The organism is Psychrobacter sp. Ps1 (genome assembly GCF_022129425.1).
Taxonomy (GTDB): domain Bacteria; phylum Pseudomonadota; class Gammaproteobacteria; order Pseudomonadales; family Moraxellaceae; genus Psychrobacter.
The window spans coordinates 1-57,671 of sequence record NZ_JADQAN010000016.1 but is presented as its reverse complement, the minus strand read 5'-3'; the positions used below and the strand labels follow the sequence as shown (position 1 = coordinate 57,671).

Sequence of the window (57,671 nt, the reverse complement as noted above, 5' to 3'; positions counted from 1 at the left end):
TGGCGGAAAAGAGCCGATGGCGGTGGCGATTTCTATCGTGGCACAGCTCCTACAGAAGTATCATCAGGCTACTCTTTGAATGGCTCACTCCATATAACTTTTATACTGTTTATCAAATCATTAAAATGCTCAGTACTATTTATCAAACTGCTCAGGACTACCAAGCCATTGTGAGATCTACGAATGACCCTACATATTTATCAAGCTCATTTATTACATTATATTAGCGAAGATGACCTTGCTAAGCGTACGGCTTCTGAATCATCCGATACTAGAATCCCTGATTTTCTAGTAAACTTGACCGTTGATAAAGATACAACGTTGCTACCAGTGATTGAAGGTGTACAGGTTTATCCTGAATATATCGCCGATGGTGCGCTTGTCGTAGATGATATGATAGGGTGCATTGTAGAGTATGGTCGTAGTGAAACTATACTGTCAAAGTATGCAAATGAAGAGGGTAGGCTAGCAGTCAAGGTGCATGACTATCGCGATAAATTGATCATGCCAGGTTTTATCGATACTCATGTACATTATCCGCAAATAGATATGATTGCTGCTTATGGTGAGCAATTACTTGACTGGCTTAACAATTATACTTTCGTCACTGAGGCCAATTTTGGCGATCCAAAAGTAGCGCATGATACGGCGCAGTTCTTTTTAAATCAGTTGCTAGCCAATGGCACAACGAGCGCCATGGTATTTTCTACCAGTCACCCTGAATCAGTGAACGCATTTTTTACGGAAAGTCACAAGCTCAACACCCGCATGATCACGGGTAATGTCTTGATGGATCAAAATGCGCCTGATAATTTGTGTGTACCTGCTGAGCAGGGCATTCGAGATACCCAAAACATCATTGATAATTGGCATGAGCGCGGCCGCCAACATGTGGCGATTACCCCGCGCTTTGCTATTACTTCGACACCCAAGCAACTACAAATGGCAGGTGAGCTGTATTCCAGTTATGAGAGTGTTTATCTGCAGACGCATCTAGCAGAAAATCATGATGAGATAGCCTTTGTGAAACAACTGTATCCCACTCATAAAGGCTATCTCGATGTCTATGATGATATGGGATTACTGGGTCGACGCACTACCTTGGCACATGGTATTCACCTTGAAATATCTGAGTATGAGCGTCTGCGTGCGACTGGTACGCAGATATCACACTGTCCGACGTCCAATCTGTTTTTGGGTAGTGGATTGTTCGATTTACCCAAGACATTACGCTATACCGGTGTGAGTATCGCAACTGATGTTGGGGCAGGGACAAGTCTGTCGATGCTGACAACTTTGTCAGAAGCGTATAAGATCCAACAACTACAAAGCAATCAGCTATCCGCTCATCAAGGGCTATATCAAATTACGTTGGGTAATGCCCAGTCGCTATTATTGGACAATAAAATCGGTAACTTTATGCCAAATAAAGAAGCGGATTTTGTGGTCATCGATATGGGTGCAACGGAATTGCTTGAGCGACGTATGGCGCAGACCAAAACACTGGAAGAGCAGTTGTTTGTACTAATGATGCTAGGCGATGATAGAGTAATTGATCAGACAGTCGTCGCAGGCGTGAGTCGCTATCGTAAATCTACTGCTTAATAAATTAGCGAAAAATATGAATAACGAAAAAGCCCTGTTTATGTTAAACATAAACAGGGCTTTTATCAGATTGATTTGTGCTTAATGACAGCTTAGTTGCATTCATCTTTTAACTCAATAGACACATGCCACTCCGTGATATCAATCTCATGACAGTTATTACCCTCGCCATTGATACGATCAATAACTAAGAAATCACTGTCACGCCCAAGCGCGAGTAGAGGGTGATGCCAGACATTGGCATCATACTGTACGCCTTGATTAGATTTTGCATAAAACACGGCTAGATCATTAGCTGACTGCGGCGGCACGCCAGCTTTAGCAACCACGACGATATAGTCTTGGCCTTCCATAGATACAAATGCTTGTGTTCCAAGTGGATGGTATTCCATGACCGAAAGGGCAATCGGATTCTCACGCTTTTTGGCTCGAAAGATACTCATGCCAACTGCACCACCGTCTAGTTTACTTTCGGCAAGTGCATGATGACGAACCGCATAGCCATTATTGATCTCATAAGTATTATCAGCGGTTTGCTCATTATCACTATAGCGCTCGATGACCGAGCCATAGGGGGCAAAGTTTGCCTTAGTCAAAGGCTTAGCAATTAGAGTGACACTCATTATTCAGCCTCTTTGCTATCAATATCAGCACCAGTACCAGTATCAGCCTCAGAAATTTTGCCATACACGCGTACACGGCTGATACCACCATCTGGGAAAATATTAACCCGAATATGGGTAATGGGTTTATCAAGTTGAAGCTGATCTTTACTAAAAGTATGAACGTCGTCAGCATTGGTTTTTTGTGGTTCAAGCAGGGTTTCCCAAAACATACTCTGAGTCACTAAAGTTTGCTCTGGTGTATTCGGTGAGTAGACGGCTTGGATCGAGACTTTATCAGGGTAATTGCCTTTAAAATGGGCAGTATCTATCTCGATGGAATCAACGATACCTGCTTGACCTAGCGCAATGATGCACCAGTCATTGCCTGGCTCACGGCGACGGCGGGTCTCCCAACCATCACCCATGTTAGGCGCTTTAGTTGGTAGTAGTAAGTTACTAGCCGCACCAAAATGTGCATCGTTACTAGCAATCGCACGACCACCATTTAATGCGCCTGCCAAGTCAAGCATCTCGCCTTGTGTATTTAGGCTGGCATCAAGTTGAATATCACCATAGACACGTAGTCGGGCAATGCCACCATCTGGATAAATGTTTAAACGAATATGGGTCACCGTTGGCTCATGATCAATCTCGACAAGCTCATGATTGTGACCTTGCAATGGGGTCATACCTATTAGCGCCTGCCAGTTTTTACCATCCCAGTCTTCTTTGCTTAGACTAGTAAGTTCAGCTTCATCTTGCTGCAGCAGCTCGGGCGCGTACAAGGCATCGACACTGGCAGAAGATGGAAAGTTACCCGTAAAGTGACTGGTATCAATGTCAAGACCAGCAATTTTGGTTGGGCGAGCAAGCTGGATAACTAAATGGTCGTAACCCAAATAGCGCTTGCGACGTGTTTCCCAGCCGTCCATCCATTTACCATTATTATCGAATTTACCCACAACAAAAATAGGCGCATCAGGATTTAGAATACGGCTTTTATCCGCAAAAAAATCATCGGTAGCGAATAGTGATTTTGCGCCCAAGCGACTGTCAGCGACGTTTGATTTTTTGGTAAACGCTGGCAGGGTATCAGGTAGATTGTTTGCGGAGATAATTTGTCCAACTTCTGAAGTATTTTGACTCACAATGATTCCTTTTTTAATAATGGTGTTTATTAATAACGTATGGCTTATTTTATATATTAATCTATGCCAATTCGCACTCGCTCAGCTAAGCAGAACGAGTACTAGGACGATAGCCTAGCTTACATCCAGTTGGAAGTATTGTCTGACGTGGCAGGATGGTTTTCGTACCAGTGCTTGGCGATATCATCACGGCGGCATATCCATACGTCGGGCTTATTGGTGATATATTGCAAAAACTGCTTTAGTGCTTTGATGCGTCCTGCACGCCCAATAATGCGGCAATGCAAGCCAATGGTCAGCATTTTAGGGGTATGTGCGCCTTCTTCGTATAAGGTATCAAAGCTGTCTTTTAGATATTGATAAAATGGTTCGGCATGAGTGAATCCTGGGCTAGAAGAAAAACGCATGTCATTGGTCTCGAGGCTATAAGGGATGACCAAATGTGGTTTACGCGTGATCAGATTGCCATCTTGGACCTTTACATTGAGCCAATACGGTAACTCATCACCGTACGAGTCAGAGTCATAGGTATAGCCGCCTTGCTCGGCGACCAGTTCACGAGTATTTGGACTATCGCGTCCTGTATACCAGCCGAGAGGTTGTCCGCCTAGCATACGTTTAAATATCTGGGTGGCGCAGCGAATGTGTTCACGCTCCGTCTCACGGTACATATCCTGATAAGTAATCCAACGTAGACCATGACTGGCAATTTCATGACCATCTTCTAATACACGCTCGATGATATGCGGGGTCTTTTCAGCAGCGGCAGCACAGGTAAACGTGGTGATTGGCACGCCGTACTCTTTGAATACATCTAATACACGCCATACACCGACACGGCTACCGTATTCGAATGCAGATTCAATAGACTGGTGACGGTTGTTAAATTCTGGTGTGCCTAAGATATCAGACAAGAAACGCTCTGATTGCCCATCGCCATGGATGACGCTATTTTCTGCACCTTCTTCGATGTTTAATACAAATTGTACGGCGATTTTTGCGCCACCTGGCCAGTTCGCTTTTGGTGGGTTGCCAGCATAGCCTTTTAGGTCGCGGGGATACGTACTGATATCAAAGTCACTGGTAATTTTTTTGCTCATTATCTATATTCCTATATCGCTAGAGCCTTAGATATTTATTTAAATATTGCTTGTAAAGGACAGTTATTTTTTATCAAAAATTAAAGTGATGATGCATAGGCCACGAGCTGTTGGCGCTCCGCATCCGTCAGCTGAGTAATATTACCAAGCGGCATATAGCCAGTCTGTACCGCAGTGACGATTTTCGCTTTATGAATTTTTAAGTCTTCTGGTGTTTGCAAAATGATTCCTGCTGGCGGCGCGGCAAAGCCTTGCTGTGTCGGTTGTACCGCATGACAGGTGCTACAGCGCGTATGCACGACATCCATCATGGCGTCATCTGCTGACGCGCTCACTGGTACGGCTTCAGCAATAGCGGCATCATTGTTAACGCTATTAGTAGCATTACTATTAGAATTGGTATTAGCGTTAGCAACAGCATCAGTGCTTGAGTTAGTAGTCGCGCTTGTAGCTGGCGGCGTGCTATCAGTTGTCGTAGGTGCTACTGAAGTAGTAGCAGGCATTGCTGGCGCTGGCTCAATCGGCTCAGGTCGCATCCAGATAATTAATAATACAGTTAATACGGCTGGAATGACCAAGTAGCGCGGTTTTTTATGACCCAAATGCTTTTGGTTAAAGTAATGACGTGCCGTTGCAGTGATAACGCCAACAAACACCAAGACCAACCAACCTTTTTCATGAGCATACATCATCGGATAGTGGTTGCTAATCATGGTAAAGATGAGCGGCAGGGTAAAGTAGTTATTCATCAGTGAGCGGTTTTTGGCTTGCAGTGCCAATTCAGCGACTTCTTTGCCCGGTTTTTCGCCGCGCCGCACACAGTCAACGAGCGCACGCTGAGCCGGCATGATACCGAAGAATACGTTACCTACCATCACCGTGCCCAAGATGGCACCGATATGAATAAACGAAGCGCGATCACTAAACAGCTGATAAGAGCCCCAGCTCGCGATGACCAGCAAGATAAAAATCAAGGTACTAAAGATAAACGCGTTTTTACCCAAATGACTGCGTACGATCACTTCATAAATGAAGTAACTGCCAAATAAGAAAAGCAAGCTGGTGGCAATGGCACCGATACTAGTAAACGGCACTTTGCTTGGGTCAATTAGGTAGGCAGTTGCATTGGCATAATAGACAATAGACATCATCGCCGCACCCGTTAGCCAAGTGGTATAAGCTTCCCACTTAAACCAATGTAGCGTCTTTGGCATCTCCTCTGGTTCGAGTTTGTATTTGGCAATTTCATAAAACCCGCCGCCATGGACAGCCCAAAGATCACCTGAAATGCCTTTGTCTGTTTTCCACTGTGGCGGTTTGCGTAGGCTTAGATCTAGCCACACAAAATAAAACGATGCACCAATCCATGCTACCCCAGCGATAACATGAAACCAGCGGAAAAATAAACTCAACCATTCGAGAAGATAGGCGCCCATGTAATAAATGTCCTTTAATATGACAGTGTCTTAATAAAATGTCTTGGTAATTTCTTTTGATAGTATTTCTTGCAAGCTAAAAACAAAGCAGAGAGCTAAACAGCACCAAAGCTACGATCCGCGATAAGTGCTATAACCGTGAGCACTAAGCAGGAGCGGTACGTGATAATGACTGGCATCGTTTACTACAAAGTCGATAACCACTTGCGGATAAAATGCTGTCAGCTGCTGAGCATCAAAATAAGACTGAGTATCGAACGTTACGGTATAGCGGCCAATATTTAGCTGACGCTCTGTGCTATCGATAGCTGTATCAAACTGCCAAGCGTCTGGTGTGACACGGCCATCACTATTGGTTGTACCATGCGCTAGTAATGTGGCGACACCATTGTCTTGTACGCGGTGTAAGGTAACGGCGACATCAGCGGCAGGTTTGCCAAGATGAGTGTCTAAGATATGTGATGATAGGGTGGCAGACATAATGCTTCCTTTAAATTTGTGAGAAATATAAATCGGGTTAAAATACTAGCCTAACTCTGCGACTACTATTTGCCTGTCTAAGCATTGTCTAGTAGTTTGTTTAAACGTAGACGCGTAATTTTATTTTGCTCAGCGGCTGCATTGGCAAGCTCTGTGGCACGATCATTAGGCAAGCGCGCTAATAGTAGATCCAGCATTTGCTGCGCGCTTTTACCCGTCGCAAAGACAATAAAAATAAAACCAAATTTATCAAGATAGTCGCGATTTCCTTTGGCAAGTGCTTCGAGGACTTCGTCTGCTGCATCGTTAGCGCCTGATTGTTCGTGTGCGGCGCTACTTTGTGTGTTGCGGTATTTCTCTTTTAGAGATGCTACGTTGCCGATTTGTGGATGCCCATCAAACGCTTCTAATAAGTTAGCCTCATCATTTTGTACTTTGTTCCAGATAGCGTCGCTACTTGTTAGCAGTGCATCAACGTCTACAAAAGGGCGGGCGTCTGCAAGTTTATAAGCCCAGCTTTTACTGGTGCAGCAAGTCAATAGCTGAGCGATGGCGACTTCTTGTGATAAATCGTTGAATTGCGCTAAGGTTAAGCTCACGATGACATCCTTTTCTAATAGGGTAGCCCGTTATCTGTGTCGGGCGATAAATGTTTGATAGAGGTTTATACCTTATGATTATTTGCATAAACTTATAGGTACAAGCAGTAATTTTGATAAGTAGCGGTTGCTTCAGCTTTATGGCTGATTTGATTAAGCTAGTCGCTACTAATTTGCTTAACATCAAAAGCTGATAGTCTATGTGTTCGTAGTCAGAGCTTTGGCGCTTATATACGCTTTGCATAATTTCAAGTTATAGTGAACTGACAATATGAAACAGATTTGCTAAGGAAACACTGATATTTTAGCCGTCCAAAACGTATGGCAAGAAGTGATTAATGACGGCGTAATTGATTTACAGTTCCCATTTTGCTAAAACCTGACTAATTGGTCAACTGTTTTATGCGAAATATTTTTATTTAACAGGTTATGCTGATCAAATCTATGTATTTATACAAGAATACACAGCAAAATATAGCGACTATTTTGTCGAACCTGTCTCTTAAAGTGAGATACCACTGCTATGACTCAAAATAATCAAAAGGAAGAAACCTCAGTGACTGATACGCCCTCGCACCGTAGCCAACAAGCCATTCGCGCACAGAACCAAGCGCTTATCTTAGCGGCAGCTGAAGAAGAGTTTGTGCTCCAAAGCTATCGCGGCGCTACGATGCAGGGTATTGCCGATAGAGCAGGCTTGCCTAAAGCTAATGTTCACTACTACTTTAAAAACAAAAAGAATCTCTACATGGCAGTGCTGCGTTCGATCATTCAAGAATGGAACGAAGGTTTGGTAACCATGACAGTAGATAGCGACCCAAAAACAGTCATCGAAAAATTCGTCCGTACCAAGCTACATCAAGCCTTTGTCAATCCAAGTCGTCATAAACTATTTGCGATTGAAGTCATCGGCGGTGCACCGCATTTGCATGAATTTATGTCCACCACGATGAAGGAGTGGGTACACGATAAAGCACAGGTAATGAAAGAGTGGCACAAGCAAGGCAAAATTGGAATTACTGACCCTCTACAACTACTGATTTTGATTTGGGCGACTACCCAACGTTATGCTGAATTCGAGATTGAAATCGTTGGATTGATGGATAAGACGGCGTATGACGCAGCAGATGAAGCACGTGCGGCAGACTTTCTGGTGCCTTTTATTTTAAAAGGCTGTGGCCTTGAATAATGACAAGGTACCTATTTGACAGGGTGCCTATTTAATAAGTCAGGTGCTTAATCAGCGAAGTGCACAGATTATTTCTATTTTTCTGTGCACCTCGTTTACGGCGAAACACTTCGATATGTTCAGCCCTAGCTTGTGTTTAGCATTAAGCGACTTCTTGCGTTGGTTCTAATTTGTCTTTTGCATGCTGTGCTTTGGTATCAAACTCGATGCCATAGTTTTGAGGTAAAATCATATCAAGGGTGATGGCCACAATCCCTGCCATCGTTACCGCTGAGCCAAAGATATTCTGAAAGAACTGGGGCGTTTGTGACAGTACATCAGGGACAAAGGCGATACCCGTTGCCAGACCCAGTGAGGTGGCAATGATTAAGACATTACGATGCGTGAATTGCACGGTAGATAAGATACGAATACCAGCAGTCGCTACCGTCGCAAACATCAGTAGCGTGACGCCGCCAACAACAGGCTTCGGTAATTGGGTAAAAATAGCACCAAGGACGGGGAATAGCCCCATCAGGCATAGAATGCCGCCCACATAGAAACCCACATAGCGACTGGCAATACCCGTCATCTGGATTACACCGTTGTTTTGGCTAAAGGTTGTCACAGGGAAGGTATTGAATATCGCCGCAATCAGAGAGTTAACACCATCTCCTAGTACACCGCCTTTGATGCGTTTCTCATAGAGAGGGCCTTTGATCGGTTCACCTGATATCATTGAGGTAGCGGTCAAATCACCCGAGGTCTCAATACTGGTAATGATGTACATAAAGGCAATGGGAATAAATGCCTGCCAATCAAAACCAAAACCATATTTGAAGGGAATGGGAACGGTGAAAAAATCCGCTTCAGACACCAATGAAAAATCAATGCGCCCCATAAATACGGCAGCGAGCAAGCCTAACATCAGACCGATAAAGATAGCACTTGAGCGAATAACCTTATTGTTAATAATGCTAATGAGCACCACACTGACGAGTACGCCACCACCTAAGAGTAGGTTTGGAATACTACCGAAATCCTCAGCACCAAACCCACCTGCCAAATCAGTGAGACCTACCTTTGTTAGGGACAAACCAATCGTGACAATCACACAGCCAGTAACAATAGGGCTCATAAATGATTTGAGTTTGGTGATAAATTGACTCAAAAATATCTCAACAAATGCACCGAGAAATGAAACACCAAAAATAACGGATAAAATCTCTTCTGGACCACCGCCGCGGTTTTTTACCACAAAACCTGCTGTCAGTACCGCTGCCAAAAATCCAAAGCTAGTGCCTTGTAATGCCATGAGGCCAGAGCCAACAGGACCTACTTTACGGGTCTGAATAAAGGTTGCAACGCCAGATACTATCAATGACATACTGAGAAGGTAGGGTATATGCTCTCCTAAACCTAATGTGCCACCTATGATAAGAGAGGGTGTGATGATACCTACAAACGCTGCAAGTACGTGCTGTATAGCACCTAAAAATGCTTTAATGGGGGTAGGACGGTCATGCAGTCTGTACAGTAAATCGGTATTCGCTGGAACGTTTTCACTCATGGTGGTTTCCTCCTAAAATAACTGCTTAGCACCCGCTTAACTATAGATATCAGACAATGTGGTAGATCACGAGGTCAAAGTCTTAACCCAATCCTTGACTTGTTTTTTATCGATGTAAACAATAGGGGTACGCATCCGTCTGTAAGATAAATAATAAAAATGGCTAATATATGTTGGCTAATATTTAAACAACCTGACCAATTAGTCAGGTCTATTTAGGGTATAGGTAAAATACAAGTCATTGCAATGTTTTTTTTGGTACTACCAGGTTTACGGGTTTGTTACTAATAAAAAATAAAAATGAGTTCGAATGAAGGGTGCCTAAGAAGAGTGCATAAGACGGCGGGCAGGTTTTACTAACAGTAGGCTTTATCACTTTTCTTCTAGCAGCTTATGACACAAAAAAGCCTTAATCATAATGAATATGATTGAGGCTTTTTGTATGAGTAAATTCTAACGTTGTGTTTCAGTTGCCTAAGCTGCCTAAATTACTTTGGACTTGATGACCATACGGGTGAGCGGATGATGCCTTGTCCTGATTTACCGAACGCTTCGCCACCATTCAATGATTTAATCGTTAGTACACCTTTGCCGCCTTGGGTTGACGCATAGACCACGCGCTTGCCATTGGGTGAGAAGCTTGGGGCTTCATCGATACCCGTATTACCAAGGTTGGTCGTCACCGCACCATTGCTATTCATAATCGCGGCTGAGCGTCCACTCAAAAAGGCAATTTGTGTTCCGTCGCTGCTAAACTGCGGGCTGGTTGCATAACCACCGTTTGACACTTTAGTTGTTTGTCCTGTGGCAAACTCGTAGCGATATACTTGCGGCTTGTTAAAGCCAGTCTTATCACTGACAAAAACGAAAGATTTGCCGTCTGGTGCATAGCTTGGTTGTACTTCACTGCTTGGTAAATTGGTAAGCCTTCTAGGTGTACCGCCGCTGGCACTCATCTCATAGATATCAGCGCTACCTTCAAAACTACTAGAGAATAATATCTTGCTACCATCAGGAGAGAACGAGGGGCTTAGGTTACTACCTGAAAAAGGCGTCAGAGCAGTTGCACCGCCGCCACTGACGTTTTGCACGTAGATAACAGGATATGATTTCTCACGTTGTACCGAGTAGGCGATACGGTTGCCATCAGGTGACCATGCTGGTGAGAAGATAGAGCCTGCCACTTCAGTAATGGTTCTAGCGTTTTCGCCATCAGCATCCATTACTTTGAGACGAGAGATCTTTTGTTTGCCAGTTCCTGTTTCTTCAATATAAGCAATGCGTCCTGAGAAATCCCCTGGAATACCAGTAATCAGCTCGTACACTTTGTCTGCGATGACATGACCGGCATAACGCATACTTTCCCTATTATTGTCGGCGGTTAGGCTTTGCTTGCCTTCTATCACACGACCAGATTTGACATCGATGACTTCATAATCGGTGATTATTTTGCCACGATTGGTACGCGTACTGCCGACAACCAGATACGGTATGCCCATGCTTTGCCAAACGGGTAATGTACCTGTCAGCTCTTTACTGCTGTGCGGCTGCTGTGGTAGATCTTGATGGGCTACTTTTAGCTCGGTTTTACTCAAGTCATTTAATATAATCGGTGATAAGACAGAGTCACCCGCAAACGATACAAACGCAACTTGGTTTTGCTGAACCGGAATCTCATAGTCCAATTCTAGTACAACAGGTGCAGCGAGCACGCTTTGCGATATCAGCAATGCTGAAGTGCTGGCGAGTAATGAGACTAGTAGTTTTTTGTGGGTGCGCATGAGTAAATGGAGCTCCTAAAATTAGTATGACATTCATTTTTTATTTAATGAGACAAGCATCTAGATGAGGCAGCAACCTGTGCGATACAAGCCGCTTAACGTCACGTTACCAATATTATAAGGACCTAGCAACTGATTAATTGCTGCCTTTAAACTGTATGGTGAAAGTCGGGTATTTAGGGTCATCAGCATCAATTGGGAGACTGCCAGTATTGAGTACCGCTTGTCTTGCCGCTTCGTTGACCGTGCTATCAGGTCCAGAGGCGGTCACATTGATCACATCGCCATTTGCATTGACAGTGATGGTCAGGGTGGCGCGTTGAGTAGAACCTCGCGCGGCGGTAGGCGGCGTATAGTTGCGCTTGATTAAATTGATGATTTCGCTGTTGCTAGCACCGCGACTGCCACTGGATGCAGAACGACTACTACCCTTGGACGTACTAGAGGTTGACGTATCACCAGATATAGTAGATTGCCCATCTGACAGGCTAAAAGTTTTCCCTGCATTGCCAGAGCCGGCAGTATCAATCTCAATATTGCGATCGCTAGCAGTGGGACGTTTTATCTTTGGTGGATTGTTCTGCTTTTGACGAAACTCTCCGAGTCTTTTTTGTTCTTCTATGAGCTGGTCGCGTTTGCTTTGATCGACTTGGTCAAGCTCTTCCATAGCGGATTCGTCTAGTTGTGCTGCCCACTCAGCCATTTTGCGCTCATACTCTTGATTTTGCTCAAGCAGACGTTGTTGATGGTCTTCGCTCATCAGTATGGGTTGATCAGCTGGCTCCTCAGATCGTGTAAATACAGGGACACGTTGAGAGCTTGACTGACTTAGATTTTGTGCACTGACGCTACTACCAGATATTTCTGGCTGGGCACTACTGGACGAGTCGCTAGTGCTGCTATCCATCTGCATTGCGCTGGCTGCTGCACGGTTGGCCAGTATTTGTCCTTGCATTTCAGCAAGTTGCTCAGGAGATACCATGACCGTCTCGATACTACCAGCAGTCTCAACCTCAGTAGTTTGATAGTTATAAACCAGTATGCCAATGACAAGGACATGCGCCAGTAAGCTTAGCAACGTCGGCAGTGTTAGGCCGTTGCTTTCTGGTTCGGTAGGTACATAGACGGCAGGAGCATTATGCATGGTAAGGATACTCATGAACGTGATTTATCAGATGGATTACTAGGATTGGCTATTGTGATATAAGATATTTACTAAAGGACGCTTATCACTATAAAGAAGGCGTGGGTAGTGGTGCGCCGGTCAGTAACCCAACTTTTTCGATACCTGCTTGTTGCAAGGTTGCCATGAGTGTCATGATGGCACCATATTGATTGTTTTGATCAGCATTGATCATTACCTGTACTGGCTCAGCGTTACTATTATCGCTCTGAGACTGTAGATTAGATAATGTATTAATCAGCTCAGGCTCACTTACAGGCACGTCAACATTGCTTCCATAACTGATAAAAATATCACCCTTGTCAGTCAACGAGACAATCACAGGTAATTGGCTTTGACTCATGGTATTGGTTTGTTCTTTTGGCAAATCAACATCGACGCCTGTAATCAGCATCGGCGCTGTCACCATAAAGATCACCAGTAGCACCAGCATGACGTCAATGTAAGGTACGACGTTCATTTCTGCATTAAGAGCTTTTTTTTCACGGCCGTAGGGGTTTGGTTTCATAGCCCTGTCACCTGACCTGCATTAACTTGGGTTTCTTTGCTAATAGGTGCTTGTACGCTGGTCTCACGCTGCAGCATGCCCGTCATCTCATCACAAAATAGGGCACGCGAGTCATATAGTTGGCTCGATTTTGCTGTGAAGTGGTTGTATGCCAATACCGCAGGGATAGCGGCAAACAAACCCATGGCTGTGGCAATCAGTGCTTCGGCGATACCGGGAGCGACAGAGGCGAGGGTAGCTTGCTCAGTTTGAGACAGTCCCAAAAAGGCATTCATAATGCCCCACACTGTACCGAACAATCCGATGTACGGAGCAACGGAGCCAATGCTGGCTAGCGTCGTCAGTCCCGACTCTAGCAATTGCTGCTGGCGACCTAGGCCGACGCGTAGCTTGCGTTCAACACCATCGATAATGTCGTCTTTAGGTTGACGCTTTTTATGCATTCTTAGATATTCTGAAAAGCCCACATAAAAAATTTGCTCAAGTCCTTGACGGTCAGGAGAACCCTGAATGCCTTGGTATAGCTTGGCTAAGTCTTCGCCTGACCAAAACCAAGTCTCAAATTGTTGATCAAAGTTTTTGGCTGTACCAAGTCGCGCACTCATGCGAAAGATAATAACCCAGCTGAGCAAAGAAGCTAATAACAGTAGTGCCATCACAATCTGCACCAATAGACTGGCTTGGGTAATAAGATCGACAATATTTAATGATTCAGGCATGTAATGGACTCACGAATAATTGATAACAGCTGGCTGGAATAGTGATATCCGAACCAGACAACCCATAAACAAACATTATTTACTTTTTAGTATTTAATACGCAGCACGTTTCTTCACTAAAAATTTGTAACTGTGCTTAGAAAAATGCTGCAACGGTAAGTATCGCGATTTAGGTATCGGTATAATAACCCCCTAGTTTACTTCTAAATGAGAGAAAGGTCATTATTAATGTGTTAAACGACTATTTGGTTGGGCTGCTATTGATTCATTCAATAGTTAGTTGGATAACATGAATAATGACCGAGCAAATACTTATTACCTAAAACTAATGACTCAAACCGAATATTACCTTAATGACGAATAGAAAGTAGTTTTTCGAATAGCGTAGGGCAACATGACTATATATAACTTTTCATGTGGCTTTTTTGGCCAATAGTCTTGAAGTCTCTCAAAATCCTATTTTGTACGAGATAGATATTATCAACGATTGAGTTTGTAAGATAACTGGTCTAATATGTTACGCTTTGTTACTACATTATTCTTATTGTGGCATCGTTATTTTTTCGCTGAGGTCATGTTTAATTTTAGGTAATGATGACTTTTTATTATCCAGTCGGGGGCGACACTTATGAATGCAATTGAACGCTATTTTGGGATTAATGGTGAAAATACCACGATCAAAACAGAAATCATCGCTGGTATAACCACGTTCTTGACGATGGCTTATATTATCTTTGTCAACCCTAACGTCTTAGCCGATGCGGGTATGGATAAAGGGGCCGTATTTGTAGCGACCTGTATAGCAGCAGCAGTAGGTTGTTTCATCATGGGTATCTACGCCCGACTACCAGTTGCGCTTGCACCAGGTATGGGTCTTAATGCCTTCTTTACCTATGGTGTGGTGCTTGGTATGGGCTACGCATGGCAGACAGCGCTAGGTGCGGTGTTCTTGTCTGGTTGTATCTTTGTACTATTGAGTCTATTTAAGATTCGTGAAGCAATTATTAATGCTATTCCAACATCCCTCAAGAACGGCGTAGTTGCTGGTATTGGTGCGTTCTTGGCGTTTATTGCATTGCAAAGCGCAGGCATCATCGTCAATCATGATGCAACTTTAGTTGGTCTTGGTGACATGACATCATTCGGTCCTGTCATGGCTTCATTAGGTTTTGTTGTTATCATTGGTCTGTCTTACAAGAGAGTCCCAGGTGCGGTAACCATTGGTATTTTATTGGTTGCGTTGATTAGCTTATTAATGGGCTATACACAGTTCACAGGTATCATCTCTTCACCGCCTTCTATTGCACCGACGCTGATGCAGTTAGACATTGCTGGTGCATTTGATGTGGGCATGATCAGTGTTATCTTTGCTTTCTTATTTGTCGATTTGTTTGATACTGCTGGTACTTTGATTGCTACCACTAGCCAAGCAAAATTAACGGACAAAGATGGCAATATCCCGAACATGGGCAAAGCACTACTTGCTGATTCAACAGCGACAGTAGCGGGTTCTCTATTGGGTACTTCATCGACGACCAGCTATATTGAGAGTATCTCTGGTATCGCCTCAGGTGGCCGTACAGGCTTGATGGCTGTTACGGTAGGTGTGTTATTCCTGTTCAGTATCTTCTTCTCGCCATTAGCAGGTATGATTCCAGCTTATGCAACGGCTGGCGCTATCTTTTATGTAGCCGTACTCATGATGGGTACTCTAAAGGACATTAACTGGAGCGACTTAACAGAAGCAGCACCAGTGGTCGTGGTATTGCTATTCACACCGCTTACATACTCTATCGCTGACGGTATCGCACTTGGTTTTATTACCTTTACGGCTGTAAAAGCAATTGCAGGAAAGTTTGCAGATATCAGTATCGCGGTCTGGATTTTGACTGCTATATTGTTGTTCAAAATTATCTTCTTATAATGCAACGCATTGTGAGACATTAGATAGCGTCTCAAACAAGAAACTCTCCTTATCAGCTGATGATAAGGAGGGTTTTTTTTGTCATCATTATAAGACTATCGTCTTAATTTAAGCTCGGTATTCTTGGGGTTAAATGTTTAGTATTTCTGATACCAGTATTAAGTAGGGTGATGCCAAACTATGAGCAATAGTAAACAAAAAAACGTAACCAAAGCGTCATGGCCAATAAAGTGCTTGTAAGTTATTGTTATTTAGATATATATTAATTTATGAAAATAATAAATTTCGTTAGTTTGAAAAAAACTTTCGTGATATTATAGCCGAGTTAAGCGCATCACCTCAATCAACGCCGTAGAGGTTTTTCTTACAGTGAATTAGCATCACCAAAGATGACAGATTTGTGATTATTAGAGCGATTTTTCGGTTCAATAAGGCGATATTTGGTCATCACACTCCTTTCACTACTAACAAGAAGAAGGCACTAATGCCGCTTAGCTTTTCGTTGTTGCCTTTGTATTGTTAACGTAGCCCGTTTAACAGTCGAACGACCTACTTAACCGTCTCCAGCCTATGCTGGATTTTTAGTTTTGTGATGGCGCCGTTTGGTCTTTTGATTATTGCTGTGAATCTCCGTCAATAACCACTATTTTTTGATAGCGGTTATGAGCAGTTATACAGGACGATCAGACTTCCTAAAGCACCATTTATTATGGTTTTTAAACGATAGTTATGGAGTTATTATGAACCCAGTAGACCAGTTTACCCCGCAAGAGCCGATCTTGTTTAATCCTGTTGATATGCTGTCGCCTGAGTATCTCGCCCAGTCAGCAGAAGAGCTAAATAAGCGTATCTCACCGCTATATAGCGCCGATGAAGAACGTTGGTTGTCTGAGTTATTGCCACTTGCCAAACCCAGTATAGAAGAACGCGATGCTGCTGCTGAGCAAACGCGCAAACTGGTCGAGCACGTACGTAATGATGGTAAAGCCGTCAAGATGGTTGACTCATTATTGCTTGAGTATAGCCTTGATACCCAAGAAGGTATCTTGCTAATGAGCTTGGCAGAAGCCTTGATTCGTGTGCCAGACAACTATACGGCTGATGCGTTGATTCATGACAAAATGAGTGTGGCTGACTGGAAAAAGCACATCAAAAATGACAATGGCTTTATGGTCAATGCCTCTACTTGGGGCATGATGATGACTGGTCGCGTTGTCAGTATTGATAGCAGCACCACTGCATCAGGTTTCTTGGATCGCATGACCAAGAAGATGGGCGAGCCTGTCATTCGTAGTGCGATGCAAAAAGCCATGCGTATCATGGGCCATCAGTTTGTATTGGGCGAGACCATCGAAGACGCCAATAAAAACAGCCAGCCATATCGTAATAGAGGCTATACCTATTCATTTGATATGTTAGGTGAAGCGGCCATCACGCATAAAGATGCGGAAAAATACTTCAATGACTATCTACATGCGATCAGAGCTACGGCGAACGTAAAAGTCAAAGAAGGCATGCCAAAGCCGTCAGTGTCTATCAAATTATCAGCACTGCATCCTCGCTATGAAGCCACGCAAGAAGCGCAAGTAATGGGCTTATTGCGTCAGCGCTGCCTGCTATTGATTGAAGCGGCACGTGAAGTCAATGTCGATATCAGTATTGATGCTGAAGAAGCAGATCGCCTTGAGATTTCTCTCAAACTGTTTGAGTCTTTGTACCGTGATAATTTAACGGCGGACTGGGATGGTTTAGGTATCGTTGTACAAGGGTACTCTAAACGTGCTATCGCTGTATTAGCATGGCTTGCTCGTTTGTCTACTGAAGTCGGTGATCGTATACCAGTACGTCTAGTAAAAGGCGCTTACTGGGATACTGAGATCAAACTTGCTCAGCAAAAAGGCCTATCAGGCTATCCAGTTTGGACACGTAAAGAAGGTACGGATACTGCATACCTTGCTTGTGCGCGCTTCTTATTGTCAGACCATCTGCGCGGGCTAATCTGGCCACAGTTTGCAACGCATAATGCGCATACACTGTCTTCAATCATGACCATGAGTGCACATAGAGATTTTGAATTCCAACGTCTGCACGGCATGGGTGATGCGCTTTATGATCATATTTTGCAAGCTTATGAGATTCCTGTACGTATCTATGCGCCAGTAGGTGCACATAAGGACTTGCTACCGTACTTGGTACGCCGCTTGCTTGAGAACGGTGCCAACAGCTCGTTTGTTCATCAGTTGCTAGATAAGTCTTATCCAATCGAAAAGCTAACAGTGCATCCATACGACAAGCTGCTTGGTAATGCAACATTGCACAATCCAGACATCCCGTTACCGTTAGAGATTTACGGTGAACGTCGTGCAAGTTTCGGCCCTAATATCTTTGTAGAGTCACAATGGCTGCCGTTCAAATCAGCTATTGATAGCCATCTGCATAAGACATGGTCAGCAACCTCTATCATTAATGGCAAGGCTATTGATACCTATGAAGTAGATGGTCAAACGAATCAACTTGATACGCAGACTGTACTTGCGCCTTGGAACCATGAAGTTAGTGCTGGTAAAGTAACTTATGCTAACGCTGAAGTGGCTCGCCAAGCGATTGACGTTGCTGTTGCTGGTCAAGATGTATGGAAAAATGTACCAGCTGCTAAGCGTGCTGAGATATTACGTAAGATTGCTGAGCTATACGAAGAAAACTACGCTGAACTAATGGCCCTATGCCAAGTTGAAGCGGGTAAAACCATGCAAGACGGTATTGATGAAATCAAAGAAGCCGTTGATTTCTGTCGTTTCTATGCTGACGAAGCAGAGCGTCTAGATGACGTCGTACATGAGTTCACAGACTTGGCTGGCAAGCAGTCTCGTCAAGTGTATAAAGCACGCGGTACTTTCGTTTGTATTAGTCCATGGAACTTCCCATTGGCTATCTATACGGGACAGATTGTAGCTGCACTTGCTGCAGGTAATACGGTAGTAGCGAAACCTGCTGAACAAACCAGTTTGGTAGCTCACTTTGGTGCACAGTTGATGTATCAAGCGGGTATACCAGCAGAAGCATTGCAATTGGTCATTGGTGCAGGCGACGTAGGTGGCGCTTTGACGGCGGCTGACAATATCGCAGGGGTGATATTTACAGGCTCTACTCAAACAGCCCAACGTATCAACCAAAGCCTAAACGACCATGCACAAGCTAGCGGTGAGTTGCCTGTCTTTATCGCTGAGACTGGCGGTCAAAATGCGATGATCGTTGACTCAACGGCACTGCCAGAGCAAGTCGTTAGAGATGCGGTACTATCAGCATTTGGTTCAGCAGGTCAGCGTTGTTCAGCTTGTCGCATATTGTGTGTACAAGAAGAGATGGCCGATGATTTAATTGAGCTATTGCAAGGTAATATGGCTGAGCTGTCTGTAGGTAATCCTCTATATGCTGCGACAGATGTAGGTCCAGTAATTGATGCGGATGCTAAGCATGGTTTAGAGGCGCACATCGAACGTATGAGTGCTGAGCCGACTGCTACTATTTTGGCACAGACGCCCATGAGCTCAAGCTCAGTCGTCAGTCAAGAGAAGTCTACCTTTGTATTGCCGACCGCAATTGAAGTGAAGAGCATCGATGTGATCGGTGGTGAACACTTTGGCCCAATTCTACACGTACTGCGTTATCAAGCGCGTGATTTGAATAAGCTGATTGATGCTATCAACAACACAGGCTTCGGTTTGACGTTAGGTATCCATAGCCGTATTGAAAATACTGTTGAGCACATTGAGCGCCGTGCATTTGTCGGTAACACTTACATCAACCGTAACCAAATCGGCGCGGTCGTAAACGTACAGCCATTCGGTGGTTGTGGTCTATCAGGTACTGGCCCTAAAGCTGGTGGCCCGCACTATGTCGCGCGTCTCATGCAACTTAGCTCAGAAACAGTCAACGCTGAACAGTCAGCTGCTCATATGACAGCGACCGAAACCCAAACTACCACTCAAACAGAACTCGCATAAGGAGTAGCAACATGGCGACTGAATTCAAAAAAAATCATGCCCAGGTTTGTGAATCTTGGCGATTACTCGGCGCAGTGAATCGCGCAACGTATCTACAAGCAGCCATTCCAAAACTGGCATTGCTCACTGGTGATGCCAATAAAGCAAAGCGTTTATTCAACCATTTGTTGAGCGCTGCGCCTAGCTTGGATGAGATGCATCGTATGACAGGGGCAACAGGCGAGTCTAATGACTTGTATGTAACTGGTCGTGGTAAGACGATGGTCATCGGCGGCGAAACTGCTAGAGCCATGGCAGTATTGGGTCAGCTTATCGCGGCACTCCTAACAGGTAATGAAGTTATATTGCATTGCCCAAGCCAAGATGAGATGTGTAATGAAGCTGCTAAGATATTGCACGATACAGGTATCAGCGAAGATGTATTGAGTGTGGCTAATGATTCGCAAACAGTGACGCTTTTATATATCGATCGTCTAGCGCAAGTGGCTGTCTCTGGTAGCCGCAGCGAAGTGCAAGCCGTCAGTCAAGAGCTTGCCAATACTGACGGTATTTTGACGCAGGTTATTAGTGTTACTGATATGGAAGGCTTGTCAGAAATGCTAACGCCTGACTACCTACATCGTTTTGTCACTGAGCGAGTCAAGACTATCAATACCACAGCAATCGGTGGTAACGCGAGCTTGCTTGAGCTTGGTACAGAGTAGAATCACTGCATTAATTACGAATCCGCTTCGCTTTTATATCAACTTTTATAAAGGCTAAGCGGTGTTTGGTAGCGCTATAACTACCAAACTAGTGATTGCATAAGATGTATAAGAAAAAACCGCTATCTGAGTCATTATCAGTTAGCGGTTTTTTTTGTTTGCGTTATTTAGCTGAAGATTGATTATAGAATGTTATTCAGCAATATCAACCCATACCCAGCCGTTCTCTAGCCATTCGCTTAAATCGTCTGCATCGACATTGGTGACATCGCTATGCTGCAATGCTTCACCATTAGCCAAGCGTACTAGTACTGCTATCGCCGATTCATCAAGCCCATCGATACGTTGACCATTAGCATACAGTACAGTGCCATCATCGGTCTGGCTATAGAGTAGGCGGTTGCTATAGTCCGCCTGCAATGTGGCCCCTTCTGATAGGGCCTGTATTAGCTCATCGGTATCTAACGTATCTTCTGGCATCAGCGCATCATATTGGCGTTTACTAACTACTTCAGAAACTGCTTGGCGAGTCATATCATCACCGCGATCAGATTGTAGCATCTCTAGCAATTGCGCCTTGATAGCGGCAATACTATCTGCTTGCAATTCACCTGACGCTTGTAGCGCTTGCGGTAGTAGCATCGGGATAAATAGCTTGCTGTCGTTAGTCGCAATATCGGCCACACTATCGATGATTTGCATCAGGTTTGGACGGCGGCAACCAAACGAGAAAGTCAAACAGTCATTTTGTGCTACACCGAAATGTGATAATTTCGGCGGTACATAAAGCACATCACCCGCTTCTAGTATCTCATCAAAAATAAGCTCGCCCATGTCGTCAAATAAACGAAGCGGCTCATCAGCAACAAATTCTGTCTGGTCATCACAGAATTTGCCTAACTGCCAACGTCTAGAGCCATAGCCTTGTGCCAAAAACACATCGTAGTCGTCATAATGCTTACCGACCGACCCACCTGCTGGCGCATAAGAGACCATGATGTCATCGCGCTGCCATTGCGGAATAAAGTCAAACGCTTGCCACAACTGACCAAGCTCTGGCGACCATTGCTCAAGATTCTGTACCAATACGGTCCATTGCTCTGGTAGGTTTTCAAAATCAGTCTCATTCAGTGGGCTTTTTTTAAGTTGCCACTGTGCCTGACCTTCTTTTTTACTGGCTGCTTGAGTCAGCAGTCTTGCGCTAGCATCTTCTTCAAGTGCAAGACCAATCATGTCATCTGGCTCAAACATATCAACTAGCTGCGGCAACCCTTGCTTAATAAGCAGTGGCTTCTTTTGCCAGTATTCAGTCAGGAATTGCTCAGGCGTGATAGAGTCGGGTAAACAAAGAGGAATAGAAGTCATTGATAAATCCATATTTTGGCGGTGTACAAGATTAATAATAAGGGATGCTTTATAGGAAGGTTTTAATAGTTTAAGATTGTCATCTATTTGATGTCTATTATTTTGGTGACGTTTATATAGTACATATAAACAATAACGATTATCAAAATAATAGCTGTCATCAGAGCATCCACTCAATCGTAGGAACGTTATGAAAAAGCTGCATTTTGTTGTCATTATCGCTAGCGTGTTTTTGCTACAAGCCTGTGTCCATAAAATCGTCACAGTACCCGCAAAAATCGCTTATAAAACTACCAAAGGCGTGGTCAAAGGAACCGTTGCTGTAGGTAAAGCCATCATACCAGGCGACAGTGATGACGATGATGATAAAAAATAAAACCTTACTTATCAACTATGGGTTTTGAGTCAAAAGCAATCGAATCAAAACCAATCATAGCGTTCAAAGTAAGGTTACTATTTATTCAGATAATAGCTATTAAGATAACAACTTAATAAGATAAAAATGCTATCAAGATAGGAGCGAGTAAATAATACTAGGCGCTCCTACCTTTCTAGTCCGATCTTATTACAAGTATACTCTTATCAGTTATTACAGCTTGGCAATCCATTCTTTAATAGCGCGTGCTTGCTCAGCGGCATTACCGATATAAGTAGCAGGCGTCAATGCACGTAAGCGTTCTTTATCCGCATCACTAACCGCCGATAGCTCATCGCTTTCGACAAACGTTAGCATGGCTTCACGAGTCATGGCATTACCACGAGTTAATGCTTTTAGTTTCTCATACGGGTTTTCAACGCGGTAGCGACGCATGACCGTTTGAATCGGCTCTGCCAATACTTCTTGCGCTTGATTCAAGTCATCATTTAAACGCTGTTCATTTAGTTCAAGTTTACCAACACCTTTTAAACAAGCATCAAACGCAATCATGCTCTGTGCTAGGCCAACACCGATATTACGCAGCACCGTTGAGTCAGATAGGTCACGCTGCATACGTGAAATTGGTAGCTTCTCACCCAAATGGGCCAGCATCGCATTGGCAACGCCCAAGTTACCTTCAGAGTTTTCAAAGTCAATTGGATTAACTTTATGCGGCATGGTAGAAGAGCCAACTTCACCGTCTTTTAGCCGCTGTTTAAAATAGCCTAAGCTAATATATTGCCAAATATCACGGTTGAAATCGATCAAGATTGTATTGAAGCGCTTAACGGCATCAAACAATTCAGCGATATAGTCGTGTGGCTCAATTTGAGTCGTATAAGGGTTAAATGTTAGCTTTAGACGCTGTTTGATAAACGCTTCAGCATGGCTCTGCCAGTCGACATCAGGGTACGCTGAAAAATGCGCATTATAGTTACCAACGGCACCATTAATTTTACCTAATAGCTCTACTTGATTGATTTGCTTGATTTGACGGGCTAGGCGATAGGCTACGTTTGCCATTTCTTTACCAAGTGTCGTTGGACTGGCTGTCTGACCATGTGTACGTGATAACATTGGTTGATCAGCATGAGCAATAGATAAGTCGACGATGCTATCAGTCACTTGCTGCATTTTCGCAACGACTAACTCGCGGCTGTCTTTGAGCATCAACGCATACGATAGGTTATTGATATCTTCACTGGTACAGGCAAAGTGAATAAACTCAAGTGAGTCAATCAAGGCATCCTGACCACGGAACTTGTCTTTGATAAAGTACTCAACCGCTTTTACATCATGATTGGTCGTCGCTTCGATGTCTTTAATAGCTTGAGCATCTGCTTCGCTAAAATCATCAACGATTGCATTCAAAAAAGCGTTGGTCTGGTCATCAAATGCTGCTAATTCACCAATTGCGCTGTTGTCAGCTAAAGACTGCAACCAGCGAATCTCTACCGTAACGCGAGCTTTGATTAGACCAAATTCAGATAAATAAGGACGTAAGCTGTCAGCCTTTGATGCGTAACGACCATCAATTGGAGAGAGAGCGGTAAGTGGGGTCATGGTTATGCCTCAGTAGTTATGAAATAAAAAACTGCAAGAGTCTGGATGAAAAATTACCATATAATAAACGACGTCAAAATCGTTGCGCGTAATATAGCAGAAATATGATATTAAAAAAGCGGTCTATGCAAATAAAGCGATGTTGACGCTCGTTAAACTCAATCTATTCACTGCGTCAACATCTGTGCTTTAGGTTGGGTCTTAGGAATCAATTAAAATCCGCAAGGTGCATCAATAGATTCAATCACGCCGCCGCCTAGACATACTTCATCGATATAAAATACCGCTGACTGACCAGGGGTGACGGCGCGCTGTGGCTCATCAAATACCACGCGCACTTCGCTGCCATCGGCATTGGTCGCAAATACGCGACACGCTTGGTCTGGCTGGCGATAGCGAGACTTCTCCATACAGGCTAGACCTTCGTCGCTAAACACATCCGCAGGTGGTAAACCATCAATCCAATCAAGCTTATAGGCTTTTAGCTCGTTGCTCATTAGCATGGGATGTTCATGCCCTTGACCGACGATTAAACGGTTTTTCTCTAAGTCTTTTGCCAATACAAACCATGGTTCTTCCGGACGGTCTTTAACGCCGCCAATGCCGATGCCGCCGCGTTGACCCAATGTGTAATACATGAGGCCATCATGAGTACCGATGACTTTATTATCATCAGTAAGTATCTCGCCTTTTTGGGCAGGCAAATATTGCTGTAAGAAGTCTTTAAAACGGCGCTCACCAATAAAGCAAATGCCTGTAGAGTCTTTCTTTTTAGCCGTCGCTAGGTCATGATTTTCAGCAATTTGACGTACCACTGGCTTTTCAAGCTCACCAACGGGAAATAGCGTTTTGGCGATTTTGTCACCGCCAACCGCATGCAAGAAATAGCTTTGATCTTTATTATTATCAAGACCGCGTAAGAGCTGTGCAACCTCATCACCTTCGGCATTGGTATAGTTCACACTGCGGCGCGTATAGTGACCTGTAGCGATATAATCTGCCCCAAGGGTCAACGCATAGTCCAAAAACGCCTTAAACTTAATTTCTTTATTGCACAAGATATCAGGGTTTGGGGTGCGTCCTGCTTTATATTCTGCCAAAAAGTGCTCGAATACGCGATCCCAGTATTCCATAGCAAAGTTGGCCGTGTGCAGCTTCATACCGATTTTGTCACATACGGCTTGCGCGTCTGCTAAATCATCCATCGCCGTACAGTATTCGGTGCCGTCATCTTCTTCCCAGTTCTTCATAAACAAGCCTTCGACCTTGAAGCCTGCCTGTTGAAGTAATACGGCTGATACAGAAGAATCGACCCCGCCTGACATACCGACAATCACATGCTTGGTACTAGGATTTTCGACATCAGCAAGTGTTAAAGGGCGATGAGCATTAAAAGACTCAGAAACGGTTGTGCTTGAGGTATTTTGTATGGCTGACATAAAACGGCTCAACTATTTATACGTTATCCAAAGTACATGCCGACGCCAAGCGTTATGCAATCACTACAATACGTAGTCTCAGCACAGCAACGTCAGCTTGTCTTTTGGATCTGGTATTATGATAAAATAAACGTCATATTATACCAGTTAATTGAAACTGGTGGCGACCGATGGTGTCTGGCTACTAGTAAAACCACTTTGAAAATTCAGATAGTGGTTTTGAATTATTTTAATCACCTTTAACTCATCTTGGAATAATAATGATAAAAATTGGTCAAGGTATCGATGTTCATGCTTTTCATAATAATGGTCAGCAGCAGCAATATGTCATTCTAGCAGGCGTGCCTATTGAGCATACTCACAGTTTGCTGGCACACTCTGATGGTGATGTGGTCTTGCACGCATTGGCTGATGCGCTACTTGGTGCATTGGCGCTTGGCGATATCGGGCAGCATTTTCCCGATACCGATGCGGCACATGCTGGATTGGATTCACGAGTATTGCTGCGTTATGTTTATAGTAAAGTGCAAGAGGCTGGTTATAGCCTAGGTAATGCTGATATTACGGTAATGTGCGAGCGTCCAAAGTTAGCGCCGCATAATCCAGCAATGCGCGCTAATATCGCTAGCGACTTACAAACAGATATTAGCAATATCAGTGTAAAAGCGACCACGACTGAAAAATTGGGATTTACGGGTCGTCAAGAGGGCATCATGGCCAATGCCGTGGTATTATTAGTCCCTAATGCTGTCGAACCTACATAGATTGAAATTCGTGCTTGTAATACAGCGGCAGTCGCCCCATGTATCAGCCACGTCTTTACACAATTATTTTTATATAAATAATCATTTTAATGAACCGCTTTATCAATAGGAGCTTTTATGAGTGAGCAAACCCCAAACACTGCTGCAAACGACGTTGAACAATTGATCCGTGATCAAATCCGTGACAATAAAGTCATTATCTACATGAAAGGCACACCGCAATTTCCACAGTGTGGCTTTTCAGCGCGCTCTATCGAAGTGTTGACTCAGATTGGTCGTCCATTTGCGTTTGTAAACATTTTAGAAAACCCAGAAATCCGTGCAACGTTGCCAAAAATCGCGAATTGGCCAACGTTCCCGCAATTATGGATTGATGGTGAGTTGATGGGTGGATCAGACATCATCTTACAAATGTATCAATCAGGCGAGCTAAAGCCATTGGTTGAAGCAAACAGCCCTGCTGCTTAATACTTAAAAGTGTTAATTGGATGTCTTTAATGTCCAATTAGCCTTTGTAAGATACGAGCACAGCAAACCCAAGTAGTCATTTAATGGCTATTTGGGTTTTTTATTGTCGCTATTATTGTCGTTAGTAGCGTATCTATTCTTGTCCCCATTAGTATTTTCACGCGCCTATGTCATTAGGCTTCGTTGTTTTTATGGGATTTACCCCCATATATTGTCCAAGATACCAGCGATATAAATAATAATTATCAGATGAGTAAGAGAGCTTTATGAATAACCAAACCAGCGAACAGTCAAATGAGCAAAGAGAAGCGGCTGAGCAGGCGGCGATTGAAAAGCGCCGTGAACGTTTAAAAAATGAATCGACACGCATTATTGAGATTGCTAATAATGAGTCATACTCAGCACTCAAGTGTATTCATCAGCTTAGTGTGGCAGGCGGTGCAACTGAAGCGACATATGTGGCTATCGAACAGCGCATTGTTGTAGACCAAGACCCTGCAGGCGCTTATCATTTGGCGTTATTGGCACAGAATACACCAGATTTGCCTATTGATGCCCGTCAGCTTATCGAATTGGTAGTAAACAAGGGTGATAACCATCAACGCTTGGCCCTGCTCAAAAACTTACCGTTACCGCCAGTTGAACTCATCAAAGAGCAGATTTTGGCCAGTGATGATGGTGAGGCGATTGGTCAAATGAACGCCTATCTACAGATCAATCCAGAAGGGTATGGTAGCCATCATATGCTGTCTAGTGGTCAATCAGATCAGATCGTACCGCTTAGCCCTGGCAATAATAACCAAAATGATGATTAAAACAGTAACTAGAGTAGAGAGCTTTTTGCTTAATTTTAATAGTTTTTGTTCTAACGTTTTTTAAGTATCAAAAAATTGTTATAATTATGGGTTATTCAGGGCGTGTTCTTAATCTGAACAAAAGCATCTGGATGGGCTAAAAATGGTTAAATATTGCCAAACTATGTCAAATAGCTGGTTAGTATCCTGATATTATCTGCGCTATTTTCCTTGTTTGGCTGCAATTTACCTCATTTTTATCACCATTTTTGAAATAAGAACACGCCCTAACCAATTATGAACGACTTATCTGAGTCGTTACCTTTTTATAAATTCGACTGACGTTTATTTGCTGACTGTTCTCTTATTTGAAAATAGGATATGGCAATCAGCAGCGTTATGAGTCAAGTGAGGCACACATGCAATACCCAAAACATTACGACGTGATAGTGATCGGCGGTGGTCATGCTGGCACAGAAGCTGCTCTGGCGGCTGCACGTATGGGCGCACAGACCTTATTGTTGACGCATAATATCGAGACGCTCGGGCAGATGAGTTGTAACCCTGCGATTGGCGGTATTGGTAAATCGCATTTAGTGCGTGAGATTGATGCGCTAGGCGGTGCAATGGCGCTGGCAACGGACAAGGCTGGTATTCAGTTTCGCGTACTAAACAGCCGTAAAGGGGCTGCCGTTCGTGCCACGCGTGCGCAAGCAGACCGTATTCTGTATAAAGCGGCGATTCGCCATACGTTAGAAAACCAGCCGAACCTAGACTTATTCCAGCAAGCCGCTGACGATATCTTGGTAGAGAATGGCCGTGCGACGGCTGTTGTAACGTCTACAGGTATTGTCTTTAAGACTGAAACGGTTGTATTAACCTCAGGGACTTTCTTGGGCGGTGTCATTCATATTGGTATGGAAAACTCAAAGGGTGGCCGTGCAGGGGATCAGCCGTCTATCAAGTTGGCAGATCGTTTACGTGAGCTCAAGCTGCCAGTTGGTCGTCTAAAGACAGGTACGCCAGCTCGTATCGATGCGCGTAGTGTTGACTTTAGCGTGATGACGGTACAGCCAGGTGATACGCCATTGCCAGTGATGAGCTATATGGGTGATGTTTCTATGCATCCTGAGCAGGTCAATTGTTATATCACCCATACCAATGCGCGTACTCATGACATCATTCGTGAAAACCTTGACCGTTCACCAATGTTTTCTGGCAAAATCGAAGGCGTAGGCCCGCGTTATTGCCCATCTATCGAAGATAAGATTCATCGCTTTGCGGATAAAGACAGCCATCAGATTTTCATCGAGCCAGAAGGTCTGACCACACATGAGCTATATCCAAATGGTATCTCGACCAGTTTGCCATTTGATGTGCAGTTAGACTTTATTCATAGTATGAAAGGCTTAGAGAACGCCCATATTACTCGTCCAGGTTATGCGATTGAGTATGATTACTTTGATCCACAAAACCTAAAACCAACGCTTGAAACCAAGTCGATTGATCGTCTGTACTTTGCGGGTCAGATTAATGGTACGACAGGCTATGAAGAAGCGGGCGTACAAGGCTTGCTCGCTGGTACCAACGCGGCATTGGTCACTACTAATAATAGCGAGTTTGACACGTGGACACCGCGCCGCGATGAAGCGTATCTTGGTGTGCTTGTCGATGACTTGATTACCCACGGTACTACCGAGCCGTATCGTATGTTTACGAGCCGTGCAGAATATCGCTTGCTCTTACGTGAAGACAATGCTGATCAGCGTTTGACTGAGACTGGTCGCAAGCTGGGTCTAGTAGACGATATACGCTGGCAAGCCTATCAAGAAAAAATGGAAGCCATCGCGACAGAAACCTCACGTTTAAAAGATATGTGGGCCACGCCTGCTAATGCTTTAGGTAAGCAGGTCACTGAGCAAACTGGTGAAGTGCTGTCTAAAGAGTCGACTGCCTTTGATTTGCTAAAGCGTCCGCAAATACATTTTGCTGATATCGCCGCTATCACGGACTCAACCGTCGATGCGCAAGTGGGCGAGCAGATAGAGATTTCTGTCAAATACGCCGGCTATATCGACCGTCAACAAGAAGATATCGATCAAATGAAGCGACTAGAAAATACGGCGCTGCCGTTAGACTTTGATTATAGTATCGTGTCAGGTCTATCGAATGAGATAGTACAGAAACTTACGCAAGTTCGTCCTGCGACGCTAGCTCAAGCGGGACGCGTAAGCGGTGTAACCCCTGCTGCTATTCAGTTGTTGGCGATGACGGTTAAAAAGCATAAAAAAGTAAAAGCTGCATTGGACTCATAATAGCAATGTAGTAAAGCCTTTTATAATAAAGCACTTATAGTATAAAAGCCCGTAATGACATTTCGTTACGGGCTTTTGTTTGTCAAAAAAACGTTCGATTTTAAAAGAAAGTCATATGTAACCTTGTCCTACTTGCTACTTTGTCTCTATACTAGGTCAGTAAATTTTCTTACTACTTGTTAATTTGTATCGCTGATGTCCATATATTGATGGGCTTGTCACCGAACTGAGTCTACTTATGATTGATGCTATTGTTTTTGCTATTACCATTGTCTTACCCAACCTTGCCTTAATGTGGTTGGGTTTTTTTATGCAACGACGCGGTGAGGCAAGCCAAACTTTTATCGATCAGGCATCAAGTTTTGTCTTTAATTATTGCTTGCCGTGTTTATTGTTTTTTAGCGTGGTCGATAGCGACGTCGATTATGGTAAGCAAATTACGCTTATCCTTGTTGGTATCTTGGTGACGTTTATATTATTTATTGGCGCAGAGTTTTATGCCAAACGCTTCGTCAAGCGTCCTGAGGACCAAGGTGTGTTTGTACAAGGCGTATTCCGTAGCAACATGGCCATCATTGGCCTTGCAACCGTGGCCAACGCTTACGGCGCGCAAGGGTTAAGTATCGGTGCGGTCTATATGGGCGTGGTGACGATACTGTTTAATATCTTAGCGGTCATTACCCTAAGCCGCGTATCCAAAAGCGTGGATGACACATGGGTTAGTCGCGGCACGATGATTGTGAAAAAGTTACTGACCAATCCTTTGATTTTGGCATTGGTTGGGGCATTCGTCTACAAAGCATTGCCGTTACCACCGCTTACTGGGGTAATTCATACGACTGGCGACTTACTGGCAGCGGTGGCTCTGCCGTTAGCACTGATCTGTGCGGGTGCTAGTATTAACCTAAAGTCTATGTTGCATCCTTCGGGCTTATCCATGCAAGCGAGCATTGGACGAATTGTCATTGCGCCATTGATTGCGATCGCTGTTGGACTTGGCTTTGGATTATCAGGCGTGCATATGGGGGTGTTGTTTTTGATGGTCGCATCACCAACAGCTGCAGCCAGCTATGTCATGGCAAAAGCAATGGGTGGTAATGATGTATTGGCGGCTAATATTTTGGCATTTACCACTGTTGTCGGCATGTTTGGTATGGCGATTGGGGCAGCGACGTTACGTGCCCTTGGATTAATGTAATACAGATTTTATACTATCTTTAAATAAGTAAGTACTTTCGCCTTATCTAATTTTAACAGCATTAAAAAAGCCCTCTTTTCAAATAAGAAAAGAGGGCTTCTGGTATTAATCTAGCGTTCGCTATTACGCTTGTCTTCACGGCGCTGCTTGCGCTTTGGACTAGTACGATAGGTTAAATAACCACCGATAGCCATAACTGCAAGAAAGGCGACGATATACATAAATATCGACGAGCCAATCATGAGCGATGCACCGATAATGGGAGTTGCTTCCATGTCAAAAATCCAGTTAAGGTTCATCAATAATTATGCAAGTGTCTCATTTCATTGTAAAGTAAATAAGTTTAGCTCCGGTGTAAGTTCAAGTGAACGGATACGGGCAGCTTGGTCATATATATTGGCCGTCACAATCAGCTCATCTGGTTGATGGGTTGCCAAAAACGCAGCGAGTCTTGGTTTGACCGTGTCGACAGAGCCAATGAATGATACTGACAATGCGTTATCTACCATCATTTTCTCTGCTTGACTCCAGATACTGTCCATATCGTGGGTAGGCTTAGGCATTTGACCTGTCTCACCACGACGCAGACGTACAAAACTCTGCTGTGCTGAAGTAAAATGATACTCGGCGGTCGCATCATCATCAGCCAGCAATAAGTTTGCAGCTAGCATCACATAAGGCTTATCTAGATAGACAGACGGTTTAAACTGTTCACGGTAAGCCTCAATTGCTTGCCCAAGCATTTGCGGGGCGAAGTGAGAGGCAAACACATAAGGTAGTCCTAAATGTGCAGCCAAAGTCGCACCAAATAGAGAAGAGCCTAATATCCAAATCGGTATGCCTGATTTTGCGCCAGGGAATGCCTGTACAGGGCTGCCATCTGTATCATTACCTAAGAAATACATCAGCTCTTGCACATCTTGTGGAAAGCGTTCGGCATCTTTCATTTGTCGACGAAGTGCCTGAAACGTCGCACCATCAGTACCAGGTGCACGGCCTAGGCCTAGGTCCACACGGTCACCATATAATGCCTGCAAAGTACCAAACTGCTCAGCAATCACGAGAGGGGCATGGTTCGGTAGCATAACGCCGCCAGCACCAATACGGATACGGTCGGTTTTACTACCGATATGCGATAGTAGTACTGAGGTGGCTGCACTGGCGATGCCCGGCATATTGTGATGCTCTGCCATCCAGTAGCGGTTTAAGCCTGATTTTTCTGCTTGCTGCGCGGTTTCCACTGTTTGGGCGATGCCTTCAGCGATGGTTTTGCCTTGAGGCACAGGCGCAAGATCTAAAAAAGATAAAGGGATTTTATTACTCATAAATGTTCCAGTAGTGTGTAAATTATTTTCTACTGATATGCTTATAGACAGTGGTAGTTTCAAGTGCCGCTAGTCACTGTTAATGAATCATAACAAAGTCAGTTAACTCTGTTTTTAAGCTCGCTTAACAATTATTAAGGTGTATTTATAAAGGTTGTCGTTTGTCAAAATAAGCGATAAATAAACCATAAGTAAGGTAATAAAAGGATTTAGCAGCATTATACTATGGCATTAAAAAAAGATGGCATTAAAAAAAGCAGGCAACCTAAGTTACCTGCTTCTCTAATTATAAGATTATAATATAATGATAAATTAAATAATCATTATCTTAAGAACCAAATGCAACATTATTTATCTTGGTCGCTAAGTTTGTAAGCTAAGACATAATCACCGATGGTTGTTCCAACTGAACCATGACCACCTGCAACCAATACGACCATTTGCTCACCTTTAGAGTTTAAGTAAGTCATTGGCGTGGCTTGACCACCTGCTGGAATACGGACATTCCATAGCACGTCGCCATTTTTTAAGTCATAAGCTCGGAAGTTGTTTTCTGTCGCCGCTGACAAGAATGCGACGCCGCCTTTAGTGATGATAGGTCCACCGATACCAGGTACGCCCAGTTCCAGTTTGATAGGAATAGGAGACAAGTCTTGTACCGTACCATTTTTGCGTTGATAAGCGATATCACCTGTGGCTAGGTCAGCACCAGCGATTGTGCCCCATGGTGGCTGCTGACAAGGTACACCTAATGGTGACAAGAAGGGCCCCAATTCTACTGCATAATCTGCACCTTCATTGGCATTGACGCCTTGCTCGCCTTTATTGGTTTCTGCATCGCCCAACGTGTCTCTAGGAATGAGTTTTGAGGTAAATGCCAAGTAAGTCGGCATACCAAACATCACGCCATTCTCAGGATCGACTGCAATACCGCCCCAATTAAAGGTACCAAAGTTACCAGGATAGACCAAGCTACCATTTGTTGATGGCGGGGTATAGCGACCATCATAGTTGAGCTGATTGAACTCAATACGGCACATCATTTGATCGACGAGACTGGCACCCCACATGTCTTTTTCAGTCAGTGGTTCAGGCTCAAAGCTCAAGCCAGAATAAGGCTGAGTTGGCGCTGCGTGCTCTCCCGCTACCAGATAGCCTTGCGGTGCATCACGTTCTTTAATGGGTACAATCGGCTCGCCAGTTGCGCGGTTCAAGACGTATACATCACCTTGTTTGGTGGGTACAACCAGCGCAGGCTGTACACCATCGGCCGTATCTAGATCAAGTAAGGTTGGCTGCGCAGGCGTGTCCATGTCCCAAAGGTCATGATGGACAAACTGCTGAACCCAGCGTGCTTCACCAGTCTCGATATCTAGAGCGACAACAGACGTTGCATACTTTTCTTCAGCGGCATTTCGGTAGTTTCCTAGCTGATCAGGTGTACGGTTACCCATAGGGAAGTACGCCAATCCAAGCTCTTCATCGGCAGTAGCGACTGACCATGAATTTGGTGAGCTGGTCTTATAAGTTTGGGTTGGATCATTGACATCGAAAGGCGCTGTATTATCAGGATCGCCTGAATCCCAGTTCCAAAGAAGCTCACCGGTATTGACATCATACGCACGGATCACACCAGAAGGCGAGTTGACGTCATAGTTATCATTGACAGCACCAGCGACGATGATAGTATCACCCGCGATAACTGGTGGTGACGTAGAATAATAGTAACCTGCTTGATTGAACGGCATGTTATGCATCAAGTCTAATGCACCATCATCACCAAAGTCTTGGCAGCGTTGCCCAGTATTTGGATCGAGTGCATATAGTTTCGCATCAGACGTTGGGATAAATATCTTGGCATCACATTGCTTAGATGCGTTTTCAAAGGTATTACCAGCAATTTTTTGTACTTGCACAGGACTGGTTGCTTGACCAGCATAATAAGATACGCCGCGACAGGTTTGGTGCTGGCGTTGTAAGTTTTCCTCTACTTGAGGATCAAACTTCCATAGCGTCTCACCAGAGTCGGCATCTAGCGCTAGTACCCAGTTGTGAGGGGTACATAAGTATAAACCGTTGCCAATCTTTAATGGTGTTGCCTGATAAGTGGTCTCACCGACATCGTTAGGACCTTTGACATCACCTGTTTGGATTTGCCATGCCAGTTCTAAATCTTTGACGTTATCGGTATTGATTTTATCTAGAGGTGAGTAGCGCTGACCATAATCAGTACGACCATACGCGCTCCATTCGCCATCTGGCGTTTGCTGACCATTTGATAACGGGTCACCAAGGTTGGCTGAGGTCTCATCTGAGCTGACGTTTTGCTCGTCATCATTTGCAGCAGTCAAGTTAAGCTCACCGAGTTTGTCAGTGGCATTATTAGCTAGACTACCAAAAGAGAGTAGTGCACCTACGATTACGCTTACGAGCAGTCCCCAATAATACAGAGGGCTTTTCTTAACGTTGTTTATAGTTGGTGTGCTATTTGAAGCTACTTGAGTTTTAGGCCCACGCATTTTGTTGGATACCCATGGCAATAGCATGAGCAAACCAAATATAAGCGGGAAGCCAACTCGAGGTGCTAGCGCCCACCAATAGAACCCAGATTCCCAAAGTGCCCAAGCCATGGTCGCTACGATAAATAGCGCATATAACCCGTAAGCACTCCAGTGTTTTTTGAACAATAAAAAAGCTGTCGTTAGTATAATGACGCCAGCAATGAGGTAGTAAGGACTACCGCCTAAGGACAATAAATAAGCGCCGCCAATGAGTAGAGGGGCGGCAAAAATTGCCATAATGATCGCTACGAATTTTTCCATGAGCGGTATCACCTGTTTACAAAAGAGCAAGTTAATATGTATTGATATTTAGTCGCAAATCAATTTCATTCGACCAAATATCAATACAAGTGTGAATAATATATAAAAGAAACATTGAATAACGTTCTAGAATCTATTTTATCATCCACAGCTCAGTCTAGTAAGGGTGAGCAAGTCTGAGATACTTTATTTAACAAATGCTCATTAATTTGCAAATTGCTTTTGGCATAGCTCCATGAACGCACGTCCATATTGACGGATTTCTGCGTCATCACGTACCGCCATCCAACTGGTAAAGCGACCAAAATGATCGACGGGGATCGCCGTAAGGTTTTGATAATGGCTTGGCTCAAATGCCATTTCTGCGATGATACCAATACCTAGGCCCAGACCGACATAGGTGCTGATCACATCGGCATCAAGTGCCGCTAATACAATATCCGGCTCTAATCCTGCTTCATCAAACGTCTTGTCAATCGCGCCGCGTCCTGTAAAACCACCGTGATAAGTCACAATCGGATAGCTGGCAAGCGTGGGCAGATCAATAGACTCTTGACTAGCCAGTTCGTGATCACTTGGTACGATAACGCGATGCGTCCAGTCATAGTAACGATAGCATCTAAGATAATTATTATGCAGCAAGGACTCAGTGGCAATACCGATATCGGCTTGACCACGGATGACCATCTGAGCGATGGTCTCAGGATCTGCTTGTTGCAAAATCAAATTTACCTTAGGGAAACGATCTTTGAACTCTTTAACCACTTGCGGCAGTACATAACGCGCTTGTGTGTGAGTGGTGGCAATCGTCAGCGTACCGATATTAGGATTATTAAAGTCTAAACTGAGGTTTTCAATGGTACGAATTTCAGCAAAGATAGACTCGATATGAGGCATAAGCGCTGTGCCCATAGTGGTCAGTCCCGTCAGGCGTTTGCCTTGGCGCACGAATACTTCCGTCTTTAACTGGTTTTCTAGTGCAGCAATATGCTTTGATAAGCTTGATTGACTGGTATGTAGCACGGTCGCCGCCTGGCTTAAGTTATAACCGTTAATCACCGTATGCCATACTGTTTCTAGCTGTTTGAGCTGAATCTGCAAATGCCGTTGGTTGACCACTACGTCGATTGCCATAACTTAATCCTATTGTATAAATATACAAACCTCGTCTGTATATGAAAGTAAAAATGTCTGAACATACAGTAATAAAATAGTGTAAAACAAAGCTATTATTCTTGTATATAATAAATAGCTATCAATTTATGATAATTATGAATATAGAATTTGTATTTTGCAATGATAAAAAATCATTTGTTCAGTAAATGCTGTTTAGTCAGTAAGCGTTGTTTATCCAGAGAAGCCATTTGACCTAACAACTTATAAAGAGCGGTCACTATTAAGCATAAAAAACTAAGCATAAAAAAACAGCTACCTTCTAAAAGATAGCTGTTCGTTAGTTATAAAGTTATTTATTACTATTAATTAGTCGGTATTGACCAATTTCAAACTCAGTTTATTTAGCAATATCGAAGCGATCTGCATTCATAACCTTGTTCCAAGCGCGGACGAAGTCACGAACGAATTTCTCTAAGTTATCATCTTGCGCGTATAGCTCAGCATAAGCACGTAATATAGAGTTAGAGCCAAATACCAAGTCTACACGGCTTGCTTGCCATTTGACGTTTCCTGTACCACGCTCACGTACTTCGTAGCTATTAGCAGTATTGTCGGCTGCTTTTACAGGATGCCATGTGTAGTTCATGTCTGTTAAATTGACAAAGAAGTCATTGGTAAGCACGCCAGCACGTTCAGTAAAGACACCATGTTGGCTCTGACCGTGGTTGGTATCAAGCACTCGCATACCACCAAGCAATACGACCATCTCAGGTGCTGTCAATCCCATTAACTGCGTGCGATCAAGTAGCATCTCTTCTGGTGATACCGCGTAGTCGCCCTGAATCCAGTTACGATAGCCATCATGTAGCGGCTCTAAATCAGCGAAAGATTCGGCGTCAGTCATTTCAGCGTCAGCATCACCGCGACCTGGATTAAACGGTACAGTAATATCTACGCCTGCATCGTTTGCTGCTTGTTCAATAGCGGCATTACCGGCCAATACAATAAGGTCTGCTAAGCTAACGTCTTTATCAAAGCCAGATTGAATGCTAGTCAATGTCTCAAGTACACGTTGTAGCTGTTCTGGCTCGTTGCCTGCCCAATCTTTCTGAGGAGCTAAACGGATGCGTGCACCATTTGCACCGCCGCGATAGTCCGAAGCGCGGAAGGTACGAGCGCTGTCCCATGCTGTAATGATTAACTCACGACGACTAAGGTCACTGTCTAAAATCTGTGCTTTTAGCGTTGCAATATCATCAGCAGTCAAGTCCGCATTACCTGTAGGGATAGGGTCTTGCCATACAAAGTCTTCGCTCGGTACATCAGCACCTAAGTAACGAGATTTTGGCCCCAAATCGCGGTGAGTCAGTTTGAACCAAGCTCTAGCAAACACTTCATCGAAGTACTCTGGGTTGTTATGGAACTTCTCTGAAATCTCACGATAGATAGGATCTTTGCTTAATGCCATATCTGCATCAGTCATGATTGGGTTACGGCGAACACTTGGATCATGAGCATCTAGTGGACGATCTTCTTCTTTGATATCAGTTGGTTCCCACTGCCATGCACCGGCTGGACTTTTGGTCAGTGCCCATTCATGGTTCAATAGTAGCTCGAAATAACCGTGGTCCCATTGGGTCGGATTGGTGGTCCATGCGCCTTCGATACCACTTGAAACGGTATCACCTGCATTACCACGACCTTTAGGATTACGCCAGCCTAGACCTTGCTCTTCAATGTCAGCGGCTTCTGGCTCGTCTTCTAGTATCGTCGCATCACCATTACCGTGACATTTACCAACGGTGTGTCCACCAGCGGTTAGAGCGACAGTCTCTTCATCGTTCATTGACATACGAGCAAAAGTAGTACGCATATCTTGAGCAGTTTTTAGTGGGTCAGGGTTGCCGTCGACACCTTCAGGGTTGACATAGATCAACCCCATTTGCACAGCAGCTAAAGGATTTTCTAATGATTCGCGCTCTTCATCACTGTCGTAACGGTTTTTGGTAGCAGCTAGCCATTCGCGCTCAGAACCCCAATAGATGTCTTTTTCTGGATGCCAGATATCAGCACGACCACCAGCAAAACCTAGAGTTTTAAAGCCCATAGACTCATAAGCCATGTTACCTGCCAAAATCATCAAATCGGCCCAAGACAATTTATTGCCGTATTTTTTCTTGATTGGCCACAGTAGACGACGGGCTTTGTCAAGGTTGACGTTGTCAGGCCAGCTGTTCAATGGTGCAAAGCGTTGGTTACCGGTATTAGAGCCGCCGCGACCATCAGCACCGCGATACGTACCAGCTGAATGCCATGCCATACGAATCATCAAGCCGCCATAGTGACCCCAATCCGCTGGCCACCATTCTTGCGACTCAGTCATTAGGTTTTTTAGGTCAGTTTTGACCGCTTCTAGATCTAGCTGTTTAAATGCTTCAGCATAATCAAAGTCTTCACCCATTGGGTCAGTCTTTTTATCTTGCTGATGCAATATGTCTAAGTTTAGAGCATTTGGCCACCAATCTGTCGCAGCAGAAGCAGTGGTAGTGTGCGCTTGATGCATAACAGGGCAGCCACCCCTACTAGGACGTTGAGCCTCGTGCGAGTTATCAACGTTTTCGCTATGGATCGTTGGGCCTTGACCATCACCCTGATCATAGGTTGTGTTAGTAGGCGCATTATTATTGTTGCTTTCGTGATCTACAGGACAACGAGCAGCATCTGGGGCAGTGTTTTTGCCAGTGGTGTTATTGGTTGAGTCGGGCATGGTATAACTCCTAGGCTATGATAATCGAAAGAACAAACCGTGAATCTCGGTAGTCGTTGTTTATGTACAAAGCATAACTAAGCTGAGTGGATTTATAAAACTAATATATAAGAATTATAAGTTTTAAATTACCAATCATAAAATACTTGATGTTTTGTTTATCTCAATCATTATTAACGCCCTTGCTTATCATCGCCAGTTAAGAGTAAACCAATAGAGTGCACCTAACCAATCAAGCCTGCGTCAGTTTTACTACTACCTTTATATTACCTATAAATAATGTCATTGTCAGACATCCTTCAAAATAGAAATTAGCAATAAAAAAGAGAGCTAAGATAACCTTGGTAAAACACTGCAGTTTTTTGCGTTACTATTAAGAAATATAAGCGATTGCCCATGGCCTGCAATCGCTAAGTTAATGCAAAAACATCTAGTCAAGATAAAGGTTCTCAAGTACCATAACTGGATTTTGTTGTAATCATAATATTGGTGCAACGTAGAGCAATTTTTATCGATCCTTTTGTCGATAACTGATTCTAAAGATTGATAAAAATTGTGCGCGGTTGTGTTCTTTGTCTGAATTGTTGGTGAGTTATTATGTCTGCTGTCAAATCTGTACCGCCCAATCAACCAATTGCCAAAAAGTCATGGGGCGAGGCTACAAAAGCTTATCTCGATCCTCGTGTCATTATTATGCTGTTTTTGGGGTTCTCAGCGGGTATACCTATTCTGCTGATTTTCTCAAGTCTGTCGCTATGGCTGAGAGAAGCAGGCATTGATCGTAGTGTCGTCACTATGTTCAGCTGGGCAGCACTGGGGTATTCGTTTAAATTTATTTGGGCGCCATTGATTGATGCGCTTCCTGTACCATTTTTGACCAAGTGGCTAGGGCGTCGTCGTAGTTGGATGGTGGTATCACAGCTGCTTATTGTGTTGGCGATTTTTTTGATGGCAAGGGTAAATCCTGTTAGCGAAGATGTCTTGGTTTATATGGCAGGTGCGGCCGTGCTGCTTGGGTTCTCTTCTGCGACGCAAGATATCGTGATTGATGCGTACCGTATTGAGCTTGCACCGCCGTCTATGCAGTCTATCCTGTCCTCTATCTATGTGTCAGGCTACCGTATCGGTATGATTGTCGCAGGGGCAGGCGCGTTATATTTGGCTGATTATTTCGGCTCAAATGAGACGTTTTATAGTTATGAAGCGTGGCGCAATACCTATTACATCATGGCAGGGGTTATGACATTAGGGGTATTAACGACGTTTGCCAGTTATGAGCCAACCGCTGAGACCCTGCAAAGTAAAAAGCAGAAAGGTAACTTAAAAGTATTCCTGATTTATTCTGCGTTACTACTTATCCCAGGTCTGCTGTTTGGTGTTATTTACCTGATTAATATTTTGATCAATACAGTATTTGATAGCACAGTGGCCTTGATACCACTAATAGTAATGTCAGTGATTAAATTTTACTTTTTAGCATTGGTCGCGTGCGCGCCATTATTATTGCTGTACTTTATTATCAATCAACCAAAAATCATTAACAAAGCTCCGTTGGTCGCTGAAACTCGTGAAGACTACGTCAGACTGGTAGCGTTGTTTGTATTTTCAGTGATTGCCTTTATCGCTGTTTATATATTGATGGGACAAGTCTTACCAGAGTTCGAAGGCGCGTTTTCTAGTTTCTTTGTAGAAACCTTGCACTTATTAGTAAGCCTAGGCGCGGCAATGGCAGCAGGTTATGCACTAGTACAAGTAGGACTGGTGAAAAAAGAAGTGGCCATGGCAACATGGATCGAGCCTGTCTTAGATTTTTTCCGACGTTATGGCAAAAAAGCCCTGCTACTCTTAGCCTTGATTGGTCTATACCGTATCTCAGATATCGTCGCAGGCGTGATCTCCAACGTCTTTTATCAAGATATGGGCTTTAGCAAAACAGATATCGCCAATGCCGTAAAACTGGTCGGTGTGATTATGGCAATTGCAGGTGGCTTCTTGGGCGGGATTTTGGCTCAGCGTTTCCGTATCATGCATGCCATGATGATAGGCGCGATTTTAGCGTGTGCGACCAACCTGTTGTTTGTGGTATTGACATATAACCCAGGTAGCCTGCCAATCATGTATATGGCAGTGATATTTGATAACTTGGCTGCGGGCCTTGCAAGCGCTGTATTTATCGCTTTCTTATCAGCACTGACATCGATTCGCTTTACTGCTGTACAGTATGCGATTTTTTCCTCACTGATGACGCTAATACCCAAAGTAATGGGTGGTTATTCTGGTGCTATCGTCGATAATATGGGTTATCCGTTTTTCTTTATCTTTACCTTTGCTATTGGTATTCCAATTTTGGCACTGATTTACTTTGTTGATAGACATATTGTCATTGGTGATAACGATGATATTTATGGCGATGATAATAATGATGGCAGCGGTGGTAACGGGGTAGGTGACAAGCTAAGCAAAACCAATCATAACCTGACCGATACCAAAGAGCCACCACGCGCATCAGAGTAGGCTCAGCAGCATTTTACCTTTATCCATCCACTGTTTTTTAAGAGCTATCTATGACCGTATCAACCATTCGTCAAATCAAGCAGCAGATTCAACAACTGACGAATGGTGAGTCAAATAATCAGCTACCGTCATTTTGGTTAACTGATTGGTTATTGTATGTCATTGACCAGCCTGCGATAGCGTTGATGACTGATGAAGATTATCAGCTCACTGATAGTGAGGTAGCACGTTTCAATGATGGTATGGTAAAAATGCAGCAAGGCATACCACTTGCGTATCTGACTGGGCAGCAGGAGTTTTGGTCGCTTAACTTTAGGGTAAACGAGCATACTTTGATTCCTAGACCCGATACCGAGGTATTGGTTGAGCAAGTATTGAACTGGATAAACGCTCATTCAGCGCAACTTTGTAACAAACGATTGCTAGATTTGGGAACAGGGTCAGGTTGTATCGCTATCAGTCTTGCCCATGAATTAAAACACGCTAATTGGCAAGTCGTAGCGGTTGATTTATCGTCAGAGGCGCTCAAAGTTGCTCAGCACAATGCCGTGAGCAATAGCGTTGCCAATGTTGAGTTTGTCGAAAGCAGTTGGTATCAAGCGCTACCTACTAACGATGAGCCGCAGTTTGACGTGATTGTATCAAACCCTCCGTATATTGACGAGACAGACGAGCATTTGGCAGGTCTAACAGCTGAACCGATTAGTGCGCTCAGTGCACCCAATCAGGGTTTAGCTGATATCGAGCATATCGTCCAGCACGCAACGACATATCTCTGTACAGGTGGGTTATTGGCTATTGAACATGGCTATGATCAAGGGGATGCGGTTCGGCAGCTGTTTCTAGACAATGGGTTTGAATCAGTACATACCGTAAAAGACTACGGTGGTAATGATCGTGTCACGCTAGGACAAGTCCAGTAGATGGTTTTTTGGTAGTAGGTTTCTTTGATTATAGGTTGTAGATGAATATGGTAGAAGAGATGGTACAGCTATCGGATGATGAGCTGCTCCGTTATGCTCGGCAAGTTTTATTAGACGGTTGGGATATGGATGCTCAGCTGCGATTAAAGACAGCACGTGTGGTCATAATAGGGGCAGGCGGCCTTGGTTGTCCTGCTTCTGAGACATTAGTGCGTGCTGGGGTAGGTTATGTCCATCTGATTGATGATGACGAGATTGAGGCGAGTAATCTACAACGGCAAACGCTGTTTTTGCCAGAAGATATTGGTCAGTCTAAAGCACTGACCGCAGTGCACATGTTAGCGCGCATCAATCCTTTGATAAAGGCTCGCGGCATAGTCGCACGATTAGACGAATACAACGCTTATGCATTGCTCGATATGGCAGCAGGCAAGCCTGACTTACTCTTAGACTGTACGGATAATTTTGCCACACGCGACATCATCAATCGTATTAGTGTACGCTACCAGATTCCCTTGTTATCTGCCTCAGCGATTGCGATGCAAGGGCAGTTAGCACTGTTCGAACCTCAGCTCGATACTGGTTGCTATCATTGCGTGTTTGGCTCAGTGGTGCTTGACGAAGCCGCTGACGAACGTACGTGTGCCAACTCTGGTGTGCTAGCCAGTACCACTGCCGTCATGGGCAATTTGCAAGCCAATACTGCACTGCAATATTTAGGATTAACCAAAAATCTACTGACAAACAAGCTGCTCATATGGGATGGTAGTCAGATGCAGCAGCGGCTGATGGGCTATCGAAAAGACCCACAGTGTCCAGTCTGTAGCAGTCCTATAGTCAATCCTCTATAAATTGGATACGGTGTCAGGCTTGCTTAGTCTACGAGTTGTAGTACTTTCACTCGCCTTCCTTGTATCCAAATTATATTGAACCGACTATAACTGAATAATCTGATTTTAACGCATTTTTATATTGTATTGCCTATCTTCAAACATCCCTCTTATTACCATAGTTGTTTTTTATGAAAATTCATCGTCCGCATTTATTAAAGCATACTTTTAATGTCATGAACCGTGTTCGCCAAACAGCGAGCGTAGCAGGTCTGTCTGCGCTAAGAGTGGCAAAAGGTGAGAAACCTGACGCAATGCTACTCAAAGAAACCTTTGAGCAGTTAGGTACGACTTATATCAAAATCGGTCAATTTATCGCCAGTACACCGTCGCTGTTTCCACGTGATTATGTTAAGGCATTCCAGAGCTGCTTGGATCAAACCACGCCATTGTCTTATGCTTATATCGAGCAAGTGCTAAAAGAGGAGCTAGCGACTGACGGTATGACGCTCGCTGATAAGTTTGCTCATATTGACTCAGAGCCGCTAGCATCCGCCTCTATCGCTCAAGTGCATGCGGCACGATTGCACAATGGTGATGAAGTAGTGCTAAAGGTGCAAAAGCCTGACGTCGAGACCATCATGCAGACTGACTTGGGTGTATTACATGGTGTAACTAAGCTCCTTGAGATCCTGATGCCATCGATGAAGTTTGCGAGTATTGCACCGATTATTGATGAGATTCGCCTGCGTATGCTTGCCGAGACGGACTTTATCGCTGAAGCCCAGAACATCCGCGATTTTCAGCAGTTCTTAGCGGTATCAGGTAATACTCGTGTCGTTGCACCAACTGTCTATGAAAAGCTGACTACCAAGCGTGTGCTAACGATGAGCCGTCTATATGGCGTTTCTATGGTCGATGAATCGCTCATGCGCCAGTACTGTGCAGATCCTGCCCAAGTCATGGCAGACACTTTGAACACATGGTTTGCCAGCCTCATGCTGTGTAACAGCTTCCATGCTGATCTGCATGCGGGCAATTTGATGCTATTGACCGATGGCCGTATTGGATTTTTGGATTTTGGTATCGTCGGTAAACTAAAAGCTGAGAGCTGGCGTGCGTGTATGGGCATGATGCAAGCCATGCAAGACAGTGACTACCAAGCCATGGCGCACCATATGATTGATATGGAAATGACGCATGGTGGCAATAAAGTCGATGTGACTGCACTTGGGAATGACTTACAGCGTATGATGATAACCATCATGGCAGAAGATAAAACCTTTACCAGCGGTGTACCTTTTAATAGTAAAGAACAAGCTGATGAGCTCAATAAAATGATGCTTGAGATTGTCGAAGTTGGCAAACGTCATGGCATCCATTTCCCACGAGACTTTGCTCTATTGACCAAACAGATGTTGTATTTTGATCGGTTTATGCGTACGCTAGCTCCAGATATGGATATGTTTAGCGATCAGCGGGTACAAATGCTAGGGCAAGATACGGTAGAGACGCCAACGTTAGACGTATCATAGCTTTCTCGGATACTTTATGCTTGCCTACTATATTTAATAACTTCTCTATTTCTGTGTTTATTTATTACTGCTTTTGACTGTCTAACACAAAAGATTGTGTGCTAATTGCCGCAAAAATGGCTCTGTCATGATGACTGCTTTTAAAAGCCGTATGGTCCCGACGATTACCAACGAAACTGCCATTGCCTGTATCGGTATGTACTGCATGGCAGTCGTTATGGGTTATGGTCGCTTTCTTTTTACCGCCACCTTACCTGATATTATGGTGCAATTGTCGCTATCAACGACGATTGCAGGCTGGCTGGCATCAATCAATTATATCGGCTACTTTATCGGTGCGCTTATTGCTATGTTTGTGCCTCAGCGCTCAACGTGGCAGGCCATGACGCTGTGGGCGATTATTAGTGTTATTACAACGATGCTACTCGTCATACCAAATATGTCGCTCATGCTATGGTATATCATTCGCTTAATCGCAGGCATTGCAAGTGGCGTGGCAATGATTCTAAGCTCGTCGTTTGTGATTCAAACCCTCAGCCCTGAGCGCCGTTCTGTATTATCAGCAGTCCACTATGCAGGTATTGGTGTCGGCATCAGCGCCTCTGCCATCGTGACGTGGTGGCTATTAAAGTTAGGCTATCACTTCGATGTAATTTGGCTAGTCGCAGGCGTCACCAGTTTGCCACTTGTATGGCTACTTTATGCGATAAAACCAAGACGAGTACAGACTGTTGATTCACAGCAGATTGATGTCAAACAGCACGTGTCAGTGCACCAGACCTATGTAAACTTTAAACGCTCCTTATATGAAGCCATCTCTGGACATCATAAAGCGCTTGCTTTACTTTTCGTCAGCTACGTACTGGCAGGGTTTGGTTATATTAGCTCGGCAACTTTTTTGCCCGTCATGGCAGCACAACGTCTAACAACACAGATGTATGCTGGATTGATGATTTGGTTGGTCGTTGGTATTTTTGCGATGTTGTCAAACCCCCTATGGGGCGCGCTTGCTAAACGTATCGGTGAGATAAAAACCTTAATGGGGCTAACAGTATTGCAAGCATTTGGCATGTGCTTGCCTATATGGTTTGATGGTGCACTTGGATTGTATGGTAATGCTGCGATTTTGGGATTGACCTTCGTCGGTATGGTATCGATGACACTGACGCTGTTTAAAAACATCAATCCTGCCTATTCTAATTTACTGATTGCTTTGGCAACGTTGGCTTATGCATTGGGGCAGTTTTTGGGACCTTTGGTGACAGTGGCACTGGCAGGGAGAGATGGCAATTTCAATGCAGGGTTGCTTGTCGCTGCTATCGGATTAATGATCGGATTTGTACTATTGGTATGGTTTCGTCGACAGTCGCCAAAGACAGCTAAGCTCGTCTAAACCACGCTACGGCTAAATACTTCTCGTAATTCAAAACTGGTATGAACTTGGGCCACGCCTTCGATACGATTGAGGCGATGCAATAAAAACTCTTCGTAATGTGTCATATCACGTACCCTGACCTTAATCAGATAGTCTTCCGTGCGTCCTGTGACAATACTACAGCTAATGACTTCCTCAAAGCTCTGAACTTTGCGTTCAAACTGCTCAAAACGTTCTGCTGTATGTTGATCCATACTAATAGCGATAAACACGGCTAGCGGATAGCCAAGTTTTTGCGCATCGGTTTTGGTATGGTAGCCAGTGATTATGTTCGCATCTTCTAAGCGTTTGATACGACGTGCGCAAGGGGTGGCAGACAGGTTGACGCGTTCAGCGAGTTCAGTAATACTCATGCGTGCCTGCGTTTGCAATAAGTGTAGTAACTGTCTATCTATCTCGTCTATATCTGCAGTTCTTGTACTATCAATATAATTGTCTGGCATTTCTTAAGCCTTAATAGTGGATTTATTCGATTATAATGTCTAAATTGTGTTTTTCCACTAAAATAACAGAAAATAAAGTAAAAGAAAGCAGGTTTCTCTCCGTTAAACTTTGATATTATTATGGTATGAACACTAGTTATCTCGTATGATAAATACTGATTTAATCAACAGTTAATCGCCTAGCTAAATATATAAACAACCAAGTCATCTAAGGATTGATTATGTCTGACCAAGCCACGCACACTGCAGCCACAGGGACTGCAAAGATCACACCAAAAAGTGCTGCTTTTGACTTCCGTAAATACCGTCCATTTGCATTTGCGCCATCGCTGCCAGATCGTACGTGGCCGAGCAAAACAATTGAGAAGTCACCGATATGGGCAAGTGTGGATCTGCGTGATGGTAACCAAGCACTGATTGATCCGATGACCATTGAACAAAAAATGCGCTTCTTTAAGACTTTAGTAGATGTTGGTTTTAAAGAGATTGAGATTGGTTTTCCGTCAGCGGCGCAGGTAGAGTTTGACTTTGCGCGTAAGCTTATCGAAGAAAACCACGTACCTGAAGATGTGACGTTACAAGTATTGGTACAAGCGCGCGAGCATTTGATTGCCCGTACTTTTGAATCATTGAAAGGCGCTAAACGTGCGGTTGTCCATGTTTATAACTCAACCAGCCGTGTACAACGCGAAAAAGTCTACGGCAAAGATAAAGCTGAAATCAAAGAGATTGCGATTGCAGGTGCCAAGCTATTGCAAGAATATGCAGCAAAGTACCCTGAGACAGATTGGGTATTTCAGTACTCGCCAGAGAGCTTTAGCCAGACAGAAACTGAATATGCCGTAGAGGTTTGCGATGCTGTGTGTGACGTGTGGCAACCACAGCAGGGTCAGGAAGTTATTTTTAACTTGCCAGCAACCGTTGAAGCCTCTATGCCCAATGTCTTTGCTGATCAAGTAGAGTACTTCTGCCGCAATCTAGCCCAGCGTGAGCATGTGATTGTGAGCTTGCATACCCATAATGACCGTGGTTGTGCGGTAGCAGCAGCTGAATTGGGCGTACTTGCAGGTGCAGATCGTATCGAAGGCACATTGCTTGGTAACGGTGAGCGTACAGGGAATATGGATATCATGGTTATGGCCATGAACTTGTTTAGTCAAGGTATCGATCCTGAACTCGATTTTAGCAACATGAGTGAAATCGTACAGGTTGTGAGCGAATGCAATAACTTACCATTGCACCCTCGTCATCCTTATGTAGGCGAGTTGGTCTTCACGGCATTTAGTGGCTCACATCAAGATGCTATCAAAAAATCTCTCGACTACAATGAAAGCAATCAGAGCGAAACAGACAACGTCTGGGACGTGGCTTATCTACCCATTGATCCTGCGCACATTGGCCGTAGCTACCAAGATGTGGTACGTATCAATAGCCAGTCGGGCAAAGGCGGCGTCGCATATATCTTGCAGCGAAACTACGGTTTCAACTTACCACGTTGGATGCAGATTGACTTTAGCCGTGTGGTACAAAAGCAAGCTGAAGCAGCGGCACGCGAGCTGCAGAATGATGAAATCTTGCAGACCTTTGAGGATACTTACTTGCAGCAAGGCAAGTTTGAGCTGCTAGACTATAGCGTCAACAATAAAGGCGGCGCGGTTTACTTTAGTGGTCAGGTGCAGATGAATAGCGATACCATCGATATTGATGGTACGGGTAACGGCCCATTGTCATCGTTTATTGACGGACTTGCACAGCATACGGGCAAATCACTACATATTATTAACTATGCAGAGCATGCGATTAACCCGCATCATAATAGCGGTAATGGTATCGATGATGATACCAATAGTGATAACAAAACCAATGCCAACGCTGCTGCTTATATTCAGTTAAATGTCGATGGCGAGGTATACTCTGGCATCGGTACTTGTAGCAGTACGGTATCAGCCATGCTAAAAGGGGCGTTATCAGCCTTTGCTCAAGCGCTAAACACAGAAGCTGCTTAGTGTTAAGTAGTCATTGATATCACGCAGAATTCTGTATGCTAATAACGCCATCGCTCCTTGTTTCTAGCAAGTAAAGCGATGGCGTTATTTTTTGCTATAAATACCTATGAAATTCCGACAACAGGTTTATGAGCAATAGCATAATGTTACTTGTGTTTTTGGTGTCTAAGATTTACGCTAATGCATATATTAAAATATTATAAATAAAAGGTTAATTATGGAACCTATCTCATTTGCTTCATTCACACTGGCCTCTATTTTGGCCTCAATACCTGCAAATGGTGAGGCTATTACCAAGCCGACAATCACCACTCATATTAGTCCAGCCATCGCTGGACAGTGGGAAATAGACTTGGACAGCAGCGCTCATTCTACTCACGCCATGATGACCAAGGAAGCGGAAGCTAACCAGTCGGCATCAAATAGTGTGCAACAGCTCAGCAGTGTAGAGCCTAAGGTAACGGCAGGCATGGACGGCGGCGTACTGACTCAAAGTGAAGAGCGGGTTCTAAACATTCAACCAGCTACTAGCAAAAACTTACTTGCGTCAGTTGGTCAGTCTGACCAGTGCCGCGAGCTATATAACTTTAGTGCGGATAATGAGATGTGGTCTGTCAGTGGCAAGGAGTGGACATACGGACGCTATCTGGTCACCCACCGTGAAGAAGGGCTGCCAGTTATTGCGATCAAGACTGTTTATGATAATAATGAAGTGGATTGTTCAGGCAATCAGATCGATCAAACTGATGAAGCGTTGATTGCATTTATCAATCATGATGGCAACCAGATGCAATGGTGTGCTGACCCTGATGGTAACGAATGCTTTATGAACTTCAATAGAGTGTTGCCATAATTAGAGATGCTCGTTGCACTTTATGTATGATTGATAGCATATTGATGACATAAAAAAACCGCTATATTAATAGCGGTTTTTTTATGTCTGTTTTAATTAAAGTCGCGACTAAATTAAGCGAACTCTATAAGTATTTCAGCTTACGAATCTTTTTTAGCTTTATTTGCAGTCAGCAGCTCTCTTTCGAGATAGTGAATGTTTTGCGCTTCACGAGTAAAGTTATCATCCGCCAAAATCACATCACGATGCAAAGGTATATTGGTTTTGATACCTTCGATAATCAGCTCATCAAGGGCATGTACTGTCTTAGCAATAGCTTGCTGACGAGTTTGACCGTGACATATAAGCTTACCAATCAATGAATCGTAATAGGTCGGTATCTCATAGCCAGGGTATAGATGAGAGTCAAAGCGAATACCAGAACCACTTGGTGTGAACAGTTGGCTGATAGTGCCCGGGCAAGGTACGAAAGTCGCTGCATCTTCGGCATTGATACGACATTCGATCGCATGACCTTGGATCTCAATCTCACTTTGACGATAAGACAGGCCGTAACCAGCTGCGATTTTGAGCTGCTCGACGACAACATCAATACCAGTAATCATCTCAGTCACTGGATGCTCAACCTGTACACGAGTGTTCATTTCAATAAAGAAAAACTCGTTATTTTCAAATAAGAATTCAAACGTACCAGCACCGCGATACTTAACAAGCTCGCAAGCTTTTACACACGCCTTTAAGATTGGCTCACGTACATCATCTGGGATGTCTGGAGCAGGTGCTTCTTCTAGTACTTTTTGATGGCGCCGCTGTAATGAGCAATCACGGTCATATAGATGGATAGCATTACCATTACCATCGCCTAACACCTGTACTTCTACGTGGCGCGGGTTTTGTAGATAGCGCTCCATATAGACAGTGTCATCACCGAACCAAAGCTCAGCTTCTTGTTTAGCAGCTTGTACTTGACCAATCAATTCGTCAAAGCGTTCAACCACACGCATACCGCGTCCACCGCCGCCAGAGGCCGCTTTAATCAATAGTGGAAAGCCGATATTGCGAGCTTGCTCTTCAGCATTATGCAGAGTCACAGCGCCAACTGAACCAGGTACAGTTGGTACGCCAGCTTTTTTCATAGCATTGATGGCAGAAACTTTGTTGCCCATAAGGCGAATATGATCAGCATTAGGACCAACGAAGGTCAATCCTGCTTCTTCTACTTGTTCAGCAAATTCAGCATTCTCAGACAAAAAGCCATAACCGGGATGGATAGCATCTGCACCAGTGATTTCAGCAGCGGTCAAGATGGTATTGATATCAAGGTAGCTTTGGTTAGCATTAGGCTTGCCAATACAAATTGCCTCATCAACAAAGCGCAAGTGCATCAAGTTAGCATCCGCAGTAGAGTAGACACCTACCGTTTCGATACCTAGCGCTTTACAGGCGCGGACGATGCGCAGGGCAATTTCACCTCTGTTGGCAATGAGCAATTTTTTTATCATGGGTTCATCCTTGTCGAAGCGTCAGTCATTGACTGAGTTTCGATACATAGCATCATGTTATTTAGCATTGACGCGGTATATATACCAAAAGTCAGCCATAATGAAATAAAGTATGGCAAATATCGTTACGCTTTATAGCGTATGACAGGTTGACCGAACTGTACGACTTCAGAGTTATCTACCAAGATTTCGTCAACAATACCACTTTGAGTCGCTTCAAGCGGGTTCATGATTTTCATGGCTTCGATAATACCTAAAGTATCACCTGCCTGAACCTTTTGACCGACTTTCACAAATGGTGGGTCATTAGGGCTTGGTGCTGAATAGAAAACACCAACCATTGGTGAAGACTCAACGCTACCCGCTTTTTCTGCAGGTTTGCCTTCAACAGCGGCAGCAGGAGCAGCGCTCGCAGCCATCATAGTTGGCGCAGGCGCGTCATAGTGACGAGTTAAGCTAATATGCTCGTCGTCAGAACTGATTTCTAAATTAACCAGTTCACTTTCTTCCATAAGGGCGATGAGGGTGCGTATTTTTTCAATATCCATAGTTTTTATCTGGCCTTGTACTAAATTCGAGAAATAGTGTAACTAAATATTGTCTAATTAATTGCTAATGATACCTAGATTCAGGGCAATGAGCAATCAATGTACAGTTGTTAACTGAGAATTTTTACATATTTTGACGTAAGCCATCTTTTTAGCAAGAAAATATCCAGGATTTTTCATAGTCTGTATGATCAAATGACGCTAACAATGATTATAAAATGCAATCAATAAGCAATTGGCTTAACCCCATAGCATAGTTAAGCGTTTTTGCTGATAGCGTAGACGCAAAGTAAGTAAAATAGATGATAAGAACAAACCTGTAATCAACGCCATCCAAAACCCTTGTGCACCAACGTCAGTGAAACGCACTAGATAGACGCCAAGTGGTAGGGCAACTAACCAATAGCAAAAGAGCGTTACCCACATCGGTATAGTGGTGTCTTGCATACCGCGCAATATACCAGCGACGTTAACCTGCCAGCCATCAAATAACTGATAGGCGAGTGCAAAGATAAGCAAATGCATAGACTGGGCTCTAACTTCTGGATTATCAGTGAATGCTGCTGCCAGTTCTGGTCTGAATAGCCATATCCCAACCATACAGGTTAAAGCGATCAATACGGTCCATACCAGTCCAGTAGCTTGCACTTGGCGCAGTGCCAATAGGTTTTTTTGGCCAAATCGATTGGAGACCATGATAGTGAGCGCCATGGCGACCGATATCGGTATCATAAATAGCTGTGAGGTCACTGACAGTGCCACTTGATGCGATGCTGTTGCTAGCTCACCCAAGGGACTGATAACGAGTGCGCCTAAGCTAAATAAACTGGCTTCAAAGAAGATAGAGATGCCAATAGGAATACCAAGTTTCAACAGCTTTTTTATCTGTGTACGATTGGGGCTAGAGAAGCCATAAAAAAAGCGCGTGCTCACAAATTCGCGGCGCTTTGTAAAGCTAGTATAGGCTGCAAGCAATAGGACATTTATCCACAATACCAATGCTGTCGCCACCCCGCAGCCTGCACCGCCCATTTCTGGCATCCCAAATAACCCATGAATAAAAATATAGTTCAAAGGAATGTCTGCGAGCAGGCCAATGATGCTAATGACAGTCACAGGCTCAGGACGACCCAATGCCTCACAATAACTACGTAGAACGGCATATACAGCGAGCGCTGGGAAACCAAATGAGACACCATGTAAATACTGCGTCGCTATCGGCTGAATGTTTTCTGGGACACCCATAATGCCAAGAACATTGGGAGCCAAATTGACAATGATAAAACCGATAATGCCAATGACACCTGCGGTCCATAAGGACTGCTGCGTGATATGCGGTACTTGGCCATGCTGGTCTTGACCAATGGCTTCACCAATTAGAGGCGTGGTTGCGATAAGCACACCTGTGGCCAATAGAAATAGTGGTAGCCAAATGCCAGACCCAACGGCTACTGCAGCCAAATCAAGCGCCGAAACTTGACCTGCCATGATGGCATCGACCACGCCAAGTGCGGCTTGGCAAAACTGAGTGATTAAAATAGGGAGGGCGAGTATGCCTAGACGTAAGCTGTAGCTTTTAAAATCTTTGAAAGACAATGGAAAAACCATGGTAAGCAACTTTTTATTCTTTGCGGTAATTGTTATTAAGGTAGTTATTATTAATAAACAAACACTGCTATCAATCGACTAAGACTGACGCAGTAAGGAGAGTAGTGCCGACGATAATACTCCGATAAATAATATGAGCAAGCTTATAATGTTGCATAAGTAGATAAGCAGAGTATGAAAATAAAAGTAAAGACACTAAAATAAAAATAACCCGTCGATCCAAGTAGTGGATTGACAGGTCATATACATAATAAGATGGTAAAGAAGCCACACTATGATGTCAACGCTTTAGCGCCGCTATGTAGGTATTAATCTTAGGTTTTTTGTACTCTATTTCATAGTTAATGGATAACAGCCAATTCAATGAGTTTACTCCGGCAACAACTCAAGTGTCTCCGCCATGTCCATAATCGCTCGCCAATGTTTGGGCTCTAATGGAATCACTGTTAATTGCTGACAGCCTTTCCTTAGTAATAAAGAATCTTCCAAAGCTGGCAAAAACTTTAGCTCTGATAGTGGTAACACCTCTGTAAAAGCTTGTTCAAAAGTGAGATCGACTATATACCAGCGAGGTTCCTCTTCAGTCGCAATAGGATCATAATGACGATGCTCAGGGTGAAACTGAGTTGGATCAGGATACCCTGCTGTAATCACTGTCATGATACCAGCGACTCCAGACGGTTTGGCGCTAGAGTGATAAAAGAACACCTTGTCGCCAACTTTCATATCATCACGCATAAAGTTACGCGCACGGTAGTTGCGAACGCCGTCCCAACCGTCGGTGCCCAAGCGTTGCAAATCTTCAATACCAAAAAATTTAGGGTTGGATTTCATTAACCAATACGCCATATATTTGTCCTTCAATTTTCTATTTATTCTCGAATTAACTCTTAAAATTATTAGAGTTAATTTTTATCAACTAACTTTTTATTAACTCACTATCTACAGACCGGCTCTCAAACATACTTTCATTTTTAATAGCGTTTTTTCTTAGTAGGGTCTGTTTTTAATAGAACTTAGGGAGAGCATCTATATGCTGCCCATAAGTTACCATGATGAATAGGGGATTTGTACATGGCTTTGTTAATAGTTTTATGATAGATAGGCTTTTCTTTATCTCATCTAGTCGCTATCCTAGCGTTACTTTTGATATCGATCATTATTGCTCACTACAAAATAAGTTTATTTATGCCCAAAGTAAATACAGACAGCATGCCAAACGACCTGAATGCGTTAAGCCTTACTGAACCAACGACGGATACTATCGAGGTCAATGTGACAGACATTCCATTGTCTCTTTACATTCACATCCCGTGGTGTGTGAAGAAGTGTCCTTATTGCGATTTTAATTCGCATGAGCTACCGATGGACAGCGAACTATCCATGTATGAAGATTATGTCGATGCGTTACTGCTAGACGCCGCAATGCAGCAGCCTTTAACTCAGGGCCGAAAAATTGGTTCGATATTTATTGGTGGTGGTACGCCGTCTTTGCTACCTATTGCTCAGTATCAGCGATTGTTTACTGGGTTACGTGCATGTTTTGAATTTGCAGAAGACATCGAAGTCACGATGGAGGCCAATCCCGGCACGCTTGAGCATGCACCATTTGCGCAGTATTTAGAGGTCGGTATCAATCGTCTGTCTATCGGCGTACAGAGCTTTGCCGCTGATAAGCTAAAGGTACTGGGGCGTATCCACGATCCTGTGCAAGCGTTATCAGCGATTCGCGCTGCCAAAGCGGCTGGATTTGCACGGGTCAACGTCGACCTGATGCACGGTCTACCGCAGCAAACCATGAATGAAGCGCTAGAAGATATCCAAATGGCGCATGATGCTGGCGCAACGCATATCTCTTGGTATCAACTGACTATTGAGCCAAATACCGTGTTTTACCGTAGCCAGCCTATTTTACCCGATGAAGACAATTTGGCAGATATCGAACAAGCAGGGCAATCGTTATTGCAGCAATTAGGCTATAGTAATTATGAGGTGTCGGCATGGACAGGTGCGTCAGATAAACCATGTCGTCATAATATCAACTATTGGCAGTTTGGCGACTATTTAGCAATCGGTGCTGGTGCACATGGTAAAGTAACGATTGGTCGTAACGATAGCAATGGTAGTCATTCGTCAGACGTAAAAGATAAAATGCAAGATGACTTGTTAGTAGCGTCAGGTATTTATCGCTTTAGTAAATCACGTTTGCCAAAAGATTATGTAGTAATAAGTCCAGATACCACAGAGATGTCTGATATACGCCAAATCACACCAAAGATGGTTGGCTGGCAAGCGATTGATCAAGAGGAGTTAGTGAGTGAATTTATGCTAAACGCGCTGCGCTTACATGGCGGCGTCGCTTGGTCACTGTTTGAAGAGAGAACTGGATTAACCATTGATAGTATTGCTGAACAAGTAAACAGTCTGGTCAAACAAGGGTTGTTGGTAGATAGTGATACGCAGTTGCAACCGACGGTATTAGGTCAGCGTTATCTCAATCAGATATTACGCGCGTTTTTATAAAATCGTGCTTGAGTAATTGTTTAACAGCAGCGAAGTAAGAACACAAAAAAGACTTATCAAATGAATGATAAGCCTTTTTAAAAATCTAAAAAAAGCAGACCTTAGATTTTATCTTGTACGTCTTGTGCGCCGCCAGTTACAGCATCACCAGCGCTTGATACGTCTTGGCCAAGGCCTTTAAACGTGTTGCAACCAGTTAGAACGAACATAGCAGTTAAAGATGCGATGATTACTTTTTTCATAATAGTATCCTCAAAGATAAATGAATGGTTATAAATAACAACAGTGACGCTAAGCATCGTGCTCAAGCTTCACTGAAGGGGTATTGGATGAGACAGTCATACATAAATGCTATCGCGCTATCCATTACAGACATCATAATGAAAGTTAAAAACGCTGCACAGTATCAAAATGTAATTATTGGCAGTAAACTGTAACTTTCGATTACCTACCGCTCATAAATTTAAATAATAGAGCGTTGAATATTTGCGGAGTAAGAATGACCATCCATATCGTGCTAGTAGCACCAAAAATGCCGAGTAACACTGGCAATATTATTCGACTGTGTGCCAATAGCGGGGCACAGCTACATTTAGTTAGACCATTAGGGTTTGAGCTTGATGACAAAAAGCTACGCCGCGCAGGTCTGGATTATCATGAATATGCTCATTTACAGGTGCATGATGATTGGATAGCTGCAAGGCAAGCACTACAAGCTGCTGACTGCCATGTCGTTACGGCATTGACAACCAAGCTTAGCAAACCGTTTTACGATTATGACTTTGGTAAAAACTCGGACTCTGACGCATCTGATAATTCTGCTATGCCTAATATTGCGCTGGTTTTCGGTTCTGAGACAGCAGGTCTGGCAGACGATATACGTGAAGATATCGGTGCTAATAATTGGCTAAGACTGCCCATGCTAGCTGACTCGCGTAGTTTGAACTTATCAAATAGCGTAGCCATTTGTTTGTACGAGATATGGCGACAGCAAGGGTTTACAGGCGATGAAGGTCGTAGCGTTGGTTATGAGACATTGACAGTCTATGACCCAAAATAGCTATGTGTTTAAACAATAGCTATAGACTTAGAAATATTTGCGTACTCAATGAGCAGTGAAGTATTAGATACTGCTCATGCACATATGATAATTTTCTAGTGCGCCATCGATTGTATCTTATCGCTTATCATATCTTATCGCTTATCATATCTTATCGCTTATCATATCTTATCGCTTATCATATCTTATCGACTATAAAGCACTTATAAACAGTTTGGTGGTTTTGGTAGTCCTGCTAAGCGATTGACATGACGCGCAACCAAACCTGTGTTAAACAATTGCTGTAGCTTTTGATTGCTAATATCGAGTTCTGGTAAAGTCTTTTGTAGCCATTTGATTAATGGACGGGTTGCTGGCGCGTGATTAAATTTATCAAAAAACGCGCGCACTTGTTGCAAAATTTCTAAATGCTCATCGCTCAGATTAACCTCTAACGTGTCTGCCAATTGCTGTGCGATAGCAGGTGTCCAAATCGTATGGTCACACAGATGACCGTCTTGATCTAATTCGATATTAGCCGCTGATAATGTAGCGTTGTGAGTGGTCATGTCATTACTCATAAGGCAATCGTCACCACTTTATCAAACTGACTGCTCTGAGTCAGTTCGACCCATTCTGCGTCGGTTAAAACAGCAGTCAACTTAGTCTCTAAATTAAGCTTACCAGTTGTATTTGCCGTGAGCTGTGCGATGTCATCTGCTAATGCGTAAATACCAGCAATACCATCTATATCGCTATCATTTAAATAAGCATTGAGCCAATCGATAAAAGCAGGAGTGCTGCCGAGCAACATAATACTATCGCCTTTGCGCCAAGTGCGAGACATCTCTTCAGTACTGCGTCTAAGGGTAGCCATCGTGCTATGCAATTGATATAAAGTTGCCATAAAAGTGTCCGATTACGTGCTTTATTATTTTATAAATATAACCCCACTCTCAACTTCGAAAGTGATTGAAAAAAGAAGAGCACCTCACTAATCTATTGTTTTCGACCAAGAATACAA

Annotated in this window: 48 protein-coding genes (1 of these 48 running past the window's edge); 21 read left to right on the top strand and 27 right to left on the bottom strand. The window is 43.8% G+C overall.

Annotated elements, in window-relative coordinates; genetic code table 11:
- Together I3249_RS09455 and guaD are read left to right on the top strand one after the other, a co-directional pair.
- Positions 1-79, top strand: partial view of an XdhC family protein gene (locus I3249_RS09455; RefSeq protein ID WP_238069737.1) — the final stretch only. Its footprint begins 893 nt before the window's first position; only the last 79 of its 972 coding nucleotides appear in the window; the start codon falls outside the window, past its left edge; it ends in the stop codon at positions 77-79.
- 104 nt (positions 80-183) lie between these two features.
- Positions 184-1,605 carry a guanine deaminase gene (guaD, locus tag I3249_RS09450; RefSeq protein ID WP_238069735.1) on the top strand — a complete coding sequence of 474 codons (1,422 nt, stop codon included), beginning with the start codon at positions 184-186 and terminating at the stop codon, positions 1,603-1,605.
- A gap of 92 nt (positions 1,606-1,697) precedes the next feature.
- Here the strand turns inward: guaD and I3249_RS09445 are convergent, their stop codons facing one another.
- The 6 genes from I3249_RS09445 to uraD all read right to left on the bottom strand — a co-directional run bounded on the left by I3249_RS09445 (position 1,698) and on the right by uraD (position 6,973).
- Positions 1,698-2,228 (bottom strand): ureidoglycolate lyase, encoded by a 531-nt coding sequence (locus tag I3249_RS09445; protein WP_238069733.1) that lies wholly within the window; start codon positions 2,226-2,228, stop codon positions 1,698-1,700.
- Positions 2,228-3,325, bottom strand: a complete 1,098-nt coding sequence (alc, locus tag I3249_RS09440) for an allantoicase (protein WP_238069757.1) — start codon at positions 3,323-3,325, stop codon at positions 2,228-2,230. Before alc ends, I3249_RS09445 begins: the two co-directional genes overlap by 1 nt.
- A 152-nt stretch (positions 3,326-3,477) precedes the next feature.
- Positions 3,478-4,458, bottom strand: coding sequence for an allantoinase PuuE (gene puuE / locus I3249_RS09435; RefSeq protein ID WP_238069731.1), 981 nt, complete (start codon positions 4,456-4,458; stop codon positions 3,478-3,480).
- An 80-nt stretch (positions 4,459-4,538) separates the two neighbouring features.
- Positions 4,539-5,894, bottom strand: a complete 1,356-nt coding sequence (locus tag I3249_RS09430; RefSeq protein WP_238069729.1) for a urate hydroxylase PuuD — start codon at positions 5,892-5,894, stop codon at positions 4,539-4,541.
- Positions 5,895-6,005: 111 nt separating this feature from the next.
- Positions 6,006-6,374 carry a hydroxyisourate hydrolase gene (uraH, locus tag I3249_RS09425; RefSeq protein ID WP_057759601.1) on the bottom strand — a complete coding sequence of 123 codons (369 nt, stop codon included), beginning with the start codon at positions 6,372-6,374 and terminating at the stop codon, positions 6,006-6,008.
- 77 nt (positions 6,375-6,451) lie between these two features.
- A complete protein-coding gene (gene uraD / locus I3249_RS09420) occupies positions 6,452-6,973 on the bottom strand; it encodes a 2-oxo-4-hydroxy-4-carboxy-5-ureidoimidazoline decarboxylase (protein ID WP_101204800.1) in 522 nt (173 codons plus the stop codon).
- A 523-nt stretch (positions 6,974-7,496) separates the two neighbouring features.
- Between uraD and I3249_RS09415 the strand changes: the two genes are divergently transcribed.
- A complete protein-coding gene (locus I3249_RS09415; RefSeq protein ID WP_057759606.1) occupies positions 7,497-8,162 on the top strand; it encodes a TetR family transcriptional regulator C-terminal domain-containing protein in 666 nt (221 codons plus the stop codon).
- A gap of 142 nt (positions 8,163-8,304) precedes the next feature.
- Here I3249_RS09415 and I3249_RS09410 read toward each other — a convergent pair whose 3' ends face one another.
- The 5 genes from I3249_RS09410 to tolQ all read right to left on the bottom strand — a co-directional run bounded on the left by I3249_RS09410 (position 8,305) and on the right by tolQ (position 13,902).
- Entirely contained in the window at positions 8,305-9,711 is a 1,407-nt protein-coding gene (locus I3249_RS09410) for a nucleobase:cation symporter-2 family protein (protein WP_238069727.1), read from the bottom strand.
- 488 nt (positions 9,712-10,199) lie between these two features.
- A complete protein-coding gene (locus I3249_RS09405) occupies positions 10,200-11,492 on the bottom strand; it encodes a translocation protein TolB (protein WP_238069725.1) in 1,293 nt (430 codons plus the stop codon).
- 136 nt (positions 11,493-11,628) lie between these two features.
- Complete coding sequence (locus I3249_RS09400; RefSeq protein ID WP_238069722.1) at positions 11,629-12,636, bottom strand: cell envelope integrity protein TolA; 1,008 nt, start codon at positions 12,634-12,636, stop codon at positions 11,629-11,631.
- An 88-nt stretch (positions 12,637-12,724) separates the two neighbouring features.
- On the bottom strand, positions 12,725-13,183 hold the full coding sequence (tolR, locus tag I3249_RS09395) for a protein TolR (RefSeq protein WP_238069720.1): 459 nt from the start codon (positions 13,181-13,183) through the stop codon (positions 12,725-12,727).
- The gene (tolQ, locus tag I3249_RS09390; RefSeq protein WP_102092824.1) at positions 13,180-13,902 is read right to left on the bottom strand and encodes a protein TolQ; all 723 of its coding nucleotides are present in this window, start codon (positions 13,900-13,902) and stop codon (positions 13,180-13,182) included. The genes tolR and tolQ overlap by 4 nt, the downstream gene beginning before the upstream one ends.
- A 628-nt stretch (positions 13,903-14,530) precedes the next feature.
- Between tolQ and I3249_RS09385 the strand changes: the two genes are divergently transcribed.
- From I3249_RS09385 to I3249_RS09375, 3 genes are all read left to right on the top strand, one after another.
- A complete protein-coding gene (locus tag I3249_RS09385) occupies positions 14,531-15,826 on the top strand; it encodes an NCS2 family permease (protein WP_101204806.1) in 1,296 nt (431 codons plus the stop codon).
- 740 nt (positions 15,827-16,566) lie between these two features.
- Positions 16,567-19,830 carry a bifunctional proline dehydrogenase/L-glutamate gamma-semialdehyde dehydrogenase PutA gene (putA, locus tag I3249_RS09380; protein ID WP_238069718.1) on the top strand — a complete coding sequence of 1,088 codons (3,264 nt, stop codon included), beginning with the start codon at positions 16,567-16,569 and terminating at the stop codon, positions 19,828-19,830.
- A gap of 11 nt (positions 19,831-19,841) precedes the next feature.
- Positions 19,842-20,534 (top strand): 1-pyrroline-5-carboxylate dehydrogenase, encoded by a 693-nt coding sequence (locus I3249_RS09375; RefSeq protein WP_057759629.1) that lies wholly within the window; start codon positions 19,842-19,844, stop codon positions 20,532-20,534.
- A gap of 192 nt (positions 20,535-20,726) precedes the next feature.
- On the opposite strand, the gene I3249_RS09370 is transcribed toward I3249_RS09375, so the two are convergent.
- Positions 20,727-21,899 (bottom strand): cupin domain-containing protein, encoded by a 1,173-nt coding sequence (locus I3249_RS09370; RefSeq protein ID WP_238069716.1) that lies wholly within the window; start codon positions 21,897-21,899, stop codon positions 20,727-20,729.
- A gap of 190 nt (positions 21,900-22,089) precedes the next feature.
- Here I3249_RS09370 and I3249_RS09365 point away from each other — a divergent pair, with 190 nt between their 5' ends.
- Complete coding sequence (locus I3249_RS09365; protein WP_057759633.1) at positions 22,090-22,275, top strand: NF038104 family lipoprotein; 186 nt, start codon at positions 22,090-22,092, stop codon at positions 22,273-22,275.
- Positions 22,276-22,488: 213 nt separating this feature from the next.
- Here the strand turns inward: I3249_RS09365 and purB are convergent, their stop codons facing one another.
- The gene (gene purB, locus I3249_RS09360) at positions 22,489-23,880 is read right to left on the bottom strand and encodes an adenylosuccinate lyase (protein ID WP_238069715.1); all 1,392 of its coding nucleotides are present in this window, start codon (positions 23,878-23,880) and stop codon (positions 22,489-22,491) included.
- Between the two features lie 212 nt (positions 23,881-24,092).
- A complete protein-coding gene (gene mnmA, locus I3249_RS09355) occupies positions 24,093-25,319 on the bottom strand; it encodes a tRNA 2-thiouridine(34) synthase MnmA (RefSeq protein WP_269137237.1) in 1,227 nt (408 codons plus the stop codon).
- 260 nt (positions 25,320-25,579) lie between these two features.
- Between mnmA and ispF the strand changes: the two genes are divergently transcribed.
- From ispF to I3249_RS09330, 5 genes are all read left to right on the top strand, one after another.
- Positions 25,580-26,083 (top strand): 2-C-methyl-D-erythritol 2,4-cyclodiphosphate synthase, encoded by a 504-nt coding sequence (gene ispF / locus I3249_RS09350; protein WP_201571428.1) that lies wholly within the window; start codon positions 25,580-25,582, stop codon positions 26,081-26,083.
- A gap of 117 nt (positions 26,084-26,200) precedes the next feature.
- A complete protein-coding gene (gene grxD / locus I3249_RS09345) occupies positions 26,201-26,551 on the top strand; it encodes a Grx4 family monothiol glutaredoxin (RefSeq protein ID WP_057759647.1) in 351 nt (116 codons plus the stop codon).
- Positions 26,552-26,817: 266 nt separating this feature from the next.
- Positions 26,818-27,366, top strand: a complete 549-nt coding sequence (locus I3249_RS09340) for a hypothetical protein (RefSeq protein WP_238069713.1) — start codon at positions 26,818-26,820, stop codon at positions 27,364-27,366.
- A gap of 398 nt (positions 27,367-27,764) precedes the next feature.
- Complete coding sequence (gene mnmG / locus I3249_RS09335; RefSeq protein WP_238069711.1) at positions 27,765-29,660, top strand: tRNA uridine-5-carboxymethylaminomethyl(34) synthesis enzyme MnmG; 1,896 nt, start codon at positions 27,765-27,767, stop codon at positions 29,658-29,660.
- 238 nt (positions 29,661-29,898) lie between these two features.
- Positions 29,899-30,858 carry an AEC family transporter gene (locus tag I3249_RS09330; protein WP_114701038.1) on the top strand — a complete coding sequence of 320 codons (960 nt, stop codon included), beginning with the start codon at positions 29,899-29,901 and terminating at the stop codon, positions 30,856-30,858.
- A gap of 110 nt (positions 30,859-30,968) precedes the next feature.
- On the opposite strand, the gene I3249_RS09325 is transcribed toward I3249_RS09330, so the two are convergent.
- From I3249_RS09325 to katG, 5 genes are all read right to left on the bottom strand, one after another.
- On the bottom strand, positions 30,969-31,133 hold the full coding sequence (locus tag I3249_RS09325; protein WP_156410686.1) for a hypothetical protein: 165 nt from the start codon (positions 31,131-31,133) through the stop codon (positions 30,969-30,971).
- A gap of 48 nt (positions 31,134-31,181) precedes the next feature.
- The gene (locus I3249_RS09320; protein ID WP_238069709.1) at positions 31,182-32,183 is read right to left on the bottom strand and encodes an LLM class flavin-dependent oxidoreductase; all 1,002 of its coding nucleotides are present in this window, start codon (positions 32,181-32,183) and stop codon (positions 31,182-31,184) included.
- Positions 32,184-32,530: 347 nt separating this feature from the next.
- Complete coding sequence (locus tag I3249_RS09315; RefSeq protein WP_238069707.1) at positions 32,531-35,005, bottom strand: membrane-bound PQQ-dependent dehydrogenase, glucose/quinate/shikimate family; 2,475 nt, start codon at positions 35,003-35,005, stop codon at positions 32,531-32,533.
- Between the two features lie 204 nt (positions 35,006-35,209).
- On the bottom strand, positions 35,210-36,139 hold the full coding sequence (locus I3249_RS09310) for a LysR substrate-binding domain-containing protein (RefSeq protein ID WP_057759664.1): 930 nt from the start codon (positions 36,137-36,139) through the stop codon (positions 35,210-35,212).
- Between the two features lie 379 nt (positions 36,140-36,518).
- Positions 36,519-38,888: a catalase/peroxidase HPI gene (gene katG, locus I3249_RS09305; protein ID WP_269137236.1), complete on the bottom strand. Its 2,370-nt coding sequence runs from the start codon at positions 38,886-38,888 to the stop codon at positions 36,519-36,521.
- A gap of 597 nt (positions 38,889-39,485) precedes the next feature.
- On the opposite strand from katG, the gene I3249_RS09300 reads away from it, so the two are divergent.
- From I3249_RS09300 to I3249_RS09280, 5 genes are all read left to right on the top strand, one after another.
- Entirely contained in the window at positions 39,486-41,402 is a 1,917-nt protein-coding gene (locus tag I3249_RS09300; protein ID WP_238069705.1) for an MFS transporter, read from the top strand.
- Between the two features lie 50 nt (positions 41,403-41,452).
- Positions 41,453-42,325, top strand: coding sequence for a peptide chain release factor N(5)-glutamine methyltransferase (prmC, locus tag I3249_RS09295; protein WP_238069703.1), 873 nt, complete (start codon positions 41,453-41,455; stop codon positions 42,323-42,325).
- A gap of 41 nt (positions 42,326-42,366) precedes the next feature.
- On the top strand, positions 42,367-43,176 hold the full coding sequence (locus tag I3249_RS09290) for a HesA/MoeB/ThiF family protein (RefSeq protein ID WP_238069701.1): 810 nt from the start codon (positions 42,367-42,369) through the stop codon (positions 43,174-43,176).
- A 170-nt stretch (positions 43,177-43,346) separates the two neighbouring features.
- Positions 43,347-44,690, top strand: a complete 1,344-nt coding sequence (locus I3249_RS09285) for an AarF/ABC1/UbiB kinase family protein (RefSeq protein WP_238069699.1) — start codon at positions 43,347-43,349, stop codon at positions 44,688-44,690.
- Between the two features lie 127 nt (positions 44,691-44,817).
- Positions 44,818-46,083, top strand: a complete 1,266-nt coding sequence (locus I3249_RS09280; RefSeq protein WP_238069697.1) for a YbfB/YjiJ family MFS transporter — start codon at positions 44,818-44,820, stop codon at positions 46,081-46,083.
- On the opposite strand, the gene I3249_RS09275 is transcribed toward I3249_RS09280, so the two are convergent.
- Positions 46,080-46,568: an Lrp/AsnC family transcriptional regulator gene (locus I3249_RS09275; RefSeq protein ID WP_101204823.1), complete on the bottom strand. Its 489-nt coding sequence runs from the start codon at positions 46,566-46,568 to the stop codon at positions 46,080-46,082. The two genes, I3249_RS09280 and I3249_RS09275, sit on opposite strands and share 4 nt — an antisense overlap.
- Positions 46,569-46,789: 221 nt before the next feature.
- Here I3249_RS09275 and leuA point away from each other — a divergent pair, with 221 nt between their 5' ends.
- Both leuA and I3249_RS09265 read left to right on the top strand, forming a co-directional pair.
- The gene (leuA, locus tag I3249_RS09270; protein ID WP_160021915.1) at positions 46,790-48,574 is read left to right on the top strand and encodes a 2-isopropylmalate synthase; all 1,785 of its coding nucleotides are present in this window, start codon (positions 46,790-46,792) and stop codon (positions 48,572-48,574) included.
- Positions 48,575-48,791: 217 nt separating this feature from the next.
- Complete coding sequence (locus I3249_RS09265; protein WP_238069695.1) at positions 48,792-49,427, top strand: hypothetical protein; 636 nt, start codon at positions 48,792-48,794, stop codon at positions 49,425-49,427.
- 140 nt (positions 49,428-49,567) lie between these two features.
- On the opposite strand, the gene accC is transcribed toward I3249_RS09265, so the two are convergent.
- From accC to I3249_RS09245, 4 genes are all read right to left on the bottom strand, one after another.
- On the bottom strand, positions 49,568-50,929 hold the full coding sequence (gene accC / locus I3249_RS09260; RefSeq protein ID WP_057759692.1) for an acetyl-CoA carboxylase biotin carboxylase subunit: 1,362 nt from the start codon (positions 50,927-50,929) through the stop codon (positions 49,568-49,570).
- A gap of 125 nt (positions 50,930-51,054) precedes the next feature.
- Positions 51,055-51,477, bottom strand: coding sequence for an acetyl-CoA carboxylase biotin carboxyl carrier protein (gene accB / locus I3249_RS09255; RefSeq protein WP_101204416.1), 423 nt, complete (start codon positions 51,475-51,477; stop codon positions 51,055-51,057).
- Between the two features lie 240 nt (positions 51,478-51,717).
- Positions 51,718-53,085, bottom strand: coding sequence for an MATE family efflux transporter (locus tag I3249_RS09250; RefSeq protein ID WP_238069751.1), 1,368 nt, complete (start codon positions 53,083-53,085; stop codon positions 51,718-51,720).
- Between the two features lie 369 nt (positions 53,086-53,454).
- Positions 53,455-53,934, bottom strand: coding sequence for an EVE domain-containing protein (locus I3249_RS09245; protein ID WP_238069693.1), 480 nt, complete (start codon positions 53,932-53,934; stop codon positions 53,455-53,457).
- 363 nt (positions 53,935-54,297) lie between these two features.
- On the opposite strand from I3249_RS09245, the gene hemW reads away from it, so the two are divergent.
- A complete protein-coding gene (gene hemW, locus I3249_RS09240; RefSeq protein ID WP_238069749.1) occupies positions 54,298-55,608 on the top strand; it encodes a radical SAM family heme chaperone HemW in 1,311 nt (436 codons plus the stop codon).
- Between the two features lie 101 nt (positions 55,609-55,709).
- Here hemW and I3249_RS09235 read toward each other — a convergent pair whose 3' ends face one another.
- Positions 55,710-55,850, bottom strand: a complete 141-nt coding sequence (locus tag I3249_RS09235) for an entericidin A/B family lipoprotein (protein ID WP_201579925.1) — start codon at positions 55,848-55,850, stop codon at positions 55,710-55,712.
- A 257-nt stretch (positions 55,851-56,107) separates the two neighbouring features.
- Here I3249_RS09235 and I3249_RS09230 point away from each other — a divergent pair, with 257 nt between their 5' ends.
- Positions 56,108-56,668: a tRNA (cytidine(34)-2'-O)-methyltransferase gene (locus I3249_RS09230; RefSeq protein WP_201571845.1), complete on the top strand. Its 561-nt coding sequence runs from the start codon at positions 56,108-56,110 to the stop codon at positions 56,666-56,668.
- A 203-nt stretch (positions 56,669-56,871) separates the two neighbouring features.
- Here the strand turns inward: I3249_RS09230 and I3249_RS09225 are convergent, their stop codons facing one another.
- Together I3249_RS09225 and I3249_RS09220 are read right to left on the bottom strand one after the other, a co-directional pair.
- Complete coding sequence (locus tag I3249_RS09225) at positions 56,872-57,228, bottom strand: TusE/DsrC/DsvC family sulfur relay protein (RefSeq protein WP_101204421.1); 357 nt, start codon at positions 57,226-57,228, stop codon at positions 56,872-56,874.
- Positions 57,225-57,554: a hypothetical protein gene (locus I3249_RS09220; protein ID WP_238069691.1), complete on the bottom strand. Its 330-nt coding sequence runs from the start codon at positions 57,552-57,554 to the stop codon at positions 57,225-57,227. Before I3249_RS09220 ends, I3249_RS09225 begins: the two co-directional genes overlap by 4 nt.
- Between the last annotated feature and the right edge of the window lie 117 nt (positions 57,555-57,671).

Bases quoted from the DNA above. Each gene is read 5' to 3' on its own strand.
- guaD (WP_238069735.1), top strand. From the start codon at position 184: ATGACCCTACATATTTATCAAGCTCATTTATTACATTATATTAGCGAA.
- I3249_RS09445 (WP_238069733.1), bottom strand. From the start codon at position 2,228: ATGAGTGTCACTCTAATTGCTAAGCCTTTGACTAAGGCAAACTTTGCC.
- puuE (WP_238069731.1), bottom strand. From the start codon at position 4,458: ATGAGCAAAAAAATTACCAGTGACTTTGATATCAGTACGTATCCCCGC.
- I3249_RS09430 (WP_238069729.1), bottom strand. From the start codon at position 5,894: ATGGGCGCCTATCTTCTCGAATGGTTGAGTTTATTTTTCCGCTGGTTT.
- uraH (WP_057759601.1), bottom strand. From the start codon at position 6,374: ATGTCTGCCACCCTATCATCACATATCTTAGACACTCATCTTGGCAAA.
- I3249_RS09415 (WP_057759606.1), top strand. From the start codon at position 7,497: ATGACTCAAAATAATCAAAAGGAAGAAACCTCAGTGACTGATACGCCC.
- I3249_RS09410 (WP_238069727.1), bottom strand. From the start codon at position 9,711: ATGAGTGAAAACGTTCCAGCGAATACCGATTTACTGTACAGACTGCAT.
- I3249_RS09405 (WP_238069725.1), bottom strand. From the start codon at position 11,492: ATGCGCACCCACAAAAAACTACTAGTCTCATTACTCGCCAGCACTTCA.
- I3249_RS09400 (WP_238069722.1), bottom strand. From the start codon at position 12,636: ATGCATAATGCTCCTGCCGTCTATGTACCTACCGAACCAGAAAGCAAC.
- tolR (WP_238069720.1), bottom strand. From the start codon at position 13,183: ATGAAACCAAACCCCTACGGCCGTGAAAAAAAAGCTCTTAATGCAGAA.
- tolQ (WP_102092824.1), bottom strand. From the start codon at position 13,902: ATGCCTGAATCATTAAATATTGTCGATCTTATTACCCAAGCCAGTCTA.
- I3249_RS09385 (WP_101204806.1), top strand. From the start codon at position 14,531: ATGAATGCAATTGAACGCTATTTTGGGATTAATGGTGAAAATACCACG.
- putA (WP_238069718.1), top strand. From the start codon at position 16,567: ATGAACCCAGTAGACCAGTTTACCCCGCAAGAGCCGATCTTGTTTAAT.
- I3249_RS09375 (WP_057759629.1), top strand. From the start codon at position 19,842: ATGGCGACTGAATTCAAAAAAAATCATGCCCAGGTTTGTGAATCTTGG.
- I3249_RS09370 (WP_238069716.1), bottom strand. From the start codon at position 21,899: ATGACTTCTATTCCTCTTTGTTTACCCGACTCTATCACGCCTGAGCAA.
- I3249_RS09365 (WP_057759633.1), top strand. From the start codon at position 22,090: ATGAAAAAGCTGCATTTTGTTGTCATTATCGCTAGCGTGTTTTTGCTA.
- purB (WP_238069715.1), bottom strand. From the start codon at position 23,880: ATGACCCCACTTACCGCTCTCTCTCCAATTGATGGTCGTTACGCATCA.
- mnmA (WP_269137237.1), bottom strand. From the start codon at position 25,319: ATGTCAGCCATACAAAATACCTCAAGCACAACCGTTTCTGAGTCTTTT.
- ispF (WP_201571428.1), top strand. From the start codon at position 25,580: ATGATAAAAATTGGTCAAGGTATCGATGTTCATGCTTTTCATAATAAT.
- grxD (WP_057759647.1), top strand. From the start codon at position 26,201: ATGAGTGAGCAAACCCCAAACACTGCTGCAAACGACGTTGAACAATTG.
- I3249_RS09340 (WP_238069713.1), top strand. From the start codon at position 26,818: ATGAATAACCAAACCAGCGAACAGTCAAATGAGCAAAGAGAAGCGGCT.
- mnmG (WP_238069711.1), top strand. From the start codon at position 27,765: ATGCAATACCCAAAACATTACGACGTGATAGTGATCGGCGGTGGTCAT.
- I3249_RS09330 (WP_114701038.1), top strand. From the start codon at position 29,899: ATGATTGATGCTATTGTTTTTGCTATTACCATTGTCTTACCCAACCTT.
- I3249_RS09325 (WP_156410686.1), bottom strand. From the start codon at position 31,133: ATGGAAGCAACTCCCATTATCGGTGCATCGCTCATGATTGGCTCGTCG.
- I3249_RS09320 (WP_238069709.1), bottom strand. From the start codon at position 32,183: ATGAGTAATAAAATCCCTTTATCTTTTTTAGATCTTGCGCCTGTGCCT.
- I3249_RS09315 (WP_238069707.1), bottom strand. From the start codon at position 35,005: ATGGAAAAATTCGTAGCGATCATTATGGCAATTTTTGCCGCCCCTCTA.
- I3249_RS09310 (WP_057759664.1), bottom strand. From the start codon at position 36,139: ATGGCAATCGACGTAGTGGTCAACCAACGGCATTTGCAGATTCAGCTC.
- katG (WP_269137236.1), bottom strand. From the start codon at position 38,888: ATGCCCGACTCAACCAATAACACCACTGGCAAAAACACTGCCCCAGAT.
- I3249_RS09300 (WP_238069705.1), top strand. From the start codon at position 39,486: ATGTCTGCTGTCAAATCTGTACCGCCCAATCAACCAATTGCCAAAAAG.
- prmC (WP_238069703.1), top strand. From the start codon at position 41,453: ATGACCGTATCAACCATTCGTCAAATCAAGCAGCAGATTCAACAACTG.
- I3249_RS09290 (WP_238069701.1), top strand. From the start codon at position 42,367: ATGAATATGGTAGAAGAGATGGTACAGCTATCGGATGATGAGCTGCTC.
- I3249_RS09285 (WP_238069699.1), top strand. From the start codon at position 43,347: ATGAAAATTCATCGTCCGCATTTATTAAAGCATACTTTTAATGTCATG.
- I3249_RS09280 (WP_238069697.1), top strand. From the start codon at position 44,818: ATGATGACTGCTTTTAAAAGCCGTATGGTCCCGACGATTACCAACGAA.
- I3249_RS09275 (WP_101204823.1), bottom strand. From the start codon at position 46,568: ATGCCAGACAATTATATTGATAGTACAAGAACTGCAGATATAGACGAG.
- leuA (WP_160021915.1), top strand. From the start codon at position 46,790: ATGTCTGACCAAGCCACGCACACTGCAGCCACAGGGACTGCAAAGATC.
- I3249_RS09265 (WP_238069695.1), top strand. From the start codon at position 48,792: ATGGAACCTATCTCATTTGCTTCATTCACACTGGCCTCTATTTTGGCC.
- accC (WP_057759692.1), bottom strand. From the start codon at position 50,929: ATGATAAAAAAATTGCTCATTGCCAACAGAGGTGAAATTGCCCTGCGC.
- accB (WP_101204416.1), bottom strand. From the start codon at position 51,477: ATGGATATTGAAAAAATACGCACCCTCATCGCCCTTATGGAAGAAAGT.
- I3249_RS09250 (WP_238069751.1), bottom strand. From the start codon at position 53,085: ATGGTTTTTCCATTGTCTTTCAAAGATTTTAAAAGCTACAGCTTACGT.
- I3249_RS09245 (WP_238069693.1), bottom strand. From the start codon at position 53,934: ATGGCGTATTGGTTAATGAAATCCAACCCTAAATTTTTTGGTATTGAA.
- hemW (WP_238069749.1), top strand. From the start codon at position 54,298: ATGCCAAACGACCTGAATGCGTTAAGCCTTACTGAACCAACGACGGAT.
- I3249_RS09235 (WP_201579925.1), bottom strand. From the start codon at position 55,850: ATGAAAAAAGTAATCATCGCATCTTTAACTGCTATGTTCGTTCTAACT.
- I3249_RS09230 (WP_201571845.1), top strand. From the start codon at position 56,108: ATGACCATCCATATCGTGCTAGTAGCACCAAAAATGCCGAGTAACACT.
- I3249_RS09225 (WP_101204421.1), bottom strand. From the start codon at position 57,228: ATGAGTAATGACATGACCACTCACAACGCTACATTATCAGCGGCTAAT.
- I3249_RS09220 (WP_238069691.1), bottom strand. From the start codon at position 57,554: ATGGCAACTTTATATCAATTGCATAGCACGATGGCTACCCTTAGACGC.